This window comes from Christiangramia fulva, assembly GCF_003024155.1.
GTDB classification, from domain to species: domain Bacteria; phylum Bacteroidota; class Bacteroidia; order Flavobacteriales; family Flavobacteriaceae; genus Christiangramia; species Christiangramia fulva.
The window spans coordinates 4,321,578-4,377,082 of record NZ_CP028136.1 but is presented as its reverse complement, the minus strand read 5'-3'; the positions used below and the strand labels follow the sequence as shown (position 1 = coordinate 4,377,082).

At 38.8% G+C, this 55,505-nt stretch carries 65 protein-coding genes and 2 tRNA genes (2 of these 67 cut by a window edge); 13 read left to right on the top strand and 54 right to left on the bottom strand.

Annotated features, from left to right (window positions below):
* From C7S20_RS19505 to C7S20_RS19460, 11 genes are all read right to left on the bottom strand, one after another.
* A protein-coding gene (locus tag C7S20_RS19505; RefSeq protein WP_107014026.1) for a coiled-coil domain-containing protein crosses the window boundary here: on the bottom strand, positions 1–1,493 show its 5' end (the start). The gene continues 2,299 nt to the left of window position 1, outside the view; 1,493 of the gene's 3,792 nt are visible here — the first part of the coding sequence; its start codon is at positions 1,491–1,493; its stop codon lies off the left edge, out of view.
* A gap of 72 nt (positions 1,494–1,565) precedes the next feature.
* On the bottom strand, positions 1,566–1,709 hold the full coding sequence (locus C7S20_RS19630) for a hypothetical protein (RefSeq protein ID WP_159040003.1): 144 nt from the start codon (positions 1,707–1,709) through the stop codon (positions 1,566–1,568).
* A 47-nt stretch (positions 1,710–1,756) separates the two neighbouring features.
* Positions 1,757–2,281, bottom strand: coding sequence for a hypothetical protein (locus tag C7S20_RS19500; RefSeq protein ID WP_107014025.1), 525 nt, complete (start codon positions 2,279–2,281; stop codon positions 1,757–1,759).
* Positions 2,260–2,574, bottom strand: coding sequence for a hypothetical protein (locus C7S20_RS19495; protein ID WP_107014024.1), 315 nt, complete (start codon positions 2,572–2,574; stop codon positions 2,260–2,262). The genes C7S20_RS19500 and C7S20_RS19495 overlap by 22 nt, the downstream gene beginning before the upstream one ends.
* Positions 2,568–3,224, bottom strand: coding sequence for a hypothetical protein (locus C7S20_RS19490; protein ID WP_107014023.1), 657 nt, complete (start codon positions 3,222–3,224; stop codon positions 2,568–2,570). Before C7S20_RS19490 ends, C7S20_RS19495 begins: the two co-directional genes overlap by 7 nt.
* Positions 3,221–3,757: a hypothetical protein gene (locus tag C7S20_RS19485; protein ID WP_107014022.1), complete on the bottom strand. Its 537-nt coding sequence runs from the start codon at positions 3,755–3,757 to the stop codon at positions 3,221–3,223. The genes C7S20_RS19490 and C7S20_RS19485 overlap by 4 nt, the downstream gene beginning before the upstream one ends.
* A 164-nt stretch (positions 3,758–3,921) precedes the next feature.
* Entirely contained in the window at positions 3,922–4,953 is a 1,032-nt protein-coding gene (locus C7S20_RS19480; RefSeq protein WP_107014021.1) for a hypothetical protein, read from the bottom strand.
* Positions 4,954–5,068: 115 nt separating this feature from the next.
* Positions 5,069–6,106, bottom strand: coding sequence for a hypothetical protein (locus C7S20_RS19475; RefSeq protein ID WP_107014020.1), 1,038 nt, complete (start codon positions 6,104–6,106; stop codon positions 5,069–5,071).
* 25 nt (positions 6,107–6,131) lie between these two features.
* The gene (locus tag C7S20_RS19470) at positions 6,132–7,037 is read right to left on the bottom strand and encodes a hypothetical protein (RefSeq protein ID WP_159040002.1); all 906 of its coding nucleotides are present in this window, start codon (positions 7,035–7,037) and stop codon (positions 6,132–6,134) included.
* A gap of 19 nt (positions 7,038–7,056) precedes the next feature.
* On the bottom strand, positions 7,057–7,401 hold the full coding sequence (locus C7S20_RS19465; RefSeq protein WP_107014018.1) for a hypothetical protein: 345 nt from the start codon (positions 7,399–7,401) through the stop codon (positions 7,057–7,059).
* A 5-nt stretch (positions 7,402–7,406) separates the two neighbouring features.
* Complete coding sequence (locus C7S20_RS19460; RefSeq protein ID WP_107014017.1) at positions 7,407–7,772, bottom strand: hypothetical protein; 366 nt, start codon at positions 7,770–7,772, stop codon at positions 7,407–7,409.
* 247 nt (positions 7,773–8,019) lie between these two features.
* Between C7S20_RS19460 and C7S20_RS19625 the strand changes: the two genes are divergently transcribed.
* Positions 8,020–8,120 (top strand) — tRNA-Lys (locus tag C7S20_RS19625).
* Between the two features lie 4 nt (positions 8,121–8,124).
* On the opposite strand, the gene C7S20_RS19455 is transcribed toward C7S20_RS19625, so the two are convergent.
* The 38 genes from C7S20_RS19455 to C7S20_RS19275 all read right to left on the bottom strand — a co-directional run bounded on the left by C7S20_RS19455 (position 8,125) and on the right by C7S20_RS19275 (position 33,400).
* Positions 8,125–8,328: a hypothetical protein gene (locus C7S20_RS19455; RefSeq protein ID WP_107014016.1), complete on the bottom strand. Its 204-nt coding sequence runs from the start codon at positions 8,326–8,328 to the stop codon at positions 8,125–8,127.
* 18 nt (positions 8,329–8,346) lie between these two features.
* A complete protein-coding gene (locus C7S20_RS19450; RefSeq protein WP_107014015.1) occupies positions 8,347–9,231 on the bottom strand; it encodes a hypothetical protein in 885 nt (294 codons plus the stop codon).
* Positions 9,232–9,235: 4 nt separating this feature from the next.
* Positions 9,236–9,646, bottom strand: coding sequence for a ParB N-terminal domain-containing protein (locus C7S20_RS19445; RefSeq protein WP_107014014.1), 411 nt, complete (start codon positions 9,644–9,646; stop codon positions 9,236–9,238).
* Entirely contained in the window at positions 9,643–10,026 is a 384-nt protein-coding gene (locus C7S20_RS19440) for a hypothetical protein (protein ID WP_107014013.1), read from the bottom strand. The genes C7S20_RS19445 and C7S20_RS19440 overlap by 4 nt, the downstream gene beginning before the upstream one ends.
* On the bottom strand, positions 10,019–11,836 hold the full coding sequence (locus tag C7S20_RS19435) for a hypothetical protein (protein WP_107014012.1): 1,818 nt from the start codon (positions 11,834–11,836) through the stop codon (positions 10,019–10,021). The genes C7S20_RS19440 and C7S20_RS19435 overlap by 8 nt, the downstream gene beginning before the upstream one ends.
* Before the next feature lie 48 nt (positions 11,837–11,884).
* Positions 11,885–13,414 carry a hypothetical protein gene (locus C7S20_RS19430; RefSeq protein WP_107014011.1) on the bottom strand — a complete coding sequence of 510 codons (1,530 nt, stop codon included), beginning with the start codon at positions 13,412–13,414 and terminating at the stop codon, positions 11,885–11,887.
* A 9-nt stretch (positions 13,415–13,423) separates the two neighbouring features.
* Positions 13,424–14,011 (bottom strand): terminase small subunit, encoded by a 588-nt coding sequence (locus C7S20_RS19425; RefSeq protein ID WP_107014010.1) that lies wholly within the window; start codon positions 14,009–14,011, stop codon positions 13,424–13,426.
* Positions 14,012–14,013: 2 nt separating this feature from the next.
* Positions 14,014–14,256 carry a hypothetical protein gene (locus C7S20_RS19420; protein WP_107014009.1) on the bottom strand — a complete coding sequence of 81 codons (243 nt, stop codon included), beginning with the start codon at positions 14,254–14,256 and terminating at the stop codon, positions 14,014–14,016.
* Positions 14,249–14,521: a hypothetical protein gene (locus C7S20_RS19415; RefSeq protein ID WP_107014008.1), complete on the bottom strand. Its 273-nt coding sequence runs from the start codon at positions 14,519–14,521 to the stop codon at positions 14,249–14,251. The genes C7S20_RS19420 and C7S20_RS19415 overlap by 8 nt, the downstream gene beginning before the upstream one ends.
* Before the next feature lie 253 nt (positions 14,522–14,774).
* A tRNA-Met gene (locus tag C7S20_RS19410) sits at positions 14,775–14,847 on the bottom strand.
* A gap of 2 nt (positions 14,848–14,849) precedes the next feature.
* Entirely contained in the window at positions 14,850–15,251 is a 402-nt protein-coding gene (locus C7S20_RS19405; RefSeq protein ID WP_107014007.1) for a hypothetical protein, read from the bottom strand.
* 56 nt (positions 15,252–15,307) lie between these two features.
* The gene (locus C7S20_RS19400; RefSeq protein ID WP_107014006.1) at positions 15,308–15,658 is read right to left on the bottom strand and encodes a hypothetical protein; all 351 of its coding nucleotides are present in this window, start codon (positions 15,656–15,658) and stop codon (positions 15,308–15,310) included.
* Complete coding sequence (locus C7S20_RS19395) at positions 15,655–16,095, bottom strand: hypothetical protein (RefSeq protein WP_107014005.1); 441 nt, start codon at positions 16,093–16,095, stop codon at positions 15,655–15,657. Before C7S20_RS19395 ends, C7S20_RS19400 begins: the two co-directional genes overlap by 4 nt.
* Positions 16,096–16,106: 11 nt before the next feature.
* Positions 16,107–16,469: a hypothetical protein gene (locus C7S20_RS19390; RefSeq protein ID WP_107014004.1), complete on the bottom strand. Its 363-nt coding sequence runs from the start codon at positions 16,467–16,469 to the stop codon at positions 16,107–16,109.
* Between the two features lie 3 nt (positions 16,470–16,472).
* Positions 16,473–16,718 carry a hypothetical protein gene (locus C7S20_RS19385; protein ID WP_107014003.1) on the bottom strand — a complete coding sequence of 82 codons (246 nt, stop codon included), beginning with the start codon at positions 16,716–16,718 and terminating at the stop codon, positions 16,473–16,475.
* A gap of 109 nt (positions 16,719–16,827) precedes the next feature.
* Positions 16,828–17,301, bottom strand: a complete 474-nt coding sequence (locus tag C7S20_RS19380; RefSeq protein WP_159040001.1) for a hypothetical protein — start codon at positions 17,299–17,301, stop codon at positions 16,828–16,830.
* Positions 17,302–17,312: 11 nt separating this feature from the next.
* Complete coding sequence (gene dnaB / locus C7S20_RS19375; protein WP_107014001.1) at positions 17,313–18,797, bottom strand: replicative DNA helicase; 1,485 nt, start codon at positions 18,795–18,797, stop codon at positions 17,313–17,315.
* A complete protein-coding gene (locus tag C7S20_RS19370; RefSeq protein ID WP_107014000.1) occupies positions 18,794–19,531 on the bottom strand; it encodes a hypothetical protein in 738 nt (245 codons plus the stop codon). The genes dnaB and C7S20_RS19370 overlap by 4 nt, the downstream gene beginning before the upstream one ends.
* Positions 19,532–19,546: 15 nt before the next feature.
* On the bottom strand, positions 19,547–21,256 hold the full coding sequence (locus C7S20_RS19365) for a DNA cytosine methyltransferase (protein ID WP_107013999.1): 1,710 nt from the start codon (positions 21,254–21,256) through the stop codon (positions 19,547–19,549).
* A complete protein-coding gene (locus C7S20_RS19360; RefSeq protein WP_227009063.1) occupies positions 21,253–24,339 on the bottom strand; it encodes a DNA methyltransferase in 3,087 nt (1,028 codons plus the stop codon). Before C7S20_RS19360 ends, C7S20_RS19365 begins: the two co-directional genes overlap by 4 nt.
* Positions 24,339–25,103: a hypothetical protein gene (locus tag C7S20_RS19350; protein WP_107013998.1), complete on the bottom strand. Its 765-nt coding sequence runs from the start codon at positions 25,101–25,103 to the stop codon at positions 24,339–24,341. The genes C7S20_RS19360 and C7S20_RS19350 overlap by 1 nt, the downstream gene beginning before the upstream one ends.
* Positions 25,103–25,543, bottom strand: a complete 441-nt coding sequence (locus tag C7S20_RS19345; protein ID WP_107013997.1) for a hypothetical protein — start codon at positions 25,541–25,543, stop codon at positions 25,103–25,105. Before C7S20_RS19345 ends, C7S20_RS19350 begins: the two co-directional genes overlap by 1 nt.
* Positions 25,540–26,061, bottom strand: a complete 522-nt coding sequence (locus C7S20_RS19340; RefSeq protein WP_107013996.1) for a hypothetical protein — start codon at positions 26,059–26,061, stop codon at positions 25,540–25,542. Before C7S20_RS19340 ends, C7S20_RS19345 begins: the two co-directional genes overlap by 4 nt.
* Positions 26,058–26,333: an Lrp/AsnC family transcriptional regulator gene (locus tag C7S20_RS19335; protein WP_107013995.1), complete on the bottom strand. Its 276-nt coding sequence runs from the start codon at positions 26,331–26,333 to the stop codon at positions 26,058–26,060. The genes C7S20_RS19340 and C7S20_RS19335 overlap by 4 nt, the downstream gene beginning before the upstream one ends.
* A 3-nt stretch (positions 26,334–26,336) precedes the next feature.
* Positions 26,337–26,834, bottom strand: coding sequence for a hypothetical protein (locus C7S20_RS19330; protein ID WP_159040000.1), 498 nt, complete (start codon positions 26,832–26,834; stop codon positions 26,337–26,339).
* Positions 26,831–27,271, bottom strand: a complete 441-nt coding sequence (locus C7S20_RS19325) for a hypothetical protein (RefSeq protein WP_107013993.1) — start codon at positions 27,269–27,271, stop codon at positions 26,831–26,833. The genes C7S20_RS19330 and C7S20_RS19325 overlap by 4 nt, the downstream gene beginning before the upstream one ends.
* 6 nt (positions 27,272–27,277) lie before the next feature.
* The gene (locus tag C7S20_RS19620) at positions 27,278–27,487 is read right to left on the bottom strand and encodes a hypothetical protein (protein ID WP_159039999.1); all 210 of its coding nucleotides are present in this window, start codon (positions 27,485–27,487) and stop codon (positions 27,278–27,280) included.
* Complete coding sequence (locus C7S20_RS19320; RefSeq protein ID WP_107013992.1) at positions 27,484–27,717, bottom strand: hypothetical protein; 234 nt, start codon at positions 27,715–27,717, stop codon at positions 27,484–27,486. Before C7S20_RS19320 ends, C7S20_RS19620 begins: the two co-directional genes overlap by 4 nt.
* A 1-nt stretch (position 27,718) precedes the next feature.
* On the bottom strand, positions 27,719–28,441 hold the full coding sequence (locus C7S20_RS19315) for an MBL fold metallo-hydrolase (RefSeq protein ID WP_107013991.1): 723 nt from the start codon (positions 28,439–28,441) through the stop codon (positions 27,719–27,721).
* 3 nt (positions 28,442–28,444) lie between these two features.
* The gene (locus C7S20_RS19310; protein WP_107013990.1) at positions 28,445–29,521 is read right to left on the bottom strand and encodes a recombinase family protein; all 1,077 of its coding nucleotides are present in this window, start codon (positions 29,519–29,521) and stop codon (positions 28,445–28,447) included.
* Positions 29,518–29,745, bottom strand: coding sequence for a hypothetical protein (locus C7S20_RS19615; RefSeq protein WP_159039998.1), 228 nt, complete (start codon positions 29,743–29,745; stop codon positions 29,518–29,520). Before C7S20_RS19615 ends, C7S20_RS19310 begins: the two co-directional genes overlap by 4 nt.
* Positions 29,708–29,953: a hypothetical protein gene (locus C7S20_RS19305; RefSeq protein WP_107013989.1), complete on the bottom strand. Its 246-nt coding sequence runs from the start codon at positions 29,951–29,953 to the stop codon at positions 29,708–29,710. Before C7S20_RS19305 ends, C7S20_RS19615 begins: the two co-directional genes overlap by 38 nt.
* A complete protein-coding gene (locus tag C7S20_RS19300; protein ID WP_107013988.1) occupies positions 29,950–30,171 on the bottom strand; it encodes a hypothetical protein in 222 nt (73 codons plus the stop codon). Before C7S20_RS19300 ends, C7S20_RS19305 begins: the two co-directional genes overlap by 4 nt.
* Positions 30,171–32,165 carry an ATP-binding protein gene (locus tag C7S20_RS19295; RefSeq protein WP_107013987.1) on the bottom strand — a complete coding sequence of 665 codons (1,995 nt, stop codon included), beginning with the start codon at positions 32,163–32,165 and terminating at the stop codon, positions 30,171–30,173. Before C7S20_RS19295 ends, C7S20_RS19300 begins: the two co-directional genes overlap by 1 nt.
* A gap of 68 nt (positions 32,166–32,233) precedes the next feature.
* Complete coding sequence (locus C7S20_RS19290) at positions 32,234–32,461, bottom strand: helix-turn-helix domain-containing protein (protein ID WP_107013986.1); 228 nt, start codon at positions 32,459–32,461, stop codon at positions 32,234–32,236.
* A 78-nt stretch (positions 32,462–32,539) separates the two neighbouring features.
* Positions 32,540–32,779 carry a hypothetical protein gene (locus C7S20_RS19285; RefSeq protein WP_107013985.1) on the bottom strand — a complete coding sequence of 80 codons (240 nt, stop codon included), beginning with the start codon at positions 32,777–32,779 and terminating at the stop codon, positions 32,540–32,542.
* Between the two features lie 10 nt (positions 32,780–32,789).
* Entirely contained in the window at positions 32,790–33,044 is a 255-nt protein-coding gene (locus C7S20_RS19280) for a hypothetical protein (protein ID WP_159039997.1), read from the bottom strand.
* Complete coding sequence (locus C7S20_RS19275) at positions 33,038–33,400, bottom strand: response regulator transcription factor (RefSeq protein WP_107013983.1); 363 nt, start codon at positions 33,398–33,400, stop codon at positions 33,038–33,040. Before C7S20_RS19275 ends, C7S20_RS19280 begins: the two co-directional genes overlap by 7 nt.
* A 147-nt stretch (positions 33,401–33,547) precedes the next feature.
* Here C7S20_RS19275 and C7S20_RS19270 point away from each other — a divergent pair, with 147 nt between their 5' ends.
* The 4 genes from C7S20_RS19270 to C7S20_RS19255 are packed head-to-tail and all read left to right on the top strand — an operon-like array spanning position 33,548 to position 35,749.
* On the top strand, positions 33,548–34,312 hold the full coding sequence (locus C7S20_RS19270) for a S24 family peptidase (protein ID WP_107013982.1): 765 nt from the start codon (positions 33,548–33,550) through the stop codon (positions 34,310–34,312).
* Positions 34,305–34,859, top strand: a complete 555-nt coding sequence (locus tag C7S20_RS19265; protein ID WP_107013981.1) for a hypothetical protein — start codon at positions 34,305–34,307, stop codon at positions 34,857–34,859. The genes C7S20_RS19270 and C7S20_RS19265 overlap by 8 nt, the downstream gene beginning before the upstream one ends.
* Positions 34,860–34,863: 4 nt before the next feature.
* Positions 34,864–35,481: a hypothetical protein gene (locus tag C7S20_RS19260; protein ID WP_107013980.1), complete on the top strand. Its 618-nt coding sequence runs from the start codon at positions 34,864–34,866 to the stop codon at positions 35,479–35,481.
* Positions 35,465–35,749, top strand: coding sequence for a hypothetical protein (locus C7S20_RS19255; protein WP_107013979.1), 285 nt, complete (start codon positions 35,465–35,467; stop codon positions 35,747–35,749). The genes C7S20_RS19260 and C7S20_RS19255 overlap by 17 nt, the downstream gene beginning before the upstream one ends.
* Here C7S20_RS19255 and C7S20_RS19250 read toward each other — a convergent pair.
* Positions 35,721–36,953 carry a phage integrase SAM-like domain-containing protein gene (locus C7S20_RS19250; protein ID WP_159039996.1) on the bottom strand — a complete coding sequence of 411 codons (1,233 nt, stop codon included), beginning with the start codon at positions 36,951–36,953 and terminating at the stop codon, positions 35,721–35,723. The two genes, C7S20_RS19255 and C7S20_RS19250, sit on opposite strands and share 29 nt — an antisense overlap.
* Before the next feature lie 415 nt (positions 36,954–37,368).
* Here C7S20_RS19250 and C7S20_RS19245 point away from each other — a divergent pair, with 415 nt between their 5' ends.
* Positions 37,369–38,646 (top strand): site-specific integrase, encoded by a 1,278-nt coding sequence (locus C7S20_RS19245; RefSeq protein WP_107013977.1) that lies wholly within the window; start codon positions 37,369–37,371, stop codon positions 38,644–38,646.
* A gap of 234 nt (positions 38,647–38,880) precedes the next feature.
* On the opposite strand, the gene C7S20_RS19240 is transcribed toward C7S20_RS19245, so the two are convergent.
* Positions 38,881–39,207: a hypothetical protein gene (locus C7S20_RS19240; protein ID WP_107013976.1), complete on the bottom strand. Its 327-nt coding sequence runs from the start codon at positions 39,205–39,207 to the stop codon at positions 38,881–38,883.
* Positions 39,208–39,365: 158 nt separating this feature from the next.
* Complete coding sequence (locus tag C7S20_RS19235; protein WP_107013975.1) at positions 39,366–39,758, bottom strand: hypothetical protein; 393 nt, start codon at positions 39,756–39,758, stop codon at positions 39,366–39,368.
* 138 nt (positions 39,759–39,896) lie between these two features.
* On the opposite strand from C7S20_RS19235, the gene C7S20_RS19230 reads away from it, so the two are divergent.
* The 3 genes from C7S20_RS19230 (at position 39,897) to C7S20_RS19220 (ending at position 41,996) form a co-directional block, all read left to right on the top strand.
* Entirely contained in the window at positions 39,897–40,523 is a 627-nt protein-coding gene (locus C7S20_RS19230) for an SOS response-associated peptidase family protein (RefSeq protein WP_107013974.1), read from the top strand.
* Between the two features lie 76 nt (positions 40,524–40,599).
* The gene (locus C7S20_RS19225) at positions 40,600–41,349 is read left to right on the top strand and encodes an SOS response-associated peptidase (protein WP_107013973.1); all 750 of its coding nucleotides are present in this window, start codon (positions 40,600–40,602) and stop codon (positions 41,347–41,349) included.
* Between the two features lie 245 nt (positions 41,350–41,594).
* The gene (locus tag C7S20_RS19220) at positions 41,595–41,996 is read left to right on the top strand and encodes a hypothetical protein (protein ID WP_107013972.1); all 402 of its coding nucleotides are present in this window, start codon (positions 41,595–41,597) and stop codon (positions 41,994–41,996) included.
* Between the two features lie 327 nt (positions 41,997–42,323).
* Here the strand turns inward: C7S20_RS19220 and C7S20_RS19215 are convergent, their stop codons facing one another.
* On the bottom strand, positions 42,324–43,130 hold the full coding sequence (locus tag C7S20_RS19215; protein ID WP_107013971.1) for a CPBP family intramembrane glutamic endopeptidase: 807 nt from the start codon (positions 43,128–43,130) through the stop codon (positions 42,324–42,326).
* A gap of 376 nt (positions 43,131–43,506) precedes the next feature.
* Between C7S20_RS19215 and C7S20_RS19210 the strand changes: the two genes are divergently transcribed.
* Both C7S20_RS19210 and C7S20_RS19205 read left to right on the top strand, forming a co-directional pair.
* Positions 43,507–47,298, top strand: coding sequence for a class I SAM-dependent DNA methyltransferase (locus C7S20_RS19210; protein ID WP_107013970.1), 3,792 nt, complete (start codon positions 43,507–43,509; stop codon positions 47,296–47,298).
* Positions 47,299–47,340: 42 nt separating this feature from the next.
* The gene (locus C7S20_RS19205; protein WP_159039995.1) at positions 47,341–50,478 is read left to right on the top strand and encodes a metallophosphoesterase; all 3,138 of its coding nucleotides are present in this window, start codon (positions 47,341–47,343) and stop codon (positions 50,476–50,478) included.
* A gap of 209 nt (positions 50,479–50,687) precedes the next feature.
* Here the strand turns inward: C7S20_RS19205 and C7S20_RS19200 are convergent, their stop codons facing one another.
* On the bottom strand, positions 50,688–50,963 hold the full coding sequence (locus tag C7S20_RS19200; RefSeq protein WP_227009061.1) for a helix-turn-helix domain-containing protein: 276 nt from the start codon (positions 50,961–50,963) through the stop codon (positions 50,688–50,690).
* A gap of 699 nt (positions 50,964–51,662) precedes the next feature.
* Here C7S20_RS19200 and C7S20_RS19195 point away from each other — a divergent pair.
* Together C7S20_RS19195 and C7S20_RS19190 are read left to right on the top strand one after the other, a co-directional pair.
* The gene (locus tag C7S20_RS19195) at positions 51,663–54,671 is read left to right on the top strand and encodes a SusC/RagA family TonB-linked outer membrane protein (protein WP_107013967.1); all 3,009 of its coding nucleotides are present in this window, start codon (positions 51,663–51,665) and stop codon (positions 54,669–54,671) included.
* Positions 54,672–54,682: 11 nt separating this feature from the next.
* Positions 54,683–55,505 carry the 5' portion of a RagB/SusD family nutrient uptake outer membrane protein gene (locus tag C7S20_RS19190; RefSeq protein WP_107013966.1) on the top strand. Its footprint extends 584 nt past the window's final position, so 823 of the gene's 1,407 nt are visible here — the first part of the coding sequence; it begins with the start codon at positions 54,683–54,685; its stop codon lies off the right edge, out of view.

Below are 55,505 nucleotides of genomic sequence, written 5' to 3'. Positions count from 1 at the left end.
CCCTGTTCAATCAGTTTCTTTTCAAGCTCCTTATAATCCTTAACGTTACCCAGCGTTTTTCCCTGGGTTTCGTTAAATTTTTTAACCGCCTCATCCTGTTCTTTCGTAGTAAGGTTATGTTTATTAACCTGGTCTGTTAATAACTTAAGTTCCGCTATTTGCTCCCCATAGAGATCATTCGCTGCTTTATTGATCTCGTTCATTTGCTTGGCTTTCTCGCTGGTAATTCCAATAGCCTTAGCGATATCTTCCCAATAATATACAGCGGCAGCAATACCTCCTATGAGCAATCCTATTCCAGATAGTTTTAAAGCCGCACTAAGCCTTGCCGTGGCAGTGGCACTAGCATTGGTGGCAATGGTATATTGTTCCCGTAAATAGATGAGTACACGGGTAGATAGCGCACTTTTTTTGGCAAGTTCGGCCTGTACTGCCTGCAAGCCATTTAATAAAGCAATGGCCCCGTTTAGTTTGATCAGTGCCTCTTTAAGATCTTCATTTTGAGAACCAAATAAGGCCTCGGCACCCTGAATAGCAGAAAACACTCCTACCAGTGCCGAAAATGAACCGATCAATTGATCCAGCCCTTCAGTATTGCTGGAGATATCTTTTATTTCTTCATTGGTGTCATTTAAGGCCTGTTGATAGGCTTCGGCTTTACCCCTTAATTCTTCCCAACGGCTAGATCCTCTTTTTCCTTCCAGTTCCAACTTAGCCAGTTCATCTTTTATCTTTCGAAGATCGGTACTTAGTCGTGAAGAAGATTCGCTGTTTTTCTTGAATTCCTGTTCCTGTTCAGCCAGAGCAACGGTAAGCTCGTTTACTTTTTCTTTGGCTGCTGATTGCTCTTTCTGAAGGTCAACAAAGGTCCCGGCTGATTTTTGAGATACCGGCCTGTTCTGGTATTCCGCAACTGCCTGATTGACTCTATCCAGATATTTTTGAGCATCTTCGAGTTCCTTTCTGGTACCTGCGATCTTTTGGGTGGTCTCCTGAAATTTATTACCGTATTCATCGAGGTTGGTGTCTTTTATTTTATCCTCAAAAAACTTAGCCACTACCTCGGTAGCTTCAAATTCATCCTGGGCGTTTTTAAGTTTTTCGGTGAGATAATCAATATCATCAAGACTCAGGTTAAAATCAATATTAAACCCTTGATTTTTTCCTATTTCCTTTAAAGCCTGGTTGAATTTTTTCAGGTCTTTATCATCAAAAGAATTCTTTGTCTGACTGGCCAGTGACTTGAATTGTTTTTCTAATTGCTGGACGCTTTTCCCTTCATTAACTACCTGGGTAATGTTATCTTTTATTTTCTGATTGACTTTATTGTAAGCGGTCTCAGTGGTTTTGGCGTAGTCTTTATAGGCTTTCTCGGCTTTGGCAATGTCTTCATTATGCTTATCCCAGAACTTGGTAAGGTCAAGCATCTGCGGTTTTAAATTCCCGAGATCGAGCGCCGCTTTGAAATAGATTTCATCATCAGTATTAGGCATAACGGTAGTTTTGAAGTGGTTACCGTTATTTTTGAGCCACGGGAAGGCTCCTGTGAAGGTTATTCAAATATATTAAAAAATACCCATGCGTGGATATTTAGCCTCAAACTCAGCCCGTTTTTCATGGTTCTGGATCACGTGGTAAAACTCTTCTTCCCACATGCCTTTCAAAGTTTCGTATTGCGTGATATCCCCTTTGGTCATCTGGTAGAGCATGGAAGACCATTCTTTTTCGATCCTGATCTTTTCAATGTCGGTGTAAACTACGCCTCTTTCTTTGGACTTTCCTTTGGCTGCGATTCTTTTGAAATATCCTGAATGAACCTGATGTAATCTTTGCGAACGCTTGGCAGCACACTCAGAACTAACAAAAAAAAACCCTGAAAGTCATATCCCCCTTCCTGCCAGTCATTGATCTTTTTTGTGATCCTTTCTTCATCGATCGTCCTGCGATCTTCCCCTTCGGCATTGATATATAATGCGCAATAGCGCAATACCGGGGCTTCCTGAAATTTCAGATTCTTTTCCAGACCGTTTACCAGGTTGTGAACCTTCGCCGCGGCATCGGCAAACTTTACCGCCCTTTCCTTATTATTTCCGTTGAGATCATTATAAACGGCAATCAGGCTTTTCTTTAAAGTGGAAGTGCTGATATCAAAAAGATCCAGCTCCAGTTTATTGGCTTCAATGGCCCGGGCAATAGAGAGCCGGTCTTCTATGACATAATTAACCTTATTCGCCTTAAAAGTAAAGCCTATTTTAGGTTCTATTGTGGAGATTCTATCCATGAAAAAATAACTTTGGTGATAAAAATGGTAAATGCAATGAACATTATATGGTAATAGAGATCGTAATTGCACCAGTAGATAAAAATATAAAGCCATAAGGCTAACTGTCCGGAGGTGCAATACTGGCATCCCCAAACCGGTTTATAGATATATTCTTTCCAGGTGCCTTCGTATTTTCCGAAATGCTGCCACCCGAATGAAAACCACTTCGATAGCAGAAAGTCTTTTAAAATAGTATGGTAACACCAGCTTAGAACAGCGATCAAAACGGCGTGAAAAATAAATATTAGCATTGTGCAGCGGTTATTTGAAGTTCTTGTATACAGGAATTAGCGATCGTAAATTCAATGGTGTAATCGATACCGAATGCCTCGTATGGGTACATGAGATATTTGTAAATTTCAACCGGGTAAGTATACCGGCTAAACAAACTATAATCGCTATCGATAAAATTAGAAGCCCTGCAGGTGATACGGTTAAAGGCCCCGGAACTGAAAGAACCTTTTTCAAGACTATTCCGAATGGTAGTGATGAGCTTATGGGCAATGCTCATGGTGTTATCTCCCTGAATAAGTTTATTATTGATCCAGCATACCAGGCGAAGTTTGACAGCATATTTAAAATTACCGTGATCCAGTCCAAGGGGCATCGTACCCATGCTCTCGAAATACAGAATTCCTTTTAACTTGGAATGTGGTACCAGTTCTTTGTACAGACCTTTATTGATGCAATCTTCATAACTGGAGTCGATGCTGATTGGGAATTTACTCACCACAAAAGCCCCTTCAACCACCGAGGGTTGGGCTTTCTCAGCTGTTTGTATCAGCCCGGCCATTTTATCAATAAATAAAAGTCCGTTAGGAAGCGGCGCTCCCTGGTTATCCAGCCCGTTATCGATGTTGGATAGTCGGGTTTTTAAAATATTAGCTATCTCTGAGGTCATCTGTTAAAAAGGTTTTTTTGTAATAGTTCCTTAAGCCTTGGCGCTACCAGATTTTCTTTAATGAACTTCTTTTCTTCCGGAGTTGGTTTGTCAAAATCTGGAAATCTTGATTTATTCCATTTCAGCTTATCCCGGACTTCTTTATTAATGCCACCTACAAAACCTCGTATAACTAAACCTTTTCTTTCAGAACCAGGTTGATTCCATCCTCCAAACATTTTTCCGGTATAAGTTAAATTCACTTTATCTACCGGCAATCCCTGTGCTTTTCTCCATTCTTCATAAGAAATGCCCTCGCCAAGTTTCTTTTTCTTCTGAAGCAAAGCGCGTCCTCCTGCATTTAAAGCCCTCCCGTTAAAGAAGAAAATAGGAAGCGGGTTGCGTGAATATTGCCTGTTCAATCCTTTATTCTGAATTCTTGTTTTGAGGATATTTTTAGCACTGACTGCTGCTACTTGCATCACCTCCTTCATTTCCTCGGCGGTCTTATCAATGGCCCGGTCTAAGTTGTTACGGAATTCTTCAGGTGTCATCTTTTTCTTTTAAAAAATTCCGTCTTTCCGGAATGTCAGTCTTGTAATGATTTACAGGTGATATGAATAGGTAAAATCCGAACCCCCTTACGAACCTGAACTGACTTGCGCATCATTACGGCCTACATTAGCGACAACTAAGGACTCTTTCATTCGTAAGGATATTATGTCAATATTTTTCCCATCGTAGCCCGTGTTTGCGGGTTACAGATAAAGCAATTGCTTTGATAGATCGCGCTATTCTCTGCCATCCAGTCGATAGAGTTCTTACAATTGGCTCTAAAGCGGTAGCGTTGCTTATCCATGAATTCCCTGTTTGAAAAAGCATCGAAACTAATTTCCCTGCTTCCAAAGAACTCTTCAATGAGCAATTCCCCCATTTTATACCATAGAGCAATAGCCAACATGCGATAGAATTTATCATCAATGGTGAAATCGCATAACAGGCTATCGATGCTACAGCTGATCACCGCATTCAGTGAGATTCCGAAGGCATACGTGTTATCTATGGAAAGGCTATCGAAATCAGCCCCCTTAACTCCATAAGGTTTTAAAAAGTTCCCGCGTACACTTTCCACGCCCTGGCATCCGCAGCTGTACTTATTGTTCATGGGTTGCAAAGCTCCCGGTGCATAAACAAAGTAGTAATCGTTCTTTTCGTAATTCTCCACTATAGGAAGGTTTAGCGGAGTGGTATAATTGTGGGAGGTTTTCCCGTCAACTACATTGATCGTTTCATCATAATCTGTAAGGTGCTCATCGTTCTTCCATACCTGCAAGGTAATGGTACCGGCTGCATTGAAGTAGAGATCAACCGACTTGATCACGATGGAAGCGCCTTCTACATATTTGGTGTCGAGTTTTAAACCTACCAGCGGCTGAACAGCAATAGGCTTATCAAATTTCTTTTCCCCTATGCGCCCGTTATAGGGGTTGTATTTCTGGCGGTAGTTATCGGCAATGGCCACCTGAAGATCGGTTTCCAGTTTAAAGGCAGCTTTGCTGTAGAGGTTATTGAAATTATCAACAAGATCTTCACCACATTTAAGGGCGATCTGAACTATTTCAAGGTCAATTCCTTCCAGATCATCTAAAAAAAGCCCCATAGTGCTTTCTTTTACCGCGGGATCATCAATGGTATAACAGGGGCAATCTGATTTTGAAAGTCCAACAAGTCCTTCGAGGCATTCTTTCATAGTGTTATGATTTAAAAAAGGGCGGGCAAAAACCCACCCTTTGGAAACATATTTTATTGTCAGAAGAAATCACTGTCGAAGTCACTGTCAAAATCCCCTAATAAGTTAGGGGTATTTAGTTTTTTGTATAAGACAGGATTCCAGTTCTGTTTTCGATAGTTAAACCATCACCGTTCACATCGATATCACATCCAACAGGGTTCAATAAAAAGCCCCATTTTTTCTCCAAATACCACACATGCTTAGTTCTATGACCGCTACATACTTTTTCGTAGTAAACGTCATAGCTTAAACCAGGAATGTTATTACTTGGGATGGTGTAACGAATTTGATCAACACCTTTTGCTCTATATTCCATAGGCTGTGCAGTGTTGTAGTTACGGTGTGCAAAAGCATAGGCACCAGGATTCACTAAGAAGGAGCTATCAGTAATTCCTGAAGCTGCAAATCCGAACAAGTCAAAACTTGTATCGAACAAATTCTTCTTATTGAATGGACCCGATCCATCGCTATTCCCTTTCTCTAAAGTTTTGGTTAGAAATTCTTCAAATAAAGAACCTCCATCCAGTACGAATGGGCTGCTAAATTGGTTTAACTCTGCATCAACAGCCATTTTCACCAATAGATCAACCGTGTAATTGGCGGCTGCAATATCAACAGTAGAACCGTTCATGGTTCTGTTACTGTTATATCCTGCATTAGCGCTTAGGAAAATCAATGATTGGATATTGAAGAATTGATCCAGAGATTTCATTTTGGTCATCAGCTGTTTAGCTGCATACTCTTCGAGGGTATAGTTGTTTCGAAGAAGATCGTTTTCGTCGATCGAAAAAGATGCTGACTTACAGTTTGTAAGTGTATAATCTTTAGAGGCCAGAGGCTTATCTGTACCGTTAAAGTCACAAACATCCTGACAGGTTGCATCCAAAGCATCATCACAGTTATCGATCCAAACCACTTTAACCGTGTCTGCTTCCAGATCAGGGTTCTCGATTTGTGTCAATAGCTTCACTCTGGGAGCCTGTTTGGCGTAAAGGGTTTTGATAGAATCTGCTTTGGCCTCGTACATTTCACGCTGGCCCTGGCTGTCTGCCCATACCTCTTCGGCTTTCAGTTTGATGTCGCAATGTTTTGATAGGCTTAAATCTGCCATTTTTTACAGTTTTTTAATTAAACAATCAGCTCTGCGACTTTGCTTCGTTCCATTTCTTCTTGATTTCGAGACGTTCTTCCAAAGGAATGTTTTGATCGTTTACGATCTTGGCATATTCGGCTTCCGTCTTTGGGAAACCGGTTGCGCCACCGTCACCTCCACCGGCTGGTGGCGTGTCACGTTCTTCGGCTTTTTTGAAGTCGAAATATCTTGCGGCACGGCTTTGAACAAGCTTTTCAAAACTTACTCCGTTACCGTGAGGATCTTCGAGTCTTTTCCCTTCCTGTAAAGGAATGTAGGTGTCACCGTCTTCCTGGTAGTCAAGCCCCTTGAGATCATTAATTAAAATGCTCTTCTGGTTTGCGGCTCTTTCAGGATCTGATGATAGTACCGGGTTCATTTTGTCAAAGATGGCCAGTGCTTTCTTTTCGACCGCGCTAAAAGTGCGTTCCTTCTGGAAGTTGTTCAGCTTGGTATCGTATTCAGTCTTCAGTTCTTCTTCCCGTGTTTTAAAGGATTTCTCCTTTTCGTTTAGAAGCTTGATCACTGAAGGATGCGATTTGATCTGCTCTTCAGTTAGCTTGGTAGGATCGGCTTTTGATTTTTTAGAATTGATCTCGACAATGTGATCTATAAGATCAATGCCTCTCAATTCATCATCTTCTACGCCGAAACGTTCGCGGGCTTCTGTTTCTAATTGATCCAGGACTTCTTTCTTGGCTTTGGAATAACCCTGTTCGAATTTTTCCTTGCCTTTTTGATTGATCTTCTGGATGCGGTCACGGTCAAATTGAAGAAACTGTTTATTGAATTCTTCTCCATTGAACTTATCTTCTTCTTCAGGTAGAATGGTTGCAATGTCGTCCTCTTCGAGTTGGTATGCGGTTCGAAGCCCTTCCGCCAATGTTTGTCTTAAAGCTGTGTATGACATTTAAAACGAGTTTATAGACTTAGGCCTTTTTAGAGCCGGTGGTCTTGTTAGTAGTAGATTTGTCTTCTTTCAATGAAGCTATACGGTTGCTGATAGCCTCTTTTGCACCTTCGCGGTCTTTCCCTGCCTTTTCATCCTGAAGCAATTTCTCCAGTTTTGAAACATCGCTTTCTTTGGATAGGTTCACTTCCAGTTCACCGATATTCTTATCTAAAATGGATTTTTCGGCCTGCTTTACATCAGCATTCAGCTGGGTAGCCGGTTTCTTAGTGAAGGTTTTAGGAAACCTTTTGATCACAGCATCAGGATCGGAAGCCTCGACTTCTTTTCCTGTATTGCGGTTAATAAGATTTGCTTTTGCCATGGCTGCTATTTTTTACCGGAATCAGCTTTCTTGGCAGGGGCTTTATCATCAGCTCCTTTAGAATCGGCGGTATTAGCAGCCTCCAGTTTCTTGGTAAGGTCTTCGATAGTGGCTTCTTGAGCCTCTACGGTTTTTTGGAGCTCTGCTTTTTCAGAATTAGCAGCCTCCAGTTTCTTGGTAAGGTCCTGAACCTGGGAAAGCTCCATTTGCTGCTCTACGGTTTTCACATCATCGGGGACCTCAGAGGCGAGCATCCACCCGTAAGTAGCTTTTTCTTTTTTCATCAAATCCCACTGGGCTTTGGAAATGGTTTTTTCTTGTGCACCCCTTTTGATCTTAACGGTGTCTTTAGAATTGGTTTTCTTGGCCATTGCTATGGAGAATTACAATTAAACAATAAGTGATCTGCCAGGCGGCAGTATGTTTTGTTGTCAAATTGTTGAGCCTGACCAAGCTCCTGAGTATTACAAATATATAAAAAAGAAACAATTAGGTTCTTTTTTTAAAAAATTTGTATTTTAGAAGTCGAAGTTGTTTATAGATTTTCGCATAGTCTAAACTTTAAATTCAAAATGAACCGGGGTTAACGCTCCGGTTTTTTTATTAAATTTGTAATTAGAGAGTTAACGCACATTGGTAGTGCCGGGATAGCTTTCCGCCAAAGGTTCAAATCCTTTTAAGTCTTGGTGACGGTGCAGGTTCGATTCCTGCTGCTCTCTTTTTTTATTTCTTTTCAATACTAATAGATACCCACCAAAACAACCAGCCTGTAGATAAATCAATAGCTTTGCAATAGCTATAATTTTGCCAACCAAACCATAGCTGAGGAATTAGACCAACAGTCCAATCTTCCCTCCCTTTTATAGTTCCAGCTCCATTTAATTCAATTCGTAGTTTTCCTAAATCTATTGTGATTTTAAAAGCCACTATTTCATAGTTTAATGATTACTCATCTTTAAGTTCCGGCCTTAGCGCATAGGCTATTTCAGGCGCAATAAAATCTATACTGTGTCTACAGTTATAACCTCCACGATCAATAAGCCAGTTATAGCTTTCCCTGCTTTCAATGGCCTCCAGGTCTTTGTCATTTTTCCATTCTTCGGCTTCCTCAGTGCTATAAACATTCCCGTTTCGTTCAATACAGAATTTGCGGGAGGTTTCAATAAGTCCGCCGTTGTAGATAAAATGATGCATTCCTAACCGGTTCGCATATTCCCCAGAGGTAAAAGAATTTAGTTGTGCATAGGCATCATAACTAAATCCCCTGTAATATCTTTGAAAGGCCCCGTATTTTCCCTTTTCTCCTTCAATAAATTGCCGTAACCCTTCCTTAAAAGCCTCAAATCCGCTGGCTTTGAATATTTCCTTAAATACAAAACGCTGCACTTCAGCACGAATAGCAGAGTCATCCAGCAAGCCGCTCATATACCCGTTTTTAAGAAGGGTTCCGTCTTTGGCAATGCCCAGCCTTCTATCGAGCAGGGCTTTCATGTCCGATTTATCGATATCATAACCGGGGGCTGTCTTTCGATAGTAATTGTCGTTCTCGTTCAGGATGGTATTGATATCCCCTACGATGTATTTTACAAGGCTGGCTTTGGTGGTTTCCTGGTAGATTTTAAAAGCCTTATTGAATAATAAAACCGTTTGCTGGTTGAATTGAGCGATGACCTTCCCCTGTTCAATGGTGAGCTTTTGAAGAAAATGTTTAAGCATGATCTTTGAAAGCTGCGTAGAAGCCTTGTCGATGCGTTTTTCAACTTCATCGATGAGTTTTTCCAGCTTTACAGCCTTCTGGTAGGATAGTCTTTGGATTTCTTCGGGAGTCATTCTTTCATTCCTCTTTTAAAAATTCATCCGGTTCCGGCATATCTTCCAGCCTGATTGCTTTGACTGTTTCTTTTCCTTCCAGAATAGCCTTCACAACCCGGTGCCACCCATCTGCAATCTGGCCCATATCATCTAAAATGATCGGATTGTCCAGGTTTGCATTCTGTACACGCTTTGAATGGTAAATGAAATTATCTATTGAAGAATTTCCCCAGGGGTACCCTCCGATGTGAAGACCGGCCAATGGCAAATAAAATACCGGGTATTTCTTGCTATGCTCAATAAGGCTATGAGCGGTCCATCGCCTGCCATAATTCACATAGCTGTTTTCAGAATAATGGAAACTCATTATTTTTACTTTGGGCGGTCTTTCCAAAATTACTTCCAGCTTCTGAGGGTTTGGATCTTGGATCATTTCTTCACAATTTTAATCACACCCCTTTGAATCAGTTTCTTTTTCAGATTCTTCTTATTGAGTGCTGAGATATAAATACAGTTTGGTTTCTTGATTACTTTTTTCGAGATCCTGTCGAAGTTATCAATCATTACCTTTCGGTGCCCGTCTTTGAATTGCACGATGCCAAGCTGCTTTTTAACCGGTTTGGCTTCTTTTTCATAATCGGCTACCTCCTTTTCAAATGTGGCCTCTACTATGGTATGTTCTTTTAAATTGATCTCATAGAGGGTATGGCCTTTATGAACTTTCTTCGAGCCTAAAAGCTTTTGTTTCTTTTCGACTTCTTTTTTTCTGACTTCCTCGGTGGGTTCGTCTATTTTGGCGTGATCATCAAACATCGGTAGGATTGTTTAAGTTAAAACTTGCAGTGGTGGGAGTGAGTTCTTCGATAATAGCATCGACGATCTTCTTCACGATATCTTTCTGCTTCACATAGGCCAGATTGTAAAAATCCTTATGCTCTATTTCTATCTGGTCAAAGATGTTATCGAAATTCGCATAGAGTACCTGGTGGTGCCTGGTAGCCAGATTGTTTAAAATGATATTCTGAATTTCGATATCGGTTTTACCGGGGAAGGGGAAATGCTTATTCTTGATCTTTAGTTTGGAAAGTTCGGCGGGATCATCGGCATACATGATATCGGTTATATCATTGTTGATGGATTCCCGGATGTAAGAAGGAGCGTTGCTATCAGATGCGCTCTTCAGCTCTTCCAGCAATTGTTTTAAAGATTTGAACTTGTAATCGGAGTTAAACTTGTGGTAAATGGTCACATCTTTATGGGACCTGTACAATGCGGTGAGCTTCCCAAAGAACATCCAGAGCTCGGAATACTTTTCAGCGAAAGGGTGGAGGGTGTCGTAGATCGAATCGACATCAATATCGGCTTCGGTGGCTGTTTTGGCATATTGTGTCTGCAAAATGGTTTCCGAATTGAAGACCATGCGAACGATCTCTTTTTTCAGCTTATCGACATACTCATCCAAGAACTCAAGAACGCCTCCGGGGAAATCGATATAAGCCGACAATTTATTGGCATCGATCACCTGATCCATGTTCTTGCTCTTTGGTAACGGAATGCGAAGAATATCTGCAGCGGTGGTATGGAATTTCTTCCCGGTACCGTTACACACCTGGCATTCTGTTTTCCCGTCCATCATCAGGCCGCCGTTACATCCCTTGGCATCACACTCTTCGGTATAAATAACCTGTTTGGGGAAAGCATGAAGGGTAATCGATAACTGCAGCTCTGAGGTTACTTTTACAAGTTCCTGAAGGGTAGGAAGGGCTTCATAATGAAATGGATTGACAAAGGTCTCCGATTTTGTGGAAAGATCTCTTCGATAACCAACACGCATCAGGGGCACCCGTCCGCTTTTGTGTTCGTAATTGTAGACTACGAATTTCTTTTTGTCTTTTTCAGTGATCCAAAGGGTATCATCTGGCTTTACAAAAGTTTCACTTTCCTTGATATCATCCGGGATGAGTTTGTATTCATAAGCCACATCTTCACCGAAAATGATATAACGATCGGATGTCTTTTCAGCATCATTTTTAGCTATATATGAATAGCTCAGCTTCACCAGCACCCATTCGGTGTAGTCATGATCTACAGAATAATTGATGACGGCCTTTGAAGAATACTCCACCGGGAAGGTGTACGGTTTTTCTTTATTGGCATCAAACTTTTCAAAGGCTACCCAAACCCAGGCATTCGGATCGGTAAAAACCAGCGGAAAATAACGCTCCCTTAAAAACTGATCAAACCCACTGTTATCAGCTTCCCCGTAAAACTTATTCATCGCCTCTTCCATGTCTTTGATTACCGCATCATCTTTGTGATCGATAAGTTTCACCACCCGGTTTGAACGGACCACCTTGTTAAAAGGTTTCATAAGCGCGGAACAGATACTGGGTGCGTAATGTTTGGTGATCTTTATACGCTGTTCGAAGAGCTCATCATCTTCGCGTCTTACAAACTGCCTGAGATATTTATTGAGGGGGTAAACCTGTTTGCCGTCTTTGTCTTCGTAAGGCTCGTTCATGATGAAAGCCTCGTACATTTCGGCGAGGTTGGTCACTTTATCGTAATGCTTATGACGAGTGCCTTTCTCGATGTTTTTTTGAATAATTGCCTGTAAGTCCATGGGAGCGAGTTTTCACAAATTTATAAAAAGAATCTTATAGGTTCGTTTTTATTTATCATAGTAATCTTCAAGGAGTTCGCAAACCAGATATTCTAACGCATCAGAGGTATGCCCCAGCTCTTCATAGATCACTCCGGTCTCGGGGTCCTTTACTTTTTTCTTCAGCTTGCCGTCAATTCCTTCCTTAAGCCAGGTCATGTCATGGATCAGTTCTTCACAGGACGGATCGATAACGAGAATAACCTTGTATTCCTGGCCCATGTAATCAATGATCATTTTTTCTTCCAGGATTCGGCTTATAAAATCCCGACGGTTCAGCACGTTCTTATTCTTCTTGGGTACCCGGTCGGAGCTTCTATTGATAAACATTCTAAGTTCGTCCCGCACGGTATCGAACTGCGTATAATCCCCCGATCCTGCCTGACGGTAATCTCCGGAAGCATCGCCGTAAAAGAAAATCATCGGATTAAACAGTATAAAATCATCTAAAAACATCTTACAAACCGCTCCTGTTGAATTGTTGGGAGAAGAGGGACAATATTCTTTAAAAAACTGGATAGTGAATGTCTTGGCACGGTCATCGATCACCACCTGGGCACACTCCAAAGTCATGTAAGGCTTCACGTTAAAGTCGAAAGTAATGTGAATAGCCAGGTCTTTTTCAAAGAATACCGGCTTGACATGCTTAAACTTGGAGAAATGCATATAAAAACTATCACCTGTTCTGGCAAAGGGATATCCGTAAATGAATTTCAAAGCCTCGCCTTCCGATAGTTTTGCGGTCCTGTTCTGAATATAACCGGGGGAGAGGTTATGCGCATTGTGATGCGTAGAAGAAATCACAATGGTATGCTCTTCGCTCTGATCGTAATACAGGTGCGCGTTGCTGGTAAGGGCCTTTAAAATGTCTTCTGCCACTTCTTCCAGGTCAAACATATCGGTAAGCCATTTCACCACCCCGATTGCCGGGGAAGTATTGATGCAACACGGGTTGTAGTTCACATACTCATCAGGATCTTCCACATCTTCCACATAAGCGATCTCTAAGGTTTCTTTATGATAGAGCAATCCCGGCTGTGAAAGCCTCGCGAAAATAACGGCCTTTAACGCTTCTTCCCGGGTATCTTTGGTTTCATCAAGTTCTGCCCAGCCTATGTCTTTACCGTCATGAGCGATGTAGTTTTCCAAAGAGGCCACGAAGATGATCCCGCCGTTTATAAAGCTGATGATCCCGTAATAATTATCAAACTTTTCAAACTTGGTAAAATGCTCAGGGGGCTTGATGTTCACCACGTAATCACCATGCGGATTGGCTTTAGGATCGTATTCGGTAAAACCATAGATCTTCTTCCAGGCTTTTTTGACTTCGCGAATGGTGGTTTGGGTAAGCTGTTTTTCGGTATTGGCGGCAATCATTCCCGCGATCTTCGGAGCATTGGAAATATAACGTCCGCTCTTAAAACCAATAAGAAAGGTTTTTCCCGATCGCTGACCGGCCATGAAAAGGGTAAGGGGGTTTCGGCTGTTGATAACTCTTACCTGGGGAGTTGAAAGTTCAAGTTCTTTGACCGCTTCCATAGGCAATCGTTATTCTTCTTCCAGCGTTCGTTCTTTGATCACTATGGTTTGTTTCGGAATGCCAAGGGGTTTCTCTGGATCACCGGCAAGAATCTTATGATCGGAAAGACCAAGTTTACGGGCTATGATATTGTGATTCAGGAATCCTGAAGCAGCTCCTTCGAATTGCTGATTGTCTATTATCTGCCTTATCGCACGTGTGACCGTCAAAAAATCACGTACTTCTTGTTGCTCTTCTTCAGAAGAATCCGGATCAATTTCCTTCTTTTCGTAGTTTTTAAAGGTGTTTACCACAATCTCTGCATAATTACAGAATCCTTCCAAAGTGAAGGGTCTCATTTTAGGAACTTTGACACGGGCATAGGGATGAGTGGTTTTAAGCTTCATCATTTTGAAGCCTCCTTTTCCATCGGGAACCTTTTGCGATTTCTCTTCAGTCCACCGGCCTTTTATAATCTGTTCTTCCTGGAGCGGGTTATCGAGGACCCATTGGAAATATTCATTGGCTTTTTCAAGAAGGGTGTCGGGAGTGTATTCGGTATCTCTCCCGTGCTTGGAACGAATCTGGTAGTAGGTATTTCCTTCTTCGAAAGCCATAGTTACTTATGATATTTGGAGCGTTCAGGTTGTAGTTGGTCAAACTTTTCTTTTGAGAATGGTAAACATTCATCAATGAATAAAGTTGTATTTGGTTTTGGTTCGGGTATTGGAAGAGTAGCGGGTTCAAGAATTATATCGTCCATTGGAAATCCAGATGCTGCCAATCTTTGAGCAGCTCTATGATAAGCACCGTCACCAGGTCCCATTCCAACTACCAATATTTTAATAGATTTTTCAGACATTATTTTTCTTATTTCTGGAATACCATTGCATGGAAATTAATCTTTGGTTGGGATCTCTTTTAAGCGCTGTAATTAAATCACTCCGATAGCATTTCACATAATACCTCCAGAGTTTCTTATGCTTTGGACTTTGTTTGGATTTCACTTCAGCGATATGGTACACGCTGTTACTTTTTATTTTTCCTACTGCTATTATAAAATCATCTACCTCGATTGAATTTTCCCAGATGGGAGAATCTATGTATAGACTGATCAATTTTTCCATAAGAAAAAAACAGGCGCTTCAACAGTAATTTTATCTAAATAACCCCTTATAAAGAAAAGTAACTTGTTATGAAAACGCCTGTTGGTTTTTAAAAAGGGAAGCCGCATAATTGCTTCCCGATTTTTGCTATCGGAATGCTGCCCACCTGCAATAGTTTCAGACTGTATATGCCTACAGAATTTGAAAACAGACTCACAGGCACTTCTGTTTTCCCCACACCGGGTTGATGCATTCCTTTCATCTATTTGGTTTGTGGCGGGGACAAGACTCGAACTTGCGACCTCCGGGTTATGAGCCCAGCGAGCTACCAACTGCTCTACCCCACGATTTAATTTTTATCAGCCAAAGCAAAATACCTGTCAATGAGCGTTCTTGTCATTTCAAAACCCCAACTAAAGCAGCTGTAATAGCCGCGCTGTTTCAGGTCTTTAATGGTTTGCATCTGACCGGCAAGATGATCACCTGCTTTGAGTTCTCCATTTTTCTTGAAAGGAGTGTCGACTTTTAATTCAATGAACAAACCCGAGAATGCTCCCCTGGGTTCCAGAATCAGTAAATCGGGAATTTTCACCCCGCTTTTCTGAATGGCTTTATTTCGCATTTGTTGTGGAATCTTCAACTTGACCGATGCCACTGTATCGCTTAAATAAATAGCCCTGGGATATTGAACATCCAGATACCGGCAAATGGCCTTTTGTAATTCGTATTCCGGTTGTTTCTTAATTCCCATTCAGGCTGCAATTTAATAAAAATATGAAACTTATAGGTTCTTTTTTGAATATGAGATTATTTTTCTTTTACAATCAATTCAACTTCTTCAAATAAAAAAGATTCAGTTCCAAAATGATGCAATACATCGCAGGTCACACCTTCCTGATCTATACCGATAACAGGAAATGTTTCATTTGCAAATAAATTCTCCTGGCTTGTTATCTTGGCCTCCAGTTTATTATTCATAAATGATTGAAAAACTGTAAAAGAAATCTTAGTTTCTTCTTCATTTTCTTTATAAGATAATTCTGATTCAAATTCTAATAACAAATCTAATGCTTGGTAAAAATTGGTAATTCCAAAATTAGCCCAATCGATGTTTTTATCTCTTAAAAACTGCCTTGCTTTTTCTGTTATATTTTTCATTGGTGGTTGGTTTTAGGAGGGGTTAAACCTTCAATAATTTCTACCGTATAGTAAGAAGGCTCGTAAGGTTTAGCTTTTACAGTTTTTCCTATATTTTTTAATGCTATTTCTTGTTGTTCCAGCTTTATTGCAAAACCGTGTGATGCAGTTTTTAAACCGACATTTCCCCACATACCACCATTACGATGTTTAACTATCACGCCGGTTATGACAGAATCTTTTTGAAAAGGAGATTGGTCTAACCAAGTAGGTAATTTAACTTCTTCTACACTTATCCATTCTTCTTTAGGGGCTTGGAGGGCTTCGAGTTTACTCTCTAATTCATCACAATATTCTTCAAGTCTTTTGTGATATTCTCGTTCAACATCGGAGCCATAAGCAGCTTTATTTTGCTTTTTGAAATCTTCTAAAGTATTTTCTAAAGTTGGTCTATTCATCTTTATAGGTTTTAATTACATTTTTCAATTTTATAATAACCTCCGATTACTGCTTCATCGTAACTGTAATTGATAATAGGGTACGGGTCAAAAATTACGCTTCCGTTTTTCATAACAACAGCGTGTGATACACCTTTACTATGCCTTTTAAATTTCAAACTCACGATGTATTCATTATTATCAGCAGGTGGCGCTTCATCATTCACAAAATCAGGTATATACTTATGAATACCTAAATACATTACTAAAGAACTCCACCAATGATGCTCAAATAACATAAAATTAGGGACGTGGTGTAAATCCTTTTTTAATAAATAAGCTACACAGGTTTGGAGGCAATTTCCAAACTTCTCGTCAGTTAAAGTTTGTTTCATTCTTTATAGGTTTGATTGGTTAGATAAAATTACTGTATGCTCATATTCTTTAAATGCTACTGAGTTCCAGTATTTATCATCTCTACCTACTAATTCTGGATTTTTAGAATTTCTTAGGCAAACACCTTTAAAATTATGACCGTTTTCGTGCCAATATCCTGTCGCAAGTATTAACGTGTCATTGGTCTCATTATACATTAAAACAGGAAATTGTAAATTTCTTTCGTTTACTTTAATTTCTATTTTCATCTTATCTTCTTTAGAGGGTGGTGGGATTTGTTAATTGTTTTGCATCCATTCAAGGAAATCATCATCTTGTGATGTTTCACAATCACTATTATTTACTTCCTTCATTTCTTTACTTGTTATTGGTTAATTTATAAGCCACTCCAAAATAACCGGAGTGCACGATCTTATCATTCCAATCGCTGCGGAGTTTGCTTTCTCCACGCAGGTAGATAAAGAACCGGCTCCAGCGGTTAAAATGGTATTCAAGTTTTGCGTTGATGGCCAGTGACGGGTATAAATGCCACGGCCGTTGTATCATGCTTATCTGGAAGCCTGCCACCGGTACCATAATTTTCTCCGGTCGGGTCACGATATTCAAATTCATTCCATAGCTTTTGTAGTCTATAACCGGGAAGATCTCATAGAACGCATTCGCCTCAAAATGTCCGTTGCGATAGCCCAATTTCAGCATACCGTCGAAGGCCTGTTCGTTTACGGTGCCTCCAAAGATCGCATTTCGAGGGTCGATTTCAGTTCCCATCCACACAAAGCCTTGTGAGTATGATAATACCGGAAACAAAAGCAATAGAAGTAGTTTTTTCATAAGTCTTTTTTTTAAAATGGTACATCATTATCGGGATTATCATTTCCAAAGGCATCGTTGGGATTCATATTTGTGGGTGGGAGTGCGGGTTGAAATTCTTTTTCATCAAATTCTTCATCCAGATCAGAGAAAAGCGTGTATTTTGGAAGAAAACGCATTCTGTTTCTAACAAGTCCGCCATTCCTGTTTTTAGCAATAATATATTCGGCCTCCTGATGGGTGGGAGCATGTTCGTAATCATCCCAGTTCTCAATCCCGTAATATTCCGGTCGGTAAATAAATCCAACAACATCGGCATCCTGCTCTATAGCCCCTGACTCCCGAAGATCGGATAGTTGCGGACGTTTACTTCCGCCTCTGGTTTCAACAGCTCTCGAAAGTTGGGATAGTGCTATAACAGGAACATTCAGTTCTTTTGCCAGTAATTTTAATCCGCGGGATATTTCAGATATTTCGCGTTCCCGATTCTGGTTAAAACTTTTCGAAGGGCCATCCATCAGCTGCAGATAATCAACAATGATTAGTTTTAAATTCAGCTCCTTATGCATTTTTTTTGCCTTGGCTTTCAGGGTGTGAATATTTAAACTGGAGGTATCGTCGATATAAAACGGAACTTCCCCGATTTGGGACATCCTGGTATTTACCATTTGTTCTTCCTGATGCGTAAGGCCATCTTTTTGTAGTTTATCATTCTCAATCCTGCAATCCATAGATATGATCCTACTCATCAGTTGCGGGGCCGACATTTCCAAAGAGAAAAAGGCTACCGGTATTTTGTTCAGGGCAGTAATCCATCCTGTTTTAAGGGCAAAAGCTGTTTTTCCCATCCCTGGACGTGCCGCAAGAATGATAAGCTCTGAATTTCTCCAGCCTCCCATTCTTCGGGTAAGGTGTCTTACCGGGGTTTCAAGCCCGGGTTTTACTTCCTTTTTGAAAAGTTTTCGGGCATGAGATACGATTTCAACGGCCAGTTCTCTTACGCTTTGGGTTTTGGTTGGAACAATCAGGTTTGAAACCGTCCCTAAATGCTCATAGGCTTTTTCCAGAATGTCGAAAGTATCTTTAGATTTATCATAGGCATTTTCAATGATCGCATTTGAGTTTGAAATCATCTGTCGCTTGATATATTCCTGGAATACAATCCTTGCATGCCGTTGGATGTGTGCCGAACTGGAAACCTTTTGGGTAAGTTCAATGAGATAATAATCACCACCGACTTTGTCAAGACTTCCTTCCTTTTTCAACTCATCTGAAACAGTGAGAAGATCTACATCATCATCATTTTGATAAAGCTTTCGAATGATTTTAAAAATGGTTTTGTGCTTGGTTTTATAAAACATTTCCGGTTTCATAAAATCCATGATCTCGTCAAGGCCTTTTTTGTCGATCATTAAAGCCCCGAGGATCACTTCTTCCAAGTCAACGGCCTGTGGAGGAATTTTTCCTTTTACAAGGCTTACAGCATCGTTTTTTTTGTAGGTTATATTTTCGCTCATCCTATGGGAATATTTCTTGAAGGGTCTTCGGGTGCATGTATTTTTGGCTGGTTTTCTCTGGATTTCTGCTCATTTTCAATCCACGTATTCACATAGCCTTTGAAACGCGGGAATAATTCTTCCGCCTCAAACTTGATCTCATTTCGGGCCAGTTCCAGTTCAATTTTGTTTTCGAAATTCTCCAGCAGTTTTTTCCAGTCTGGTACCAACTTCTTTTTTTGCATTTCAAAAGCCTGTAATGATGTTGGTTTTTCTTTTTGGATCAGATCATAAGCAGAATATTTTGAAAAATTTTGCTCGCGCGTATTCTCTATTTCTTTTATTTCTTTATATTCTTTACTTTCTTTAGTTGTTGTCGCTTGCCTGTCATTTGTCTGCCATTTGTCTGCCCGTTTGATTGCATTTTGTTTGTCAGCCTTTTCAATATCCCCCTGAAGTTTTTCCCATTTTACAAGGCTTACAACCTGATATTTGTTTGTCACGTTCCTTGTCACCTCGCCTGACGCTTCAAGTTTATCCATTGCCGAACGTGCTTGCCGCACTGTGAGGCCTGTTCCTTTAGATAAAGTGGACCAGCTGAGAACCATAGAACCAGCTTTTATCTCTTCGCCACGCCATTTTTTATCTACATAATTCACCGAGATCAATAAATGAATGAGAAGCCTGGTCGCGTTGATATCTTCGTACCATTCCCATTCTAAAAGTGATCTGTGAAGTTTTATCCATCCAGTCATAAATTCCGAGGGGTTTTAAGCTGCTAATTGTTGTTTTTCGTAATAAACTTCCAAAGCTTCATGATGAGCTTCGAAAAGTGCTTTTGCAGTAGTTACTTCTACAGAATTCCCAATGAATTTCTTCTGATCTGTCTTAGTACCTACCAATTGATATCCTTCAGGGAAACCCTGAATTCGCATGAGTTCTTCTACTTCCAGCATTCGCATTTTGATATCTACGATGCCGTAATAAGCCATGAACAATTTTATCTTGATCATGGTCTCGCAATCTTCATCATAAACTGGAATGATAAATCCAGATCCTGACTCACAGGAAATCAAACCAAGCGGCTTTTTATCCTGCCTCGCAATTACCGTTGGAGCTGGTTTATTTACAGGATTACCAGGATTTTTAAATTGGGGATTCATCAGGTAGTGATGTTTCCTACTAGCTAAAACAGTCGGTGCGGGTTCATCAATCGATTTGCCTTTATTGTTAAAACTGGTATCCATTAACCATGGCTCCTTTTCTGCGTTTACGAATGCGTACTTTGGATTTTGAGTAATAGATCCTAATGGCTGATCTAATCCTGAAGGTTTGGAGTTACCGAACTGCTGATCTATAAAATGAGTTGATATTTTACCAAACCGATCTTTTGTTGAGACCGTTGGGCATGGTTCCTCAGTAGAATGAGAATTACCATTACCGTAATAGCTTTGTAGAAAATCAGTGTTTATGATTCCAAGTCGACCCTGAGTTGATACAGTTGGAGAAGGATTTTCCATTGATGGTGGTTTGTAGTGACCATTCCTGTTTTTTGAATTATACTTCAAAAGAAAATCGCATTTTACAACACTTTGGCCGTCTATGGTAGTGATCGTTCCGGCAGGGCCATTTATACTAATCACTTTCCCGGCCGGTCTGCCTGAATAATATTTCTTTATAAAGGAATCATCACCGTTGGCCACAAACTTCACAAGCCCGGCATAGATACGCTTCAGCGTATTTTCAACTAAAGGCTTTTTCCGGTTAAAAATAGATTTGCCTTCATGCTCCAGATTAAGAACTTCCTTAACAGGTTTCCATGGCTTTAGGTTTTGGAACAGTCCCTGCTCTTTCTTTATTTTCTTGGCATGAGTTTGTTCTGGCCATGATATAGGAAGGTGCTTTTTCGCGAATTGTGCGAAATACCTGGTTCGTGAAGTGTAAGCCCCATAATTTGCAGAATTCAATTCCTTCCAATCGAATTTATATCCGTAAGATCGAACCTGATCTACCCATTTTAAATAATCCTTACCGCGTTTTCTGGATAGAGGTTTTCCTTTTTCATCAAGAGGACCCCAGCACATAAATTCAATCACATTTTCAATCATTAAGTAATCAGGATCTACTGCATCCAGATACATAAATAAATGTTCTGCAAGGGTTCGGCTATCGGCATCCCTTGGCTGGCCACCTTTAGCCTTTGAGAAATTCGTGCATTCCAGACTTGCCCAAATTGTAATGATACAACCGGGATATAATTTCCGGAGGGCATTCACACGAAGCTTTAACCAGAATAAAACCTCCGGGTTTCGGATGTCTTCGGTCAAATGCTTTGCATTGGGATGATTTAACCGGTGGCTTTCAATAGCATTAAGATCATGGTTGACACATAAAACAACCTTGCTACTTCCGTTTGCTAAATGGATTCCAGCTGAAGTTCCGCCAGCTCCACAGAATAGGTCTATTACAAACTCTCTCATCCCTCCACCTTTTCATTTTCCAATACATCAAAAAGCGTGGGCATTTCCATTTTCTCTTCAGCGGCTTTGCAATAGGAAACCCCATCCAGGAAATAGTTATTGGCCAGTTCTATACCGTAGCCTATACGACCCTTTAAAACAGATCGATAGGGCACCGTTCCGATTCCTGAGAAATAATCCAGTACCACATCCCCGGGATTGCTCATTTGCTCGATCACACGGTCTACGATATCAAACTGCAACGGACATAAATGCATTTCTTTTCCCTTGCTCCACTGGGAGCTGTTCAGGGTAAGCATACGGGTGATATCACTCCATACATCCTCATGCCAGCTTTGCGGCTGTAAGAGCATAAAGGAAGTGGGAAGTTTTCCGGTAGCGTCAAGGGTTTCCCCGATCTTTACATGATGCTCGAAATCATATACTTTTTCCAAAGAAAAGCGTTTGAATTCCTTAAAGATCTTGTCGTGATCGAGCTTGGCCAGTTCTTCTGGTTTTAAACAGCGGTTGCCTGAAGATCTTGTAAAGCCGTGCGCATCTACCTGCCAGCGGGAACGGGAATAATATTTTGTTGGAATCTTATCTGATAGATTCCCTTTTTTACAATTAGGACAATAGTAAACTGGCTCCGGTTCTTGATCAAAATCAAACTCCCATTTTTCAAACGGTGTTCTTTCAAAGCACTCAGGACATTCAGCAATTTCAATTTTATCTTTTATTACCGGTACATCGGCATAACCCTTGGAGCTGTCGGTCTGCGGTTTTCTGAATAACAAAAGATACTCCGGCATTCCAACACCCATTTTGGTTCCGTCTTTACATTGCTCGGTCCATCCCAGGCGATAGGTCTGGTTGTTTTCCCGTACCACATCAGTAACAATGGTTTTCATGCCCATGTATGCAAAACCGTGCTTTGTGAAGTGGTCAATGCAATCTTTGTGGAACGGGTAAACAGTTTGAAAGCCGAGCCCGTTGAGTCCGCCGGGAACGATACGATCTTTCACGTGAATGGCCGCGATCCTTCCGGGCATCAATACCCTGAAAACTTCAGGCGTTGCGTAATCCATTTGCTGGAAGAACTCCTGCACATTCTCACTATGGCCGTAATCGGCATAATTAGGCGTGTATTCGTATTGCGTGGCAAAAGGAATGGAGGTATGAACGAGTCCTACCGAATTGCTTTTCAGGCGTGGCAGTTCGTCTACATTGTCGTTATTGACCATAGTATAACGTTTGCCTTTGACCTCGATGCGCTCGACTCCCATCTTACGCTCCAGCACTTTTGCCATATCCTGGTGGGACAGGCCGTATTTCTTAATAATTTCCGTCATCTTTTGAATCATTTTTTTATGCTGTCTCCATTTGCGCTCCAAATCCTTGCGGATCTTCCTTTCGGCTTCGGTATAGATCAGATCGATACGCACCCCGTTAGGGTCGGGTTGTCCGAACCGCTGAAGCCTGTGAACACTTTGAATCCAGTCATTGAATTTGTAACCAATACCTAAGTAGATAGCCCAGGAACAATAGCGCTGCAGGTTGCAACCCGAACCAGCAATAACCGGCTTAGTGGATAACTCCTGTATTTCCCCGTCAGAAAAGGCCCTGATAGATTCTTCGCGGTCTTCGAGTTTCTGACTGCCATAGACACTCACCGATTCAGGAATGGCCTTTTTAATGGCTTTTCTTTCGGCTTCCAGATCATGCCATATAATGCGATGGGACCCGGGATTTTCTTCGCGTAGTTCCAGTAATTTCTGAATACGGCTATCAAGGCTTTCCCGTTTTTCCCTGGCAGCTTCGGCAAGACTGAAAGCGGCATTTTTAAACATTCTGAAAGTGCCGTCTTTCTCTATCCCGGCTTTACTGTGATCGGTGGGTATTTCGTGCCAGTTCACCTGCAGCGGTGGCAGGATGTAATCTTTATCGTCTTCGGGATTCCCGGTAATATCGGAAGGTTTATTGACGAAAATGGCCCAGGACGCCACCCATAGCCAGAACTCTTCTTCTTTATGCGCGTGAATGGTAAGCTTATCGGCTTTGGTGGAATCTCTTTTAAAGAACCTTGTCTTGGCCTGTGAAACATCCATCACACCTAAGAAATCGGCATAGGCAAGCAATTCTATATAATCGTTAGGGGAAGGGGTGGCCGTTGCGACAAATCGGTATTTTACGCTTTCAGCCCCGCGGCGGTTTCCAAGGGGACCGGCATCCCCTGTGAAGATCTTCATAAACTCCCGGAAGGTCTTTGTAGAACCGAGTCCGCGTAATACCGAAGCCTCGTCCAAAGACGCTACATTGAAAACGGTAGGATCTAGTTTGCCGTCACGAATAGATACATAGTTGGTGAGATAAATACCTTCACCGTCCATTTCGGAATTCCTTCTACCAAGGGGACCGGCATCCCCTGTGAAGATCTTCATAAACTCCCGGAAGGTCTTTGTAGAACCGAGTCCGCGTAATACCGAAGCCTCGTCCAAAGACGCTACATTGAAAACGGTAGGATCTAGTTTGCCGTCACGAATAGATACATAGTTGGTGAGATAAATACCTTCACCGTCCATTTCGGAATTCCTTCTACCAAGGGGACCGGCATCCCCTGTGAAGATCTTCATAAACTCCCGGAAGGTCTTTGTAGAACCGAGTCCGCGTAATACCGAAGCCTCGTCCAAAGACGCTACATTGAAAACGGTAGGATCTAGTTTGCCGTCACGAATAGATACATAGTTGGTGAGATAAATACCTTCACCGTCCATTTCGGAATTCCTTCTAATGAATTTAGGAGCCTGCTTCCAGCCAAGCCGTTCAATGGCATCTTTTTTAAATTCTGCTAGTACGGTAAGCGGACAAACAATAAGGCCGGAACCGCCGGTACGTTCCAGAACCAAACGAACCGCCTCCAGTTGGGTTACTGTTTTGTGTAACCCGAAGGAAGCAAAGCAGGCGCGTTTGCCACCTTCAACCAACCATTTCACCATGAGCCTGTTGTGAGGCTTTAATCGGGGGCTGATGTCGCTAAGTTCAACCGGAAAACCGGCGGGCCGGGACAGCCTTATTTTGTTTTTAAGGAATTCCGTATAGTTCATTACGCGGTTTTCGATTTGAGGCTTTCAAAATATTCCTGTGAGAATTTGTAGTCAACAATCCCTGAGCAGGTAATTGTTTTTGCAGAAATAATAGTGACATCAAAAGATTCTCTTCGATTCTCTTCTTTCGCTTTTTTCGCGATGTATTCTACAATTGCCCGCTTAGCAGTTTCGGCATCATGTGATTTCAGGATATAAGAAGATTCGTAAGGTTCCTGATATTCAAAATCTACTTCAAGTTCTATTTTATAGAAATCAAGCTCTTCCTCATCTTCCTCTACAACAATAAGGTTGCTGTAATCCAGTTCTTTTAAAGTGTGAAGTTGGAAGCCACCGGGAAGATCCTGTTCTAAAAAGTCAGTAGCAATATCAAAAGCCATACTCAAGGAACTGGCATAGAGCAGGTAGGTAAACTTTTTATTATTGAATTTTGCGGTAGCCTGCCAAACAGAAGTAAATCCTCCTGAAAGAAAACCAATACGCTTCTGGTTACTTACTTTCACTTCTTTAACTTCATTGGTTTGAAGGTGAAAGTTTATTTCTGAAAGTACATCGCTTGTAATAAAAGTGCCTTTATCGTAAATGATCTCATTCCTGTCAAGGCTGACCACATCACCATTGTCTTCATCGATAAAATCTTTGATCCAGGTTCTTAATAGCCTTTCAGCTAAATATTTTCCTTTCATTTTGTCGAGATCGGCAGTGGTGATAATCTCTTCTTGAAACCTGGTTTGCACCGTCGGGATTTCTTCTACTTTTTTCATTAGATATAAATTTTAGATTCGTGTTTACTCAGTTCGTTTTCGTAGTGTTGTAATTGGGCATGCTCTTCAGGAGAAGCCAGGTAAAACCCAAGGTCATTGGAGAAATTTCGAAACCTCTCGATACAAATGGTCAATTCTCCTTTATCCAGATCAGCGGTACTTCGCCATTTATCTACTTTGGTCCCGTAGTATTCTTTATCGCCCTCATAAAAGGTGTCCGGGTTCACCACTTTTTTAAATATGTCCTGCTTTACTTCTTCGAGGGTATACCCGAAATGAAGTCCGAACATCCCCAGTAAGAGGTGCAGGTAACGGTTTTGCTTCATGGTTCGCTTTGGCTTTTTATCGATAATGGCGATGCGCTTTTCGTTCTTTACGAGGTATTCAAAGCGCTCGATAGCCTGCTCCCGCTGGATGGGTATTTTGGTGTTGAAGATCATAGGATTAATATTTCAGATTCATTATTCCTATTGATGTAAGCGAAGACCTCTGACTTATTTATTTTATTATTCAAAACCATGTTTTTCTGAAAGTCTTTGGCATATTTACATGCATAATCGTAATCCAAAGTCCAGCTTATACCACCATCTTGAGGACTATTACAGGCTCTATAGACATCCATTTGATCTGGTAAACTCCTTAAAAATTCATGCTCTTCAGGAGTTGAGAAATAGTGCCGATTGGGTTTATTGGATTTCATCAAGGAACTAAAAAACTGGGCATTTTCAACGGTACCACAAATGATCCATACAGACCTGAGTAGCTCCCAGTACCGGTAAGAAGAAAGTTTGTCGATGTTCTGCAGAAAGATCTTCAGTACTTTTTCGGCATCCCTTTCAACATCCCACGCGCGAATAAGCTGTATACTGATCTTATTATCACGTTTTTTTACTTTATCCTTTAAATCAGGATAGCGGCGGGTCATAGGTACCATCTCATTGTTCTTGTAGAAATTCATAATAGGCTAAGCTGTTTAGATTCATTAATGGCCCATACGGTGACCTTACGGTTAGATTCAGGGCATACTTTAATTCCAACCTCCACGATATACCCGAGTTCTTTCATTTCGCTAAGGCGTTTCCATACCTGGGCTTCTTTAAGGCCGCCGGCATGTGCCATGTCTCTAAAGCTTCCTTTCCCGATCACTCTCAGGGTTTGAAGGATATTCTTGTGCATTCTGGACTTTTTGTCCTTAACAAATTCGTGTGCTTCGATAGAGGTGGTTTTCATGGTTTAATATTTTAAATCGGTCCAGTGAATGAGTTTCCCTTTCCAGTTTCCCTGAAACCAGTGCATAAAACTGAATACATCAGGAAAGCCGTCGTTGATTGCCAGCCGGCTCAACTCTACGGTGGAAAGTCTTTTGCCGTCAATCATGGCATACTCCCAGTCTTTTAATTCCACTTTTTGAGTAGCGATACAGGGCACGGTAGGTACAAACTGAAAGCGATTGGGCTGACGGTTATTGATGACCATGTGAATCTTTTTGCCCGCTTTCCATCGGTCAGATGCATCCATGCGCATGGTGTGTTTTTTGGGCTTTAGATCACCAGCTTTATAGTTCCACTGGTAACAGGCATTTTCCAAGCCTTGGGTAACTTCCATGGTGAAGTGCTGATTCATGAATACCCCGCCAAAAGACTTCCAGATCTTCTCTACAAAATGATTAGGCTTGCCTGAGATCACATCAGGCATATCTTTGGGCCAGTGGGTTGAAAAGGATAGGGTCATTGTATTCTCTTTTCAGTTCGTAATTGAGCGTTCACATCATCCCAACTGGTAAAGCAATGATTGTTGCAATTTTGATGATGTGTTTTCATAAATGCCTCTAATTGAAATACTCCAAAATGATTAGGCTTCTTTTCTGCTTCGGTAATCCAGTACATAGGAGTTTCCATTTCGAACAGAACTGAACCCGACGGATCAAGCGGCACATGGTTATGTTTGGATATTTCCTTAAACATGGCTTTCATCCGCTGCTTATCCTTTTTAGGAATTCGAGAATCCTTCATCATTTTTTTATGATTTCGCTCCTGAGTTTTTCTACCAAGTTCTCTGGCTTCTTCCAGATCAGATTCTAAGTGAGTCCACCACAGCGTTTGAGCAGAATAGAAAATCATTGTAGACCGGCCTTCCTGAATATCTTTCTTTACTTGTTCTAAATCCATATCTTCTTAATTAGGCACGGCGTAACCGTAGATTTTTACTTTTTCATCGTTTCCTTTTACCGACTGGCAAAGCAGGTCATAGACATAAGAGCCTTTTTGCCTGGCGTGATCTTCCGCCTCTTTACGCTCTTTAAAAGCAGCGGTTTTTCCTTCTTTAATGTTATTGGTCACATTCACCATCGACTGGGTGAAAAATTGAAAACTGTCTGTTATCATAGTTTTTCTCTTTTTTGATATTCTTCTTTATCAATTAAAACCAGTACTGCCATACACTTATCATTCATGATATCGTGTAATGCTGATTCTTCTGTTCCCATTGTGATATGGGCACCTTGTTTGGTTTTTACACCCGAAACGAAATGAGGACTGATCGAAACTAATTGAGTTCCATTTTCAGTATCGTACTGATTCATTTCGTCTAATATTTGAAAAGCTCTTTTACTCATCTTAAAAAGGTGTTTTATTAAATTCTAATTCCATTCCGTTATTGGCCACACTTACATTTTTACCGGTGGCTCTATGGACGGTTTCTTTAAAAATCCGCTCATCGCTGTTACTGTCTGATAAATGAATGAGCACGATGTTATTGACCTTAGAGAGGTCATTGGCCTGCAGCATTTCTACAGCCGTCTCAAGGCTCATGTGTGACTGGTAGATCCTGTTTTTAAGGAATTCCATTTCAGATAGTTTTTCTTTGATGATCGCCTTGGAAAAGTTGGTCTCAATAAGGATGTTATTGAGGTTCCTGAAAGTGTACGGACAGTAAAAGGTGTCAGTCAAAAACAACACTTTACCACATTCGGGATGCTGAATAAGGTAACCCACCGGGTCTTTTGCATCGTGCTTCACATCGAAGGCCATGATCTTAAAGCCTCCCACGAAAAAGGTATTATGAGCAACTACTTCTTTTGCACGATTGCTTTTGAAGGAGCCAAAGGTACCGGCCGTGGCATAGACATTAACACCTAGCCTGGTGAGATCTTCTATGCATTCGGCGTGATCTTTATGCTCATGGGTTACCAATACAGCACTGAGCTTTGAGAAATCAAAGTGTAGGGCCTTTTTGATCTCCCGAATGTTAACCCCGCACTCAATCATCAGCGTTTCTTTTTCGCCTTGCAGGAGATAACAATTCCCTTTACTGCCCGTTGCTACAACTTTCAGTTTCATTTATTAAAAATCAGGTTCAGCCTTAGCCTTTTTATTTTCTTCCTCAGCGATGGCTTCCTCGTGGAGTCGTTCCATTTCGGCATCATCATTTTCAGATGATCTTTCCTGAGAAGCTTCTTTTACTTCCTCGTAATCCACATCGTCGAAATCAATTTCCTTTTTATTAGCGCTTTCGGTGATCTGGTCTTTTACCAGTCGCTCTACGCCCTGGGTCTCATTCTCGATCACTTTCATGATGAAGTCATCGATCTTCTGGCTATCGATAGGAATGGAGTTCCAGCAATGTCTTTTCAGAGTTTTCAAAAACATTTCTTCTTCCCAGCCTTCGACCTGCTTTTTGCCTTTTTTGACATTCTTGCCTTTAGCCTGGTCGTACTCCCAGTTATCTTTTTCACCGCCCCAAAACTCAGCGGCTGCATATTCCGGCCTGCGTTTCTCGATCTGGTGACGGTTCATGACTACCAGCTTGTTTTTCTCCGGATTGTCGTTATAGATCATGTAGTAAAAACCACCTTCCAGTTCGCCGCGGTCAAAGTCATTGGTGATCTCAAATTCATAAGACTCTACTTTATTGTTGAGATTCTTCTTCAGCGATTTGAAATGGTCGGTTGAATACTTCAATTCAAAAATGACGGTATCGGGTGCATCAAAACCATATTTCTTGGCTTTCAGTTCCAGTCCGTTATAACCTTCGATAAAAGTGATATCGAATTGATTGGTCTTACTGTTCTTGTAAGGGATGGGGTGAATATGGTTGTTTTGCAAAGGGTCTAAACCGATGCTGGAATAAGCAACCACATCCTGAGCAAGCTTGTTCATATTGATATTCGCCCAGGAATATTCAAGCGGGTCCCTGTAATTCTCAGATTTCGCAAGTCTTTTCACCTCGCTGTCTTTCAGCACTCCATCGATCTTGATGAAATAGTTCTGAATAAGTTTCTTTTGCCTGTTGGTAAGCTGGACATTTTCTTCGCCCATCTTTGGCATTTCACGCTGAACGGCCATGGTAAACCTTTCGCTATGCGAAGGCTGCTGTTTGGCCAGCTCATTCTTCTTTTTTTCTTCGGTTTTTGTATTCATGATTTTGTATTTATGATTAAATCTTCTTTTAAACAGGTTCCGGCAATTGGGTTCATAGGCCTCCCGAAGGTTAATTGCTTCAGATAGATCTTACCGGTTTTTCCTACCTGTTCCAGTTCGTCCGGATCCAGTTCAAAGCAAAAGGTCATACTGCCTTCTTCTTTATTGTAATAGGCTGGAAGTGTTTCATACTCCGGCTGGTTCTCGGCGATCCGAACGTTCACTTATGGAAATTCTATTGATTTCATTCTCTTCTTTTTTAGGTTCTTCAAATAATTCTTCTTCGAAAGGGGATACTTTGAAATAGATCTCCTGGTGAGAGGCTTTAAAGAAGTGCAACATGCGCCTGTCTTTAAGCTCGCTGGCAAACGTGGTCTTTCTTCGTTTTAAGACCTTTTCGCCTTCCCGTAATTCGAGGTAGTAGTGGTTCATGACTCACGCTCTTTTAACATGGCATCAGCCACTATGTAAGATTGTTTTGCAAGTATTTCAGTTGCATTAGTATTACCTACCATTATCGGTTGGTCAATAAGCGCCTGCATAGCCTTAGCAGCGAAATAATCTCTTAAGGTCATTCCATCTTGACAGAAAGTTTCTCCATCTGTTACAGGGAACGCAAAAGGGTTTTTTGTTTTTTCATCTTTTCCCATTACGCAACATTTTCAAGTTCTACAGACTCCACTCTCAGTTTTTCATCTTTGCGGCTTACGATCAGGTTAATGATCTGGCTATCCGTATCGATCAGATTGATCACGCTCTCGCGGTTATCAATAAAAATAGGTGCATTTACACGGTAGAATTTGCATAGGGAGTTGATAATATCAAGTCCTGCATTCACACGGCTGGCCGTATTCGCATTGGAGAAAGGCACCCCGTCTATCAAAGCCTCGCATACTTCCTGAATACCACCATTAATTTGCTGGTCAAACATTTTGAAGTTCACGAACTTGAAATTGGCATTGATCTTACGCTCCAGGGTTTCGATCTTCAGTTTCACAAAGCTTTCGGCCTCAAACTCTTTCTGCTCGACTTCCAGCAGCTGCTTGGAAAGATTGGTTTCCTGCTCTTCCAGTTCTTTAATGCGGTTGTTAGCCGACTCGATAGCCGATTTATGGCTGAGCTTTTCTTTGATCTCGTCTAATTCATTTTTAAGTGAATTTTTCTTTTGCTTCAGCTCTGCAGTGTCAACTGTTTCCTCTTTAGGTTCCTCGGCTTCCAGTGCCTTGATTTCCGCAACCAGTTTTTGATAGCCTTCATGCTTCTGAAGTTCAGCTTCCAGGTCAAAAGAATTCGCATTCTCCTTTAACTCAGCGATACGCTTTTCTTCTTTTTCGATATTGGTTTTGATCACACCGATCTCGGCCTTGATATCTTCTTCAAATTCCTCACTTTGCTGAAGCAGTTTCTCATTTTCTTCATACTGCTTTTTCAAAGCCTTTCCAGATTCATTGATCGCTTCGAGTTTTTGCTGTTTGTTATTGAAGAAATTCTCCTTCATTTCAGCTTTTTTCTGCTCGATATCCTCAGCTTCAAAGGCACGCTGACAGGTAGGACATTTGAATTCCTCTTCATTTAAAACCAGTTCCTTTTCATTCAGCTCATGCCACCGGTTGCGAAGATCCTCTCTTTCAGAAGCGATGCTTTTCTGCTTTTGCAGAAGGTTATCCATACCCGAGCGATTCTCTTTCAAATCGATCTCTTTGAATTTTAAGCGGGTAGTAAGCCGGTCGAGTTCTGTAGTATCAATGGTATTTTGATTCTTCAGGTTGCGCTCGATATCAGACTTTAAATTTTCTGCTTCAGATTTCTTCTGGTGAACTTTACGTACATGCTCATTCTTCCTTTCAAAATAAGCTTCCAGCACTTTTGATTTATCTTCGATCTGGTCTTCGATCTTTTTGATCTCAAATTCTTTCGAGGCTTTATCCTTTTCCAGCTGCTCAAAGTCCAGCGGTTCGGGTTTGCTTTTCTCTACTTCATCGATACGGGTAGGGATCATTTTAAGATCATCCCTTAATTTCTTTCTCCTGGCGGCCATTTCCCGGCGATGCTCTTCTAAAGATTTGGTATTGAGCGTTTCGGCCAGCGAAGCATATTCGGGATGCTCGGCGGCAATATCTTCATCCTGCACATCCCCGCACATTTCAATAAGCACCTGGCGGCGATCCTGCCATTTGAGCCCGTCAAAAGCCATGGGATTGGTAATGAGCTTAAAAACGCCTTCATCCATGATCTCCTGAATCTTCTTGGAATATTCCCCGGCCTGCATGGGTACATCGTTCCAGTAAAAAAGGGTTTCATTTCCGTTGAAAACAGCTTCCGCCTGTCCGCGGGGTTTGTTCCATTTCTCCCGCAATACACGGCGAAGCGTGACCGGTTTATCATTGATAAGCAGAAGGCCTTCCACCTCGTGCTCGATCTTTGGGATCACATTGTTATACTTATCGAGGGTTTTAATCTCGAAAGTGGTCCGCCCCTGGCTGTCTTTTCCAAAAAGGAGCCAGTTCCAGGCATCTTCAATGGTAGATTTACCGGTACCATTTTTCCCGTAAATGTTCGTAGTGCCCTCAAATTCCAGTGTAAGACTGCGAATGCCCTTGAAATTAAGAAGGCGTAGCTGCTGTAAAATGATTGTTTTTTTCATTATTTTTGACTTTAGTATTTATGATTACAATCCCCGTTTAGGTGTTGAGACTGGCGGGGATTGTTGTTTTAATAACTTTCCTTTTCCACGATCTCTTTCAGAAACTGGAGCTTGGGAATTCTCCAAACCCGTTCTAAAAGTTTGCCCTTGATGGTGCCTTTATGCAGGTGACGGATCACGGTATCACGGTGGCATTTCAAAAAGCTCGCGCACTCATCTACCGTCATACAGGTATCGTTTGCATCATGAAGCCTTAGGGCTTCCATGGTGGCCATTATGGTTTCTTCTTTGCTCATAGTGATTTCGTATTGATGCCGCCTGTTCGTGGCATTTGGTTTTTATATAATCCCCAACGGGGTCTTTCTTTACTTTTTTCATAGCCGCTGCACCTTGTTGTTTTGTTCCAGCGCTTTTTGTGCGGCTTCTTCACTGGCTTTTTTTATAGTTTCCAGTAATTCAAGAATGATGTTCTCATCTTTCCGACCGTTTTTCAGGATATGGGAAACTGCCTGGTGGCTATACCCGTTTTGAAATACGATTGCCTTGGCTCCTTCGGGGATTTCTCCCCATGCTTCTTTTAATTTGTCAAGCGGTGTTCTTTCTTTAGTGTTCATTGGGTTTCTATTAGTAACTCTGAAATTGTTTGGTGGCATAATTCCTATTGGTCAGTACCGAATAGAGAAAGTGTGCACAAATCGTATAGCTTTGCTCGCGAATGGTATTGGTAGATACTTCGGCTTTATCGAGCCATTTATATACCAGCTCGAAAAGATCTTCACGAGTGACGGCCTTTTTATATTCATCTTCTATCCAGATGGCAATAGCCGGAAGGTGGGCGAAAATGGGAGCCATATCTGGTTTAGGGAAAAAGCTTAACATAGTCTTCGGTTTTTAGAGGCCCGGCCCCGGGTCATGATCATCTCTATTTCTATCTTGCTCAGGCGAGGTGTTCTTATCGCCCTGGCATCCATCACGATGTTGGTAAAAATGATAGCAAACTGTAATACCAGCATGATAAGCGCGGCGAAGTACTGTTTCGGGTCTTTGATACTTAAGATGTATTCCCGCACAATATCGATGGCGCTATGCCCTCCGATCTTCTTGCGCATGTTCCTTAAATGCGCATGTACGGTATCGGGATCGATATAAAGATCGGCTGCGATCATTTTCTGAGACTTCCCAAGGCATAAGTGCTCGGCGATCTCATTCTCACGGTCTGTAAATTCTTCTACCATTTTTGGGTTATTTAGAGTCTCAGCGCATCATCAACACAACAAATTGCGTATATTTGATAAGAGCGCAAAGCAAATATACTAAACAGTTTAGTATAACCAAACAGTTTGGTAGTAAAAATTTAGCATTTGCTAAACTTTAACATTTCTATGGACCAGGCAGAGAAGATGAGAATGTTAGATAGGATCATTGAATTAGTTGATTCTAAAGGGGTTTCTGCGTATGAAATCGCCAATAATATTGGTTTGACAGAAGCGGGGGTAGGTAAAATCTTGAACAGGAAAAGTAAAAATCCCCGGGACAATAGTTTAGTTCAGATACTAAACTATGTGGAAAGAAGAGGTGAATCTTCCAGAGAAGTTGCTAAACCAAAAGAAAGTTACCCTACAAATAACAGCAAGAATATTACGGTAAATGATCCGTTGGAATTTTTCAGCACCAAATCAGGATCTACTTTTGAACAATTACCTGACGGAACTTTTAGAATGACTGTTCCGTTTGTACCGGTTCAGGCTCAAGCCAGTTACGTAAGTGAAAATATAGATATCAACTTTTTTGAACGTTATAAAAAGCAGACTTTCCGGGTTAATCAAACCGGTAACGGTCGATACCTTGCATGGCAGATTAAAAATGACTCTATGGACGATGGTACTGATGAAGGACTTAAAGATGGTGATATTATTTTAACCAGGCAGTTGAATAGAATTCATTGGAAAAGTAAGTTTCGCTACACGCATTTTCCTTTTTGGGTCATTGTTACGAAAGAAGATGTAATATGCAAAGAGATCATTAACCATAATGTTGAAAAAGGTATAATAACCTGTCATAGTTTAAATTCTGAGTATAAAGATTTTGACCTTTCGCTAAATGATGTAAAAGAAATATATAATGTAATACCCACCTTAGATGAATAAGTTTTTTTTAATAATTGCTTTAGTTTCATTTTCCGGCTATTCTCAAACTTTAGTAAAAGCTGATAAGCAAGATAAGTTTGATTTAAATAATCAGGAAAAAATTTTTAGTTCTAATGCTGGATACTGCAAAATTTATAAAGTAGAGCCAGATATATTTATTCTTTGGAATGGTTATTCAGAAATAGATAGAATTACAGTGGCTAACAGGGATAACCTTGATGAGTTAGTGAGAGCCAGTAAAATGATATTGAATGCTGATTATAATGACGAAGTTTATTTAGAAACCATTCCTGTCTATATTAAAAAGGAAAAAATTATCGGCACTACATATTCTTTCTATCTGACTAAACAAAACACGGATGTAGATATGTCTGATCTTACCTATTCTGAAATTAATGAGCTTGCCAAGACTTCAGATGTTAATTCAGTCCAATCTGACGGTGAAAAAGTGATAGATAAGGTTAAAAGGATCACTTCAGAAGTTACCGAAGGGTGGATGAGTTTAACTAAAAAACAATTAGAAAAATTAATCGGAATGAATTATTAAGGTAATGAATGAAGGATTAAATATTGTTACGGTAAGAGAAAAAATAGAAACTGGACAATACGAGCAAGCTTTTAAAGATCTTCAACTATTAAAAAATCAGGTTGTAGAGGGAGGTATATTTAATAATCTATGGTTTAGGCTATTTATCTCTGATCTAATGGCAGAAATCTGCGAAAAGGAAAATAGAGAGTCAGATTATTTCTATTATAAAAACCTGTCTATGGTTCTGGAATTAGCAAAGGAAATAGTAAAAAATCCCCCTTTTTTTGATGCAGTAGAAACCAAAATAATTCAAGTCTATAAAGGCGAACATTTTTACCAGAGGGATCAGGTTTTTCAGAATTCAATAAATCGAATTTTCTTTTTAAATGCGAAGTATGGTAAATACCTGCTCAGAGTAATTGTTGAAATACTTTTTCCTTTTTTAATACCTGAGCCGTGCCGGTTAAATTTTTTTTCTATGAAAAGTGATTATGATAAAAAAGCTGAAATTATCCAATCGGGATGCATTATTAAATGTCAAAGATTTCTAAACTCGATGGATGTCTTAAAAACAGTTTCTGGTATTACTGCCCTTTATGGACATCATTTTAATAAAGTAATTCATGAAAACCAAGATTGAAACCCCTGAAGCCCGAATCTTGCATTTTATTGAACATTTAAAAGAATCTGGTAAGGTCCGTTTCAAGGAAGAGGTATACGAGAAAATGAATGTCAGGCGGCAATATGTGACTTCGGTAAAAAATGGAGAGGGGAATAAGCGCTTTACCACTAACCATATTCAAGCCTTGTGCGAACATTACCCGGTGAATGCTAACTGGATCTTTGGAATAGAAAAGGAAATGTACCGTAAAGAAAAGGTCAAATCTTCTTCATCAGCCGATTCATAGCTTCGGTAACCGACCGTTGAGAGGTCTTTTTATATTTCTGCAGTGTCTTCGGGTCCCGTATACCGGTTATTTTCATGATGATATGATCTGGCATTCCTTCTTCGGCTGCTAAAGTGATAAAAGTTCTTCGGGCGGTATGGGTTGAAACCATTTCATGTTTTTTATGGTAAAGCACCTCTTTTTTATTTCCCCGGTAAATCGTTTCTTTAATTTCTTCATCGATACCGGCCATGGAACAAATGGTCTTGATATGTTTCCGGAATTTCATATCTGAAAGCCTGGGTAGATTCCAGTCGTATTTATCCAGTAACCTTTTCAATTTGGGATGTAAGGGAATGAAGCTTTCATTCTCGGTCTTTTCGGCTCGTTTGATGATCATATTGCCTATGACATCGGCCTTTTCAAATACCGAATAATCCGAATACCGCTGGCCTGAATACACCCCAATCAAAAAGAGATCTCTTACCCGTTCCAGGCTTTCACGGGGAAGCTCTATTTCTTCCAGCGCGGCTACCTCTTCTTTCGTCAGGTGAATATCATCAGCCTGGTATTTCTTCACCGGGTTCTTGAGATTGTCCATATCTATGTTATGATATTTTCCATGGGACCATATAAGAAAGGTAAACAGGAAATTGATATTGCGGTGCAGGGTATTGTCGTTGTGTGGTTTAAAAGGTTTGTTCTTGATCTGCCTTAAAAAACCGGAATAGGCATCGATAAAGTCTTCATTGATCTGCCGGAACTGGATTTTCTTTCCACGGTATTTTTCGAAGAGCTCCAGCTTCTTTTTAAGATTGGAATACTTCTGGTTCCAATCAGCTGACTTTCCCCCGCTCATGTTCTTGGTATCGATAAACAACTGAACGATATCAATAAAAGAGGTGGCTGTTTTTTTATTTTTAAACCGGCGGTCGAATATGTCTTTCAAGTGTGCCCTGGTAAGCGGCTTATTTTCTTTTTCAGACTTTTTTATCTCTTCTTCCAGCAGTTCTGCATACTGCAAAAGGATATCGGCAATATGTCGGTTTTTGACCCCTTTAGAGCCTCGAAGTGTTTTAGGAAGCCGGTTTTCAAAATCCCAGTTATTCGGTTGAATTTTTTGACCGGTTGAATACTTAAAATTTTTACCTTCGTCTTTAAGGTAGTGAATGAGATAGATAGAAGTCTCATTATTTTGTTTGGGGTTCTTTAGATAAAAATACATTCCCCAAATATAATAAGGGGAAAGAAAAGGGGAAAGTAAAACACTATTTAAAGCATATTTTGAAACTGCATAATAAAGCACTTACTTCTGAAAATACCTTAAAATAAAGGCTTTTGCGCCATTATACAATTTTTGAAAAAGTATAGTAAAAGGGGTGTACGAATCCCTCTTTCTCCGCTGATTAAATGCCAGAATTATTAAAAAGCCCGAAAACACTGCGTTTTCGGGCTTTTTTAATTTTATTTCATATCAAAAAAAGGCATATAAATGCATCAAATGGGTGCTAAATTCGGTGCTGCTTTTATGTTGAAAAAAAAGCAGCACCGAATTTCATGTAAAGCCTTTATTATCGGTATCTTACAGAGGTGTAACTTGCATGTTTTTTTAGAATATACCATGTAAAATAGGTTCTGAAATGTATAATACTTATTCCGTAATTTTTTTTCCAAAAAATAGCAATGGTAATAAACAAGGTCTCGTGCCAATTTACCTTAGAATAACGGTGAATGGCAGGCGTTGTGAATTGAGCATTAAACGAAAAATTCCCTTAAAATCTTGGAATCCCAAAACCGGATCAATGAGAGGGAAAAGCGGAGATGCTGGTGAGTTCAACAGATATTTGAACAGCATTCGAAATAGAATTGATAGGATTTATGAAGACCTTGTCAAAGAAAAGGCTGATTTCACTGTTGAAACCATGCGGGATATTTACACCGGAAAAAATAAAGATAGAAAGATGCTATTAGAAATTTTTCAGGAGCATAATGACCAGGTTGAGAATTTAATCGGAAAAGATTTTGCCTATGGAACCTTTGAAAGATATCGAACTGCTAAAAAACATGTTGAAGAGTATATTTTAAAAGAATACAGATTGAAAGACATTCCTGTAAAAAATGTAGATCATTCCTTTATTACCGGATTTGAGTATTTTTTAAAAACTAAAAGAAAATGTAGTCACAATACTGCTGTAAAGTACATCACCAACTTTAAAAAGATAATCAGGATAGCTATAGCAAATAACTGGATAAATAGAGATCCATTTTTACATTGGAAAGCCAAACTGAAAATTGTAGATCGGGAATTTTTATCAGAGGATGAGATTCAAAAACTAATTCAAAAGGAATTTCAAACAGATAGGCTGGATTTAGTAAAAGATATTTTTCTTTTTTCCTGTTTTACAGGACTTGCATATGCTGATGTGAAAAAACTTTCAGAAAATAATTTGGTGATTGGAATTGATGGAAATAAATGGATAAAAGTTAATAGGACAAAAACCGATTCTCGAACTAATATTCCGTTACTGCCCACCGCCCTTGAAATAATAAAGAAATATTCTGATCGACCGGATGCTTCAGCAAAACTTTTGCCCATCCTTACTAACCAAAAGATGAATGCCTATTTAAAAGAGATAGGGGATATTTGCAAAATTCAAAAGAATCTAACCTTCCATCTGGCCAGGCATACTTTCGCAACTACCATTACTCTTTCTAATGGAGTACCAATAGAATCGGTGAGTAAAATGTTAGGTCACAAAAATTTGAAAACTACGCAGCATTATGCCAAAATACTAGATCAGAAAGTAAGTCAGGATATGTTGGCATTAAGGCGAAGAATGAGTAAGAATGTAGAATTTAATCCAAGTACATCTGCGAAAAAAACAGATGAGCTTGGAGAAACTATGAAAAGTAATTAGTATCTGGAAACAACGGAGTTTTTATTTGGGTAGACTGATATTCAATTTCTTTTTATTACTTTATATCATAATTTATAAAACAGATGCTTTCTATTTTCCACCTACTAGGATCCTTCTATTCGTTCTTCTTGTTTTATTATTAATTTTAATACTAAAACAGAAGGCTCTTTACCGTACGATTATAAATAAGGAATCCAAAAAGTGAGAATCCATCATATTGGAGAATATTGTTTTTTAAATTATTTGGATGGTGATTAAAACCAGGAGGATGATTAAAGTGATCAAGGAAAAATATAAAATACCGTTTTTCAAAGTCCACAGAACCATATTTCTTTTTAGAATTTTCTTTTCAAGGTTTTCCAATTCTATTAATTTCTCGAAACCGAATTTTCTTGCAATCTTTCCTTTATCTGTAAGGTAAACCCTGTTAGAATTATCGATGATAATCAGATTGTACTTAACCAGCTTTTGAACTTTAAACAGATCATATTTCTGTACTAATTGCTCCAATCTAATTCCATCCGTTACAGAATTCTGTCCAGATGAAGATGTAATATACATTTTTTGTAAGGTATTACATACATTATAATGGTCAAATTTACGTTTAAAAGTTATAAAACAACGTTGATAACAAATAAACTATTGTTAAATATTGATTCGGTGGCTTTGAAACTCTTATTCTTTCTAGTAACCGGAATTATGTTAGGAAAAATCCAGTTCTAAATATTTGTATTTTTTGATTTAGCATTCAATTCAAAGAATTTTTGCTCAAACTTCTCGGCTGGTAGGTATTTATCTGACGACACTTCAAAATACCGCAATGTACTTTGAACAAAGGATTCGCTTATACCGATCGATCTTAAAAAATCCTGGCTTTGCTTTAGTATAATTTCTTTCCATAATTTCTTTTCTCCATAATAAATGGTATACCTGTAGAAAAGATTTTCGTTAGCATCGATGCAAAAAGTAACCACTACCAGTTCAATTAAATTAGAATAGGTTTTACCCTCCCTTTTTCCGGTGTAGAAATAATCAAATTGAAAACCTTCTAGTTCCCCTTCAACTTCGGTTCGGTCGTATTTTTCAAAACTTTTGCGAGGTCTTAATGGCATTGATTTTTAATTTGGATCAAAAAATTATTTACTCATTGATAAAAAAGTAGAAACCATATTGTCTAAAGATTGGTTAAATAATTATAAAATTAAAGGCTCCTTTGTAATTAATTCAAATCTTATATTAAAGTTACTAAAATGCTAAAAGCAGTTTCTTTTACTTCTAAGGAGGAAGTGGTAGAAAGAGAATTTGATAGTTCCTTTCATGTTAGGCTTCTATACAAACCGGGCTTTTTATCAAAGCCGACTTCCTTTCCTAATTTATTTTGTATTCCCCAGGAAAACCCTGTGGAAATATATCCCATGGAGTGGGGCTTTATTCCAGAAAATATTTCTGATATAGATCAATTCAGAAAAAAGGGTCCTCATTTATTTACGTTCACCAGTCAAGAAATCCTTCAGAATTTAGTATCTGCGCCAATTAAAAATCGGAGATGCCTGGTGCTTTTAGATGGTCTGGTATTTCAGGGAAGGGACACGGAAGATCCACCTGAATATTTTTACCCAAAAAACAGAAAAATGTTTGCCGTAGCCGGCATCTATAATGAAGTAAAGCCTGAGTATTGGAATGTAGCTTTAGTCGTTGGGCCCTACAAAGAAAAAGAAAATCATTTTCCTTTAATTCTCAGTAGGGAAGTAGAGTGGGAATGGCTAAGAAAAGACCTTACCACTAAAAGACTGAAGGAGATTCTTATCACCGGCTATTCCAAACAAAAACTAACAAGTCATTACTTAAATCCCTCATTTTTTAATGGACAGAGGTAGATTTTTACTTCTTCGAAATCAAAAACTTTATTTAATTTCCCTTTATCTTTAATAGTAAGTTCTAAAATACTTTTTCATGTGCTATCAAAAATCCCTAAATCAATCGGAAGATAATTTAACCAGGTATATGGACCGAACTCCATACAATCCCGGCGAATTTGAACCTTATTTTCTAAATGACGGATTTTCCCACAGTAGTATTTACATTATTCCTCAAGATGAGCCCGAACATTGGTTTCCTGCAACCTGGGGTTTAGTTCCCAACTGGCACAGGGGAACTTCTGATGAGTTTTTCAGAAATAGAAAATATAACACTTTGAATGCGAAGGCAGAATCTGTTTTCACCTCTAATTCTTATCGTCAACCTATTCATGAATCCAGATGTTTAATTTTTTGCGATGGTTTTTTTGAGCCGCATCATTATGGTAAAAACAGCCAACCCTATTTTTGCTATTTAAGTGAGAGTAAAAATTATATGGATAGGGAAATCTTTACTTTTGCAGGAATTTACAATAAAGACACTGAAGAAAAGTATACGGTTAGCTTACTAACCGTGAATGCTAATCCTCTTTTTGAATCGATTCATAATGACAAGAAGCGAATGCCACTTGCTCTTGATCGGAAATATGAATTAGACTGGATAAGTGATGATCAAGGTGAGAGTGTCATTAAAGGAATTATGGATGAAGGTTTTACCACGAAATCATTTAAAGCGCATCCTGTAATGAATTACAGGTTAAAGGTCAATAGAGAGCTAAAGAATACCGAAAAAGTACTCGAACCTGTGGAAGCTATTGATTCTGATCTTCAGGAAGTCTTTAATTAACCCGGGAAAAAGGATATTTTAAAAGTTAATATAGGAAAACATATAAATTTTGTAGATTAGAAATTATTAGGTGAAAATGCTTATTTAGTGCTATGACCCATTAAGGACCGACCTTACGAGAGCCAATTAGTATTAATATACTGAAATAATCCGTTCCCCCGGATCGGGTTTAATGAGGGAAATTCAGGTAACAGCGAATTTCCCTTTTTTTAATCTTTTTGCGGTAGCTTTAAAAAAATGTTGAAATGAGGAGTTTATTGCTTTTTTTCACTCTATTTTTTTTTAGCTTTGGATTTGGTCAATCGAAAAGTTATACCACCCTGCTTACGGAATACAAAACAGGGCCAAATTCTGGCGAATTTGAATGGATAAAAAGAACCCTCAAGATTTCTGCTGATACCATTTGGATTACCTCTTTTGGAAAGGAAGAAATAGATGTTCAGCGCTGGATAATAAATGCAAAAGAAGAGGGGCTTATTGAAACTTATCACACCCAGCTAATAAATGGTGAAGAGGATACTCCACTGCCTGCTCTTTTCCGATTGATAAAAAATGATGCCGGGAAAGTAGATGTAATTAGCTGGAGTATACCCGAATTACCCGGACTAATTAGTAAAGAAATTTGGTTTTATATAGACTATAAATAATAAAAGAGGCTTATATAAATTCCAAATGATATAATAAGCATACCGATACAACAGGCAAATATTTTAAGCTTCTTTTCTAATTCCATTCTGTTGATAAGCCAAAGAAGAAATGAAATAATCAGGCCAATGCTAATCCCGATAAAAATTGAGGTAATAGAAACTATCATAAAATGTATGTATTTAAAACTCAGGATTAAAACCTAAAGCTAAAATAGTTTCTTTAAAGAAAATGAGGTAGGGGATTTTTCCGGTTTTTTCGTTTAATGGCTAAAAGGATTATATATACGATAAATCATTAACCTGCCGTCGGTCGGGATAGGGGTCCGGTTACAAACTGCTATTTAATTTATTATATTTTTTATAATAAAGTAATATACCTGTGATCCCTGTGGTCATTGCGATTATAAAGCCTATTAACGCTATGTTTTCAGCATATCCTTCATTCCCTTTTGTTATTACCTCTCTCCATACACCATTGTTATTTTTAAATCCCAATATCCACTGCGTAAAATTCCAGGAAAAATGAATGCCTAATGGCAATGCTAACCCTTTGCTTTTAAGAGCGGCCAGGCCAAATAAAATCGCACCTAGCCCGGAGCCTATTATTGCGAATTTCCAAGACATTCCAGCAATAATATGCTCCACAATAAAAATACCTGTCATCATACATAAAGCAAATATTGGATTTATAGCTTTGGCCAGGCTTCTTAGGAGGTAAGATCGAAATACTAATTCCTCTCTTACGGCGACAAGAAAGTAAAGCGTAAATGCTGATCCAATGCTTACAACGGAAACATTGGGAGAAGGTAAAAAGGTTACCTCTGCAAAATTCGAAGTTATTAGTGCTTGTATAGAAACCATTAAAACCCCAATTCCAAAGCCGCTTAAAAATTTCAAAAGACTTTTATATTGAAATCCTATTCCAATTTCCCTTAAACTAAGTTTTTCCCACTTTGCAAATATGTAAGCAAGAATGAAGGTTAATATAGAAGTAAAAAGAAGGGAGAGCTGATCGCTGTGCGATAACCCCTTAAAAATACCGGAAATAGTCGCAAAAATTATAATACTAAATAAGTAGAACAAAATAACTCTGGTAAGAACAGGCAGTGGGGGTGAAAATCTATTAATGGACATTATTTTATATTTTCTAATTTAAAATATAACCAGATTTCAGATTTTAATTAGCTCGCTCCAGGGAAATTTCTTTAGGAAAGAAATACTTGTCATTTTATTTTAATTTTACCATAAGCATTATTTTTCTATACATCCTGTTTTCTTCTATCCTCCGGGTTAAGGCATGGTAGGGGATTTTTCCGGTTTTTAGACCAGGAAAGATTTTAAAGATATACTTTGAATTTAGTGAAAAAGAATTAACTAAATTCTGTTAAAAGCTTTTTTTTACTCTTGTTCAAGTTTTAAATCTTCTTTATATCTTGTTAAAAATTTAACTTAATCAATTTCAATGCAGTATTCCCTACAAACTGCTTTTTACATATAACTCCATTTCTGCATGCAGACAGGACAGGAAATCAACTCAGGGAACCTACAAATACTAAAGCCGAGAAAAGCTCTCAATAAAGCTTTCTTGAAGGTAAAGCCCAACCGCTCCCGTATTGAGCAGTTCAAAGAAAACCTTAAGAACTTACTGGATAGAACCAATGATACGGAGTCTGAAGAGTTCCATAAAAACCTGGTCACAGACTTTTTAAAAAAGACCTATTACGATCCAGATCATTTCATCAATACCAAAGGCCGTAATGACCTGGTGATCCATAATGGTAAAAAGGCCAAAAGTACTGTGGGTGTGATCATAGAGGCCAAGAAGCCCACCAACAGGTCAGAAATGATCAGTAAGGACAGACTTAATGTCAAAGCTTTTCAGGAACTAGTGTTGTATTACCTGAGGGAACGCATTAGCCAGAAGAACCTGGAAGTAAAATACCTGGTTGCCACCAACATCAACGAGTGGTTTATTTTTGACGCCAATCTATTTGAAAAGGCATTTGCGCAGAACAAAAGGCTGGTCAACCAATTCGAGGATTTTGAAGCCGGACGACTGGCCGGGAAGACTACCGATTTCTTCTATCGGGAAATTGCCGAACCTTTTATCACACAATTGGAGGTCAACTTTGAGTTTACTTATTTCGATATCAGGAATTATGAAAAACTCTTGCGGAACAATAATCCGAAAGACGACAATAAGCTAATTACGCTGTTTAAACTCTTTTCCCCTGAGCATCTTCTCAAGTTGCCTTTTACTAACGATAGCAACAGCCTGGACAAAAGGTTTTATGGCGAATTACTTCATATTATAGGCCTAACTGAAACCAAACAAGGCGGGAAGAAGATCATCGAGCGGCAGCCGAAAGGTAAACGCAATACCGGTTCATTTCTCGAAAATGCCATTATCCAGCTTGATAGCACCGATAAGATCAGCCGATTAGAGAATCCTTCCCAATTTGGTTCTATCCATGAGGAACGACTTTTTAATGTCGGCCTGGAACTAAGTATAACCTGGCTCAATCGGATCCTTTTCCTGAAATTGCTGGAGGCGCAACTGGTCACTTATCATAAGGGTGATAGATCCTATGAGTTCCTGAACATGGATAGAATTCATGATTATGACGATCTCAATAGTCTTTTCTTTCAGGTACTGGCAAGGCAATACGGGAAGCGAAATGAAGATGTAAAGAAATTGTTTGAGAAGGTGCCTTATCTTAACAGTTCGCTATTTGAACCAACAGATATAGAACATTCCACCTTATTTATAAGCAACCTCCGTGACGATAAGGTCCTTCCAATTTACAGCGCCACGGTATTAAAAGATAAAAAAGGCAAGAAGCGAAGCGGGGAGTTGAATGCGCTGGAATATCTCTTTGAATTCCTAAACGCCTACGACTTTAGTAGTGAAGGAGGAGAGGCCATACAGGAGGAAAATAAAACCCTGATTAATGCCTCTGTTCTTGGGTTGATCTTTGAAAAGATAAATGGCTATAAAGATGGGTCTTTCTTTACTCCTGGTTTTATCACCATGTATATGTGCCGGGAAACCATCAGGAGAGCGGTGGTACAAAAGTTCAATGAAACGAAGGACTGGAATTGTAAAGACCTGGACGAACTTTACGATAGCATAGAAGACCGTAAGGAAGCCAATGAAATTATAAACAGTTTAAAGATCTGTGATCCCGCTGTGGGAAGCGGACATTTTCTGGTCTCTGCTTTGAACGAGATGATCGCCATTAAGAACGACCTGAATATCCTGCAGGATCGCTCAGGTAGGAGGCTGAAGGAGTACCAGGTAGAAGTGGTAAATGACGAGCTGGTGGTGACCGATGAGGAAGGCGAACTGTTTGAGTACAATCCTAACTCAAAGGAGAGCCAGCGGGTACAGGAGGCGCTTTTCCATGAAAAACAGCAAATCATCGAGAACTGTCTTTTTGGAGTGGACATTAATTCCAACTCGGTTAAGATATGTCGTTTGCGATTATGGATCGAGCTTTTAAAAAATGCTTATTACCGGAACGAGACCGAACTGGAAACCCTGCCCAATATTGATATAAACATCAAGTGTGGGAACTCCCTGATAAGTCGTTTTGACCTGGATGCAGACCTGAGCACGGCCCTGAAAGACAGTAAATGGAGCATAGACAGTTACAGGGAGGCGGTTGACACTTACCGAAATGCGCAAAATAAGGAGCAGAAGCGGGAAATGGAAAGGATCATCCACGACATCAAGAACGATTTTAGGAGCGAGATCTCTGCTAACGATCCCAAAGTAAAGCGGCTGCAAAAAGTAAAGGGCGAGATCTTTTTGATGAGCAATCAAACCCAGATGTTTGAAATGTCAAAACGGGAAAAAGCTGCCTGGAATAAAAAGCTGGAAAAGCTAACCAAAGAGAGTAAAAAACTAGAGGTTGAGATCCAGGGGATAAAGGATAATAAGATCTATGAAAATGCTTTTGAATGGCGCTTTGAGTTCCCAGAGGTCCTGGATGATACTGGAGAATATATAGGATTTGATGTAGTGATGGGGAATCCGCCGTATGTGCAGATTCAAAAAATGGATTTTGATTTTTCCCTCATTAAGACAAAATATCAAACCTTTGAACAAATGGGTGATATTTATGTTTTATTTTATGAAAAAGGACTTGAAATCTTGTCTGAAAACGGACTACTGAATTTTATCACTTCTAACAAATGGATGAGGGCTAATTATGGGAAATCATTTCGCGATTTTTTGTGTAGAAAAACTGAATGTATTCAACTTATTGATTTTAATTATTTCCAAGTTTTTGAAGAAGCTTCGGTTGATACAAACATTCTCTTGTTATCATCTGGTGTTACAAAAAATATTAATAGTGCAACTCTCATAAAAGAGTCCTTCAAATTGGAAGAAATTAAGGATTATGTGGAGAGTAATAAAGTTCAAATTTTTAATTTGGCTAGTGATTATTGGAACATTGTATCTCCAAAAAAATTGGTTCTAAATGAAAAACTTAAAATAAAAGGGAGGGAAATTCAATTTTGGGACCTTTCCATTAATTATGGAATTAAAACTGGATTTAACGAAGCCTTTATAATAAACAAAGCAACCAAAGAAAAACTTATTGAAGATGATCCAAAAAATGAGGAAATTATAGTACCCTATTTAAGAGGGAGAGATATAAGGAGATTTGGTTTTGTACATCAAGATTTATGGTTAATTTTCACAAGAAGGGGTATAGATATAGAACAATATCCAATTGTAAAGAATTTTTTAGAACCATTAAAAGAGAAACTTACCCCTAGAAATAATGGAGAAAAGATAGGAAGAAAACCGGGGCCATATAAATGGTATGAAATTCAGGATTCAGTTGCTTATTATGCTTCTTTTCAAGAAGAAAAATTAGTTTACGCCGAAACCATGAGAATTCATAAAAACGACACATCAAATTTTCCACGTTTTGGATTTGATGATCAAGGTTATTATTGCGATAAAACTACTTTTATTGCCACAGGTGCCAATATAAAGTACTTGTTAGGTCTACTAAATTCTAAAATTGGAAATTATTTAATACGCGAATATATAACGAAACTCGATACTGGAGGGTATATGGTGCAAAAGGTCTTTTTTGAAAAAATTCCGTTAATGGAGCCACCTTTTAATGAGGAAATTACTGTAGCGGTTGAGAAAATTCTATCTCTCAAAAAAGAAAACCCCGCCGCCGACACCACTTCATTAGAAGCCGAAATTGACCAGCTTGTTTATGAACTTTATGGTTTGACGGATGAGGAGATTAATATAATTGAAAAACAAATTTAAGAAACGACAAAAAATAATTAAATAATTCTAAAAAAATAAATTTTGGTTCGAATAATCCACCTTAGTGATTTTCATCTTAAAAATGAAAGTATAGAGAGTTCTCAAAAAAACTTATTAGAAGCTTTAATCGTTGATATTAAGCAGTTTGTCAACCGTGATACTATAGTCATATTTTCCGGTGATTTTGTAGATAAAGGTGGATTAGAATTTAATGATCCGGAATTGAAGTTTCATTATTTTGAAGAGCAGGTGATAGATCCAATATTGCGCCACTTTCCAGGATTAAAAGGAAGATTTTTATTTGCTCCGGGTAATCATGATTTTGAAAGAGATAAAATAAACTCTTTTAAAGATAAACCTATGAGGGATTCTTTTATTGCTTCACCGGATTTGGTGGATAAATTTATTCCAGAGGTACGAGCTAAAGAAGAATCAGTTGTAGGTATGACGAATTTTAAATCTTTTGAAAAAGAATTTTTTGAAAAGAAGGAAGATTGGCTTGAGTACAACCTTACTCCTTTTGAATCTAGTTTCAAATTACAGTGTGGAAATGAAAATGTTGGTGTAACTGCCTTAAATAGTGCTTGGTTGTGTTATGAAGATGATAATATTGGGAGTCTTTTTTTAGGGAAAAATCAAATTGAAAATTCTTTAGAATTTATTTCCGATACTGATATTAAAATTGCCATTCTGCATCATCCATTGGAGTTTCTTAATTCTAGAGATTATAAGAAAATAAAGCCTTTGTTATATAGTAATTATGATATGATTTTCCTTGGACATACCCATAAATTAGAATCTCAAAAAGTGGATGATCTAGATGGAAATTTATTTTTATCTATAGGAAAATCAATTAATGGAATTCAATCCGAGGAAATCAGCTATACTAATGGATATGCAGTTATTGATTTTGAAAAAAGTGATAATATCACAGTTCATTATCGGAAATATTTGGATTTACATAGGAAATTCGTTGTAAACAGTGATATTGGGAATGATAGAGGTATAAAGATATTCGAAATTCCAAAAGAAGGTGAACAAAAAAAAATCCAAAGAGTTAGTGGGATAATAGATGAAATAAAGGAAGATATTTTTCCAAAATTAAATGATGATCTTATCCTAAATATTTCTCAAAGTAATAAAGGTAAGCTTTCTGAAATTTATGTAGAACCTGTTATTGGAAATTTGCCCGAAAATAATGTAGATAATAATGATAATTTTCAATTTTTCTCGACGCGTAATTTAATCGAATCTAATAATAATCAATTAATATTCGGAGCAAAAGAAACAGGTAAGACTATATTGTTAGACAAACTACTTATTGATTTAACTGAAAATTTTCAAAAATCCCGAAGGCTTCCTGTTTTAATCAAATTTAATGAGATTGGAAATCAAAATATAAAACAATTAATCAAGAAATATATAAGTAGAAGTTCCAAAGAAACTAATGAACTTCTCAAATGTGTAGAAATTGACTTACTTATTGATGATTTAGATTTTTCCTCTCAATTTAATTATCAGAATAAAGAATTAAAAAGCTTTATTTCAGAATTTCCTCAAACCAGAATTGTTGCCACTGTAAATAATACCGAAGATGAAATAATACCAGTAAAATTGATTACTGCATTTTCTGAATTTAAAGATGATTTTAAAATCTATTATATCCATCTTTTTAAATCTAAACAGATTAAAGGTTTAATTTCAAATTGGATTACAAGCTCAGATATAGATTTGCACGAGAATATTGAAAAATTATTAAAAGGTTTCAGAGAAATTGGATTACCGAAAACACCACTTGCTGTAACAATCTTTCTATGGATAATAAATAAGCAACAGAACAGACCTATAAATAATGCAGTTTTAGTTGAGCTTTTTGTCGAAAATTTATTGGAGAAGGGAAACCTTCAAAATATATACTTCGATACATTTGATTTTGGTGATAAACAACGGCTGTTGGCTTACCTCGCTAAATTTATGCTTGAAAAGAAAAATAGTAACCTTGGTTACAGAGTTAAAGAATATGAACTTCAAAAAGAAATAGAAAGATATTTAGAAAATAAAATTGACTTAAATCCTTCAAAAGTTTTAGAATACCTAATTGAAAGAGGAATTTTGGTTAGATGTAATGGTAATAGCATTAGATTTAAAACAGCATTTTTCTTTAGTTATTTCTTAGCAAAATTTATAGGATATAGTCAAGACTTTAAGAATGAAATACTTACCGGTAAAAATTATTTAAATTATATTAATGAACTTGATTTTTATACTGGATTAAATAGAGAGGATGAAGAAGTTTTTAATTTTTTAAATAAAGAGGTAGAAGAGGTATATGGTTATATTAATTCAAAAGTAAGAGACGAATATGAAGAAATAGATAAAGTGTTAGAAACCAAACAAACAATTGCATCCAGAATTGATTTAGGGAAAGCTTCAACCAAGCCAACTGAACAAGAAATTGAGAAAGCATATGATAGCCAAATTGCTACCGTACCTTCTAGAAAAAATATTGAAGCAAAATTAGATATGGATCAACAACCGAAAGAAGAAATAGAGGCTATAAGGTTTTCGAAATTACTGAAGTTAACAGCTATTGTCTTCAAAAATAGTTCGGATATTGATCATAAAAAACGCATCGATTCCTATAATAATATAATAGTCAGTTCTATATCCTATATGATGATGTATAGGGATTCAATATTATATTTCAGAGAAAAATATGCTGATGAGGTTTCAAAACTGTTACCAAAGGAAATGGATTTTGGTTTTTTTATGAAGATTTTACCTATTTTACATCAGGTGACAATGTATAATTGGATTGGATCATTTAAATCTGCACCTATTATCAGGAAGAAAATTCAAGCCGATAGAAATACCAAAGAAATTTCAGAATTTGAGAAATTTTTATCTGTCTATATTTATTCAGACATCAGGGCCAAAAATTCGCCGGATTATATAAAGGAGTTTTTTAAAACAACCAAAAGGAAATACATTCTGGATGCGAGCTTTATTAAAAATATGTCTTATTATTATTTAAGATCAAAAAGCATAGAATCTGATAAAGAGTACACCAAGTTATTAGCAGAAATAAAGACGAAATTAGGTGAAACCTCCCAAAGGAATAAGGGAGAACTCATTCAAAAGTTTAAGGAAGAAAAGAATAAAAAGGAAACAGAGGAGTAAAAGTATGTTCAAATAGACTTTGCTCTCTTGGACAGTTTTCAGGAACCACTTTAATTTTGCTTGTTAAATTTAAGACCTCGAGCCGGTTGGCGGTCGGCATATAGAGTTTTTATATTCAGAGATGAGTATCGTTATACACAATTTCCTAGAGTAATTGGATGGTGGTGAATAAAGATATTTCATTTATAAAAGTTTTTAGAACTCTATTATTATCCTGAGAATAATTCACAATCAAAGAATTCTTTAAGTGATATATCTATCATTGAGCAAAATTTCTTGATAGAGTGAATGCTGATTCCCCTGCCATCAGTAGTACTTTCCCATCGATTAATTATTTGCCTATCCATCAAATGAGCTTCAGCAAATTTGGATTGATTTGGTTCAATTTTCTCCCTTAGGGTTTTAATTCTAAGAGCAATCTTTTCATTTAATATTTTACGATTATCCCTACCATTAACCATATTGCAAGGTTGAGATAAAAACATAAAATTTTGTAAGCCAAATGGATGACATTAAAAAATTTGTTTTATCTTTGATAAGAATTAAATTGCGAACTTCTTATAATATTAGAAGCATTCGCTTAGAGTCTCGAACAAAAAACTGGTAATTTTTAAGCAACGAGATGATAAGTGTGAATGCTCACGACCCGGGGCGTGGGCTCATTTATCGTTGCGCGGTATACCAGTACCTTTGTTCGGTAAGTTGAGTTTCGCGCCCATTTTTTGTGCGGTTACTTTTCTTCTTTAAGCATGTGCTTCAACACTGGGAGGCGCAAAGCAAATTAACATCCCTACATACTAATTAAGGCCAGGGTGGCCGGCACTTATTTTAAGTGTTTTCGTTAAATCCTGTTTGCGGGAACAGGCCAACCATGTTAACAATCCCGTGGGTTACTGCAAATCCCTATTAGTAGCGCAGTAGTTGGGTGGGAAGCCTGCATTCTCTATTGAAGAAACGTAGGCTGGGCACAATTGTTATAGGGAATAGGATGCCTTTTTTGCTCCAAAAGTTTGTTTTAGTCAATAAAAAAAATGCTTATGAAGCTCCTAGTGGGCACTAAAAAAGAAAGATGAACACTCGTTTTTGCGGGTAAAAGTAAAAAAGCCTTCCCTCAAGATTGGCGTCTGGCAGGGAAGGCCTAAGCTTAAATAAAACTAATGTTTCATTTTAACCAGTGTAAAATTATGAAAAATTTTTACAGGAGGAGCCTTACTGTCATAGTGTTCCTTATTCTCCTGGCTGCTTTAGTAATTCTTTCTATGAGCCAGGCAAAAGCGGTAACCGCTAAATTCTATAAATCTGCCTTTCAGCAGGAGGTAAGTGGCCAGGTGACCGGCCAAAACGGTGAACCTTTATTAGGAGTGACCGTCCTGGTGAAAAACCGGCAGTATGGTACTACAACTAATAAGGAAGGTATTTATAGAGTAAAAGCCACACCAAGCGATACCCTTGTATTCACTTCTATAGGTTTTAAAAAACTTGAAGTCCCACTGCAGGGCAGAACAAATCTCGATGTTCAACTACAGGAAGATATCGCTTCTCTTGGCGAGGTAGAGATCAATGCGGGGTATTATAATGTAACTGAGCGAGAACGAACGGGGAATATTTCCAGGGTTACTGCAGAGGAGATCGAGAATCAGCCGGTAATAAGTCCCCTCCAGGCTCTTCAAGGCCGAGTAGCCGGATTAGAAGTTGTTGAACCCAATGGAATACCAGGCGTAGCTCCAACCATTCGCATTCGAGGACAAAACAGCCTACGTAGCAGCATCAATAACAATGGCAATTTACCGCTATATATCATTGACGGGATGCCTATAAACTCCGCTCCGTTAACCTCTATCAACCAATTTGTTTCCGCGGTGGGTACTGATCCCTTAAATGGACTGAATCTTTCGAATATTCAAAGTATTGAAATCCTAAAAGATGCAGATGCGACTGCAATCTATGGTTCCCGAGGGGCCAACGGAGTAATTTTAATCACCACAAAAAACGGAAAATTTACCAGCGACAAAGATAGGGTGGAAGCCCGGGTATATAGTGGAGTTAGCCGGGTTTCTCATTTTGTAGATCTTTTAGATACTCCGCAGTACCTGGCGCTAAGAAGACAGGCATTTGAAAACGACGGTGTAGAACCTACCGAGGCTAACGCCAAAGACCTGTTACTTTGGGACCAGAATCGAAATACCGACTGGCAGAAAGTTTTGTTTGGAAATTCAGCACCTACTTTCAGCGCCGATTTAAATTATTTAGGAGGAGGAGATAATACCTCTTTCAGAATCGGAGCATCCTATTTTAAACAAGGAAGTGTTTTTCCGGGGGATAATTCTTTTGAGAAGAAGACCACGAATTTTAGCCTGAACCATCGATCACAAAATGAAAAATTTCAACTTAATTTTTCGGCGAACTATGGGATAAACGAGAGTGATCTCTTTAGTGCCAGTAATTTTGTGAGCGCCGGATTAAGGTTACCACCTAATGCCCCAAAGCTTTACCAGGAAGATGGCAGCCTGAATTGGGAAAACTCTACCTGGGTTAACCCTCTAGCTCCATTGCAGAGCAAAGGCAAAACCAAATCGGATAATCTTGTTACAAATCTCCATTTAGAATATGAATTAGTAGATGGATTGACATTTAAAACAAACCTTGGATATACTTTTCTTAACAGCAGACAAGATATATTACTCCCCAAAGAGATCTACAATCCGACAGTATGGGCTTATGTTTCGGACCGTTCCCAACATTCATTTATTAATAGAAAATCCTGGATCGCCGAACCTCAACTAGTATATGAAAAAACTCTTCGCGAGCACAACTTGGATTTGTTGGTTGGAACTACAATTCAAAGAAATGAGAATGCTGAATATACATTAAATGCCACTGGGTTTGCCAATGGACATTTAATTGGCAACCTGGAGGCTGCAGATGCGGTAAGCGTCACCAAGGATCAACATCAAGTATATAAATATCAGGCAATATTTGCCCGTTTCGGTTATAATTTTAAAAAAACCTATTTTCTGAATTTGACCGGCCGTAGAGATGGCTCTTCACGGTTTGGGCCGAAAAAACGTATCGCTAATTTCGGAGCAATTGGTGCAGCATGGATATTCACCAATTCTCAATTTCTAAAGAATGATGTTCCCTTCCTTAGTTTCGGTAAAATTCGCGGAAGCTATGGTATAACCGGGAATGACCAAATCGGGGATTATCGATATCTAGACACTTACCAATCTACACCAGGTCCCGGAGGATTATATCCCACTCGACTTACTAATCCGGTTTTTTCATGGGAAACCAATAGAAAAATCGAGGTGGCTCTAGAGCTTGGCTTTTTAGAAGATAAAATAAATCTCAACCTTAGCTGGTATCGGAATAGATCGTCAAATCAACTGGTAGGTTATAACCTTCCTGCAATAACTGGTTTTAATTCTGTAGAAGCCAATTTACCTGCTACTGTCCAAAATAAAGGTTTCGAAATTGAATTTACCAGTCTTAACGTGCAAAACAAAATATTTACATGGAGGAGTTCTTTGAATCTTAGCATTCCATCTAACAAATTGGTCAGGTTTGATGGTCTAGAGGAAAGCACTTATGCAAATGCTTACAGAGTTGGTGAACCTTTAGATTTAGTAACCTTATATCAGTTTGATGGCATAGATGCTGAAACAGGATTTTTAAAAGTAGTAGATGTTAATGGTGACGGGCGTTATGATTTTGACGATCGAATAATTCCAAAAAATACCGGTAGAGAATATTTTGGTGGAATTTCGAACAGCTTTACTTATCATAATTTTTCTTTTGACTTTTTGGTTGAATTTGTCAGGCAGAACGGTCTTCGCTATTATAACAATGTCCCAGGCTATTTCGGAAATGTCAACCGGCAAAGTATAGAAGACAGCCCACTTTCACAACGTCCCACACAATCGATAACAGGTTATCTGGCTTTTAATAATGCAGCAGGTAGTGAAATTCGTATTATGGATGCTTCTTATGCAAGGTTGAAAACCCTCAACTTAGGATATAGACTTCCTAAGGCCTGGTTAGATAATACCCCTCTTTCCAGTCTTCAATTCTTTCTGCATGGGCAAAATCTTTTGACATTAACAAAATTCGACGGGCTTGATCCTCAAAATCCGGGATCATTAACCGTTCCTTCCCTTCAAAGCATTACAGGTGGCATTCAAATAAATTTTTAAAAAGAATAATTATGAAGATCAATAAAATTTTATTGGGTTTATCCCTATTTGCAATAGTTCTTTTCATGAATTCATGTGAGGATTTTTTAGAAGTTGAAACTCCAAACTATATGTTAGACAGTAATACGGTTTTTGCTGACGATCAAACAGCACAAGGGGCATTACAGGGTTTGTTCAATCAGTTATTCAATACTAGTTTTGCTAATGGGGGAAGCCAATCTGTTAGTTTTCTTGGTGGGGTTTCTGCAGACACCTATACCTTGACTTCAAGTACACCTGATCTTGTTGAATTTCAACAAAATCAAATTAGTCCTGACAATAATAGTAACCTTCAAGTATGGTCGAGTGCCTACAATATAATTTACCAGGCGAATTCCTTATTAAATGGTATAGAAGATAATGCCTTACTATCACAGGAAGTACTTAATCAAATTGAAGGAAGTGGCAAATTCATCCGGGCCTTCACCTATTTTTATTTGGTAAATCTTTATGGGGATATACCATTAATTTTAGATACAGACTATCAGCAAAATTCTCTTGCTTCCCGAACTTCAACAGAGAAAATATATAGCCAGATATTAAATGATTTAGAGGAGGCATCTTCCTTACTTAATGAAAATTATTCAGGAGGCGAACGTTTCCGCGTCAATAAGTTTGGAGCATTAGCGATGCTTGCCAGGACTCATCTTTTTCTTGGAAATTGGCAGAAGGCCGAGATGTACAGTTCACAGGTAATAGAGGCTTCAGCTTATTATGAACTATTAGAAGATCCTAATGCAATTTTTCTAGCCAATAGCCGTGAAGCAATCTGGCAAATTTCTCCGATAGGATGGG

What these genes read in the sequence shown, in the direction of transcription:
- C7S20_RS19340 (WP_107013996.1), bottom strand. Translation starts at nt 26,061, where the DNA reads ATGAATTTCTACAAGAACAATGAGATGGTACCTATGACCCGCCGCTAT.
- C7S20_RS19270 (WP_107013982.1), top strand. Translation starts at nt 33,548, where the DNA reads ATGGACCAGGCAGAGAAGATGAGAATGTTAGATAGGATCATTGAATTA.
- C7S20_RS19305 (WP_107013989.1), bottom strand. Translation starts at nt 29,953, where the DNA reads ATGAACCACTACTACCTCGAATTACGGGAAGGCGAAAAGGTCTTAAAA.
- C7S20_RS19400 (WP_107014006.1), bottom strand. Translation starts at nt 15,658, where the DNA reads ATGAAAAATATAACAGAAAAAGCAAGGCAGTTTTTAAGAGATAAAAAC.
- C7S20_RS19330 (WP_159040000.1), bottom strand. Translation starts at nt 26,834, where the DNA reads ATGACCCTATCCTTTTCAACCCACTGGCCCAAAGATATGCCTGATGTG.
- C7S20_RS19480 (WP_107014021.1), bottom strand. Translation starts at nt 4,953, where the DNA reads ATGAAAGAATGCCTCGAAGGACTTGTTGGACTTTCAAAATCAGATTGC.
- C7S20_RS19405 (WP_107014007.1), bottom strand. Translation starts at nt 15,251, where the DNA reads ATGGGAATTAAGAAACAACCGGAATACGAATTACAAAAGGCCATTTGC.
- C7S20_RS19290 (WP_107013986.1), bottom strand. Translation starts at nt 32,461, where the DNA reads ATGAGCAAAGAAGAAACCATAATGGCCACCATGGAAGCCCTAAGGCTT.
- C7S20_RS19195 (WP_107013967.1), top strand. Translation starts at nt 51,663, where the DNA reads ATGAAAAATTTTTACAGGAGGAGCCTTACTGTCATAGTGTTCCTTATT.
- C7S20_RS19445 (WP_107014014.1), bottom strand. Translation starts at nt 9,646, where the DNA reads ATGATCCAAGATCCAAACCCTCAGAAGCTGGAAGTAATTTTGGAAAGA.
- C7S20_RS19450 (WP_107014015.1), bottom strand. Translation starts at nt 9,231, where the DNA reads ATGACTCCCGAAGAAATCCAAAGACTATCCTACCAGAAGGCTGTAAAG.
- C7S20_RS19280 (WP_159039997.1), bottom strand. Translation starts at nt 33,044, where the DNA reads ATGTTAAGCTTTTTCCCTAAACCAGATATGGCTCCCATTTTCGCCCAC.
- C7S20_RS19390 (WP_107014004.1), bottom strand. Translation starts at nt 16,469, where the DNA reads ATGAAACAAACTTTAACTGACGAGAAGTTTGGAAATTGCCTCCAAACC.
- C7S20_RS19485 (WP_107014022.1), bottom strand. Translation starts at nt 3,757, where the DNA reads ATGACACCTGAAGAATTCCGTAACAACTTAGACCGGGCCATTGATAAG.
- C7S20_RS19465 (WP_107014018.1), bottom strand. Translation starts at nt 7,401, where the DNA reads ATGGCAAAAGCAAATCTTATTAACCGCAATACAGGAAAAGAAGTCGAG.
- dnaB (WP_107014001.1), bottom strand. Translation starts at nt 18,797, where the DNA reads ATGAGCGAAAATATAACCTACAAAAAAAACGATGCTGTAAGCCTTGTA.
- C7S20_RS19210 (WP_107013970.1), top strand. Translation starts at nt 43,507, where the DNA reads ATGCAGACAGGACAGGAAATCAACTCAGGGAACCTACAAATACTAAAG.
- C7S20_RS19235 (WP_107013975.1), bottom strand. Translation starts at nt 39,758, where the DNA reads ATGCCATTAAGACCTCGCAAAAGTTTTGAAAAATACGACCGAACCGAA.
- C7S20_RS19495 (WP_107014024.1), bottom strand. Translation starts at nt 2,574, where the DNA reads ATGCTAATATTTATTTTTCACGCCGTTTTGATCGCTGTTCTAAGCTGG.
- C7S20_RS19395 (WP_107014005.1), bottom strand. Translation starts at nt 16,095, where the DNA reads ATGAATAGACCAACTTTAGAAAATACTTTAGAAGATTTCAAAAAGCAA.
- C7S20_RS19350 (WP_107013998.1), bottom strand. Translation starts at nt 25,103, where the DNA reads ATGAAAAAAGTAGAAGAAATCCCGACGGTGCAAACCAGGTTTCAAGAA.
- C7S20_RS19500 (WP_107014025.1), bottom strand. Translation starts at nt 2,281, where the DNA reads ATGGATAGAATCTCCACAATAGAACCTAAAATAGGCTTTACTTTTAAG.
- C7S20_RS19225 (WP_107013973.1), top strand. Translation starts at nt 40,600, where the DNA reads ATGTGCTATCAAAAATCCCTAAATCAATCGGAAGATAATTTAACCAGG.
- C7S20_RS19335 (WP_107013995.1), bottom strand. Translation starts at nt 26,333, where the DNA reads ATGAAAACCACCTCTATCGAAGCACACGAATTTGTTAAGGACAAAAAG.
- C7S20_RS19630 (WP_159040003.1), bottom strand. Translation starts at nt 1,709, where the DNA reads ATGCTCTACCAGATGACCAAAGGGGATATCACGCAATACGAAACTTTG.
- C7S20_RS19230 (WP_107013974.1), top strand. Translation starts at nt 39,897, where the DNA reads ATGCTAAAAGCAGTTTCTTTTACTTCTAAGGAGGAAGTGGTAGAAAGA.
- C7S20_RS19460 (WP_107014017.1), bottom strand. Translation starts at nt 7,772, where the DNA reads ATGGCCAAGAAAACCAATTCTAAAGACACCGTTAAGATCAAAAGGGGT.
- C7S20_RS19370 (WP_107014000.1), bottom strand. Translation starts at nt 19,531, where the DNA reads ATGACTGGATGGATAAAACTTCACAGATCACTTTTAGAATGGGAATGG.
- C7S20_RS19295 (WP_107013987.1), bottom strand. Translation starts at nt 32,165, where the DNA reads ATGAAAAAAACAATCATTTTACAGCAGCTACGCCTTCTTAATTTCAAG.
- C7S20_RS19420 (WP_107014009.1), bottom strand. Translation starts at nt 14,256, where the DNA reads ATGTCTGAAAAATCTATTAAAATATTGGTAGTTGGAATGGGACCTGGT.
- C7S20_RS19220 (WP_107013972.1), top strand. Translation starts at nt 41,595, where the DNA reads ATGAGGAGTTTATTGCTTTTTTTCACTCTATTTTTTTTTAGCTTTGGA.
- C7S20_RS19365 (WP_107013999.1), bottom strand. Translation starts at nt 21,256, where the DNA reads ATGAGAGAGTTTGTAATAGACCTATTCTGTGGAGCTGGCGGAACTTCA.
- C7S20_RS19245 (WP_107013977.1), top strand. Translation starts at nt 37,369, where the DNA reads ATGTATAATACTTATTCCGTAATTTTTTTTCCAAAAAATAGCAATGGT.
- C7S20_RS19475 (WP_107014020.1), bottom strand. Translation starts at nt 6,106, where the DNA reads ATGGCAGATTTAAGCCTATCAAAACATTGCGACATCAAACTGAAAGCC.
- C7S20_RS19255 (WP_107013979.1), top strand. Translation starts at nt 35,465, where the DNA reads ATGAAAACCAAGATTGAAACCCCTGAAGCCCGAATCTTGCATTTTATT.
- C7S20_RS19250 (WP_159039996.1), bottom strand. Translation starts at nt 36,953, where the DNA reads ATGTATTTTTATCTAAAGAACCCCAAACAAAATAATGAGACTTCTATC.
- C7S20_RS19490 (WP_107014023.1), bottom strand. Translation starts at nt 3,224, where the DNA reads ATGACCTCAGAGATAGCTAATATTTTAAAAACCCGACTATCCAACATC.
- C7S20_RS19385 (WP_107014003.1), bottom strand. Translation starts at nt 16,718, where the DNA reads ATGAAAATAGAAATTAAAGTAAACGAAAGAAATTTACAATTTCCTGTT.
- C7S20_RS19380 (WP_159040001.1), bottom strand. Translation starts at nt 17,301, where the DNA reads ATGAAAAAACTACTTCTATTGCTTTTGTTTCCGGTATTATCATACTCA.
- C7S20_RS19435 (WP_107014012.1), bottom strand. Translation starts at nt 11,836, where the DNA reads ATGGACTTACAGGCAATTATTCAAAAAAACATCGAGAAAGGCACTCGT.
- C7S20_RS19430 (WP_107014011.1), bottom strand. Translation starts at nt 13,414, where the DNA reads ATGGAAGCGGTCAAAGAACTTGAACTTTCAACTCCCCAGGTAAGAGTT.
- C7S20_RS19310 (WP_107013990.1), bottom strand. Translation starts at nt 29,521, where the DNA reads ATGAATACAAAAACCGAAGAAAAAAAGAAGAATGAGCTGGCCAAACAG.
- C7S20_RS19215 (WP_107013971.1), bottom strand. Translation starts at nt 43,130, where the DNA reads ATGTCCATTAATAGATTTTCACCCCCACTGCCTGTTCTTACCAGAGTT.
- C7S20_RS19345 (WP_107013997.1), bottom strand. Translation starts at nt 25,543, where the DNA reads ATGATCTTCAACACCAAAATACCCATCCAGCGGGAGCAGGCTATCGAG.
- C7S20_RS19320 (WP_107013992.1), bottom strand. Translation starts at nt 27,717, where the DNA reads ATGAGTAAAAGAGCTTTTCAAATATTAGACGAAATGAATCAGTACGAT.
- C7S20_RS19300 (WP_107013988.1), bottom strand. Translation starts at nt 30,171, where the DNA reads ATGGGAAAAGATGAAAAAACAAAAAACCCTTTTGCGTTCCCTGTAACA.
- C7S20_RS19470 (WP_159040002.1), bottom strand. Translation starts at nt 7,037, where the DNA reads ATGTCATACACAGCTTTAAGACAAACATTGGCGGAAGGGCTTCGAACC.
- C7S20_RS19425 (WP_107014010.1), bottom strand. Translation starts at nt 14,011, where the DNA reads ATGGCTTTCGAAGAAGGAAATACCTACTACCAGATTCGTTCCAAGCAC.
- C7S20_RS19285 (WP_107013985.1), bottom strand. Translation starts at nt 32,779, where the DNA reads ATGAACACTAAAGAAAGAACACCGCTTGACAAATTAAAAGAAGCATGG.
- C7S20_RS19325 (WP_107013993.1), bottom strand. Translation starts at nt 27,271, where the DNA reads ATGGATTTAGAACAAGTAAAGAAAGATATTCAGGAAGGCCGGTCTACA.
- C7S20_RS19415 (WP_107014008.1), bottom strand. Translation starts at nt 14,521, where the DNA reads ATGGAAAAATTGATCAGTCTATACATAGATTCTCCCATCTGGGAAAAT.
- C7S20_RS19265 (WP_107013981.1), top strand. Translation starts at nt 34,305, where the DNA reads ATGAATAAGTTTTTTTTAATAATTGCTTTAGTTTCATTTTCCGGCTAT.
- C7S20_RS19200 (WP_227009061.1), bottom strand. Translation starts at nt 50,963, where the DNA reads ATGTTTTTATCTCAACCTTGCAATATGGTTAATGGTAGGGATAATCGT.
- C7S20_RS19260 (WP_107013980.1), top strand. Translation starts at nt 34,864, where the DNA reads ATGAATGAAGGATTAAATATTGTTACGGTAAGAGAAAAAATAGAAACT.
- C7S20_RS19275 (WP_107013983.1), bottom strand. Translation starts at nt 33,400, where the DNA reads ATGGTAGAAGAATTTACAGACCGTGAGAATGAGATCGCCGAGCACTTA.
- C7S20_RS19620 (WP_159039999.1), bottom strand. Translation starts at nt 27,487, where the DNA reads ATGATAACAGACAGTTTTCAATTTTTCACCCAGTCGATGGTGAATGTG.
- C7S20_RS19240 (WP_107013976.1), bottom strand. Translation starts at nt 39,207, where the DNA reads ATGTATATTACATCTTCATCTGGACAGAATTCTGTAACGGATGGAATT.
- C7S20_RS19440 (WP_107014013.1), bottom strand. Translation starts at nt 10,026, where the DNA reads ATGTTTGATGATCACGCCAAAATAGACGAACCCACCGAGGAAGTCAGA.
- C7S20_RS19315 (WP_107013991.1), bottom strand. Translation starts at nt 28,441, where the DNA reads ATGAAACTGAAAGTTGTAGCAACGGGCAGTAAAGGGAATTGTTATCTC.
- C7S20_RS19360 (WP_227009063.1), bottom strand. Translation starts at nt 24,339, where the DNA reads ATGAACTATACGGAATTCCTTAAAAACAAAATAAGGCTGTCCCGGCCC.